A 57,671-nucleotide genomic window follows, 5' to 3' on the forward strand; every position below is an offset into this window, starting at 1 on the left:
TATTGAGCGGACATTAAATGCCAGACCGAGAAAGTGTTTAGGATATAAACAGCCTGCTGTAGTATTCAATGAATTACGTAAAGCAGCTTAATTTAGCGAGTGGTGCACTTCGGAGTTGAATTCGCGCTCACTAGATAAAAATAAAGCTCTACTGTCAAAAAGGTGATATTGATTACGTAGAACTACTGAGTTTACTCTTGCCCCTCATTATTTTCTTGATATCTAACACAACAGCTTTTATTCTTACAGATAATTACTTTGCCTAATATAATTAGGCATAAGGTTACTCGCTTAATAGCTATTTTCATTTCCAAAACTCTCGCTAGTTTCTGGCCAGTTAATTTCAGAGATATTTTTCCATGAACAGTTAGCTAATCTAGCTTGACTCGTTCGCAAATAAGCTGTTCAGACGCTTGAAAAGATCTCTGTCTACTTTGTTCTTTGACGATCGGACCATGAATTCAGGTGTAAGAACTATATGATATTTAAATAATAAAAGTACAGGTGCTGTGTCTTCTATCTACTCGTGTTTTTCCGTTACTTTAACTTCGCTATAAATTGAGTACGGCATTGATATGGGTATTTATTCCGGCGAAGTTTGAATAATAGTAAGCAATCACTGAAGTAGCTGGTTTAGTTATTAGTGTTGCAATTCCGAACTGAACATGTGTATGTAGCAAAAGAAACTTGTACTATAACCGTCTTCGTGTTTTAGTCAGGTATGGCTACAAAAGTGCGGATGTTATTCGAAGATTCATAGCCAAGAAAAAGAAGTGGTACGCTTGTTCTCTTTGAAAGTGCAAAATTAAACTCAGTGTTCTACTCTATAATTTAGTCAATCCCTTTGAAGGATCCCAAATGATGATTATTGCAAAGTGAGTACACACTTACTAACCATCTATTATCTTCCCTTTCCGGCCTAACTAGAATTTATTAAACCTTCATGCCTACGGAAAAGTGCTCGGTCGAAACAAAATAAGTGAGCACTTACTATTGTTTTTCACGACTAAAATATTGAACAAGAAGAAGGCTCTGCCAGTATCAAAAGTTGACTTTAATTTATAAAAAAGAGTATTATCGCGAGGGGAAAGGAACACATCATACATATTTTTCATGAATATAAAATCAGCGTTGAATTTAAAAATTAATCAAAAAGCTGACAAGTAGCATTGTTATTCTGAGTGGTTACTAGCCACTGCTTTTTAGCCTGATAGTATCGCCCATTAGAAACTCCCTTCAAAATTGATAAAAATCTAATTTTATAGGAGAAATCTAAAAAAATTTGATATAATTTAGTCTATCTTAAAGGAACACATCATACAAAGTGAAGTCAGGCAATTTCAACTCCACAAAACTAATTAGCAATTTCATCAAGACGACATAGAATCACTTTCCTATTTTAAAATTTACTAGCAGATATTTTATTTTTCAAAAAACCTAGACGCTCCGAATAAAAGCTTAATAAGTGAAGATAAATATGAGCTAACAGAATATTTCTGATATAATTTATATACATCAATTGGAACACATCATACTTTTATAAGTAATAGGCATATACCTCATCACTAAAATATTCACGAATCATTGATCAGATATCTAACTTCTCAAACTGATATTCTAATAAGGTATCCAACTTAATTCAGCAAATGCAGGTCTAGTGCAAATGATGTTGTTAGTTTGTTCCATTAGGGACTAATAGTAAAATCGCTTAGCGAGATTTCATTCTTTTTGGTATAATATAAAAGAGATAACAAGAACACATCATACAAATGAATAAATTTAATATACGTTCAACTTTCGATATTCTTAACGAACATATTAATCAGCTATGCCATGAACTGACTGAAGCCGATATAAAAAAGGCAATATTTTATGAACTGCCTGATATCAAAAAACAAGATGAAGAAACCGCTCCAACAAATATAACTGTTAAAAAAATAGAAGGTGAAAAAGCACTCTCTAAATGTTTAGATGCTTATCGCGACCTCTACTTAAACGACCGAGAAAGCGGAAAGTTGTTGCAAAGGTTTCCTGGACTTTTGTTAGTTAATGACCCTAAAGAAGTTATCAAGTCTAGGGTGAATGCAGTGAATCTTGCCAAAGAAAATTTTAAAAATGCTATTTTGGAAATTTCTAACAATGATGCCAGATTCGAAGCTGTTCATAGTGCAGTTCCTAACTTAATGACTTTGGCAGCCTATCGAAAAATACATAGCGAATCCACAGCTCCCTATTCCGTTCGATTTACCTGGATGAAAAAACATGCAACCAGAGTTTTGAGTAAAGAACTTGCTATGGAGATGTTGAATCGCTCTTCACTTTATTCAAATCCGAGGATGATAGATCAGGAAAAGTGGCAACAGCTAGTAGAACAAGAAAAATATAGAGTTTCTAGTCTATCAGAAAATGCAAAGCTCAGAATTAGAAGGCCAACCAGAGTAACACCTGAGGTGAATGTGAGATATACAGCTCAAAATCGCTATCATGTAAGTGCCGCACTTCCATTTATACTCTTTAACCCGCATCCAGACACTAAACTTGGAGAGTTAAGTCATTTTACACAAAAAGATGATCATCCAAGAAAGCGAGAGTACAACTTTCTAGTCGATAGAATTTATTTAGAAAGATTTGAGTAATAATAAGGTAATTCATACGGAATCTAACGATAGTACGTAATTTAACATAATCTTGTTGAATTACCGTAGTCCATGCCAGTGCTAACTGACTTATCCTCATTATTGTATGATGTGTTCTATCTACTTTAAAACTTATACCAATTAACTTAATTAAGTGATCTCTTTTGAGGCGAAGAAAATCTTGTCGATAACACCATTACTGCGTCCAGTTATCGCCAAAGTACTTACATCCATGTAGGCAAGGCGGGAATTTTGCTATTTAGTTGTTCTAAATGAGAAATTTTTAACGCAGTTAGCATCAGATTTGCTCCTTCAAATTGAACAAGTATCAAGACTAATTGGTATTAAAAGACTATGATAAAATCGTTATCTTCACAGATTAAATACTAAATTTCTTCAGGTTAAATTTTGATTTATCATTACGTGTTAAGCTCTGGAATAGCTTATCGACCACGGACTCGTATCTAGAAATCACTAATAAATTAACTACTATCGGATAACAAATTTTTTCTATTCGATTGTTCTAAATAGGAAGATTTGAATTATTGATATGCTTGTTCTCTCCCAAAGATTAAAAATTAATTTGATCCGCTGATGTAGTTTCAAGATTTATTGATGTCAGTATTTTTCACCGCAGAAAATTTTTAAGAAGGCTTTTAGCTCTTTAGACTGCTTCGTTTTGAAGAATTAGATAGTGATAAATTTCGGTTGGAAAGTATTCGCCGTTGGGATAGAAATTAGCTTTGATATCAAAGTTCTTTATTTTGGCTAGAAATACTATTCTAGCCAAAACAAGAAATCTTATTTTTTAACGATTTCTTCTAACGTATCTTCATCAATTACTTCAACATTTTCAACGATACGTTTTCCACCTTGAATTTCGATACGTTTATGGTGTTTATTGAGAGCCAATATCTCGTCACAGAATTGAGCAGATGGGTGCATTTCGTACACATAATCAACGATTTTTCCGGACTTTTCATCCTTAACATTTGAAATATTGTATTCGGATATCGCCCCTTTCTCGATCAAATCTTTCATTGTTGTGGTCATATCACGACGAAGTGCCTTCAATTTATTCTCTGTAATTTCATCATCAGAATAAATTGAGCCGTATTTTTCCATAATTGAAATTAGGCGAAAATGATAAGTTTTACCTGGAGCTGCGTAACGCCATAGATGATACAAACGTAGCATCATCCAACGAGATAAACCACGTTTTAACTCTTGAGCACTGTTGAAGTAATAACCTTTATACTCCAAGTTATCGATCATGTTATGAACAAATGCATTTAAACATGCAACACATTTTATGTTCCCGCCCTGTCCTTTTTTGCCACTAAAGTGTAGCGACGACAGAAAGTTCATGTTTGATTCGTAAAATGAATCATCAATACTTGGGTTTTTAGTATCTGTAGCCGTATATTTGAACGAAAGTTTAGAACCTTGAAGGGCTTCCAAAGATTCCTTAATTTGTGGATAAGGCATTGATTGACCAACAGCTTTTAATTCTTGAGCAAGCTCGTTCATCGAAAAAATAACTGCGTATTGAATACCGGACTTAAAATTTATTTTAACAATCTTGCCTTTAGAAGCTAGACGGATCAGCGCGCGCTCAACCTTTTCTTCTCGGTCAGATGGCCAAACTAAAAACTCTTCGTCATCACCATCTTTTTTAGTACTAACAACAGCAGGCGTAATTTTTATCTCACCTTCGTATAGAATACCATCTACTTTTTCAGATATTTTCCTCGTTACGATCGTTTTTTTAGGCGCTTCTTCTAACGGTAATTTTTTATGTCCCGAACGAACAAAGCGTCCCCATAAATCGTAATGATTAAAGGTGTTAGAATAAGCTCTTAACCCATGGGCAGCATTTTCTAAAGATACTCGAACATCTTTATTATCCGTAAACAACGCCAAACTTTCGTTATCGATTGCACTTTCTACACCATGGATCTGTCCACGAAGTGAATCGGGCAAATTGTCAACAGAGATGTTCACCTTCCGGCTCATTGTTTTACTTCCAAATTTTCATGACGTCTAATAACAACATATTCGACAGAAAAAGTTAATGATTAAAGTTAGTAAAAAAGTGATCCGAAGTAACTTTTTTTGTTAGGATCATTTTTTTACTAACTAGGGGCTATTTTCAGATCAAGCTTTTACTAACAGAGGTGAAATTAACGCTGAAAAACCTTTGTTTAAGGCCTGTTTAGCGGAATTACAACGACAAACCAGACGTCCTTGTGGAAAACTCTACCATTAATTAGTAAAGATCTGATCTATGCTAGGTAGAGATCAGATCTATACATACCTTAAAGCACTTGATCTTATACCATCTGTGCATAACTATTTGATCTTACTTAGTAAAAAATTGATCTCCACTATCACATCTGTGAACAACTCTGTGCATAAGTTGTTTATATATATCTTTTTGAAATAGTAGTTAGTAAAATTTCGATCTCGGAGTTATAAGAGATCTGATCTTAACCTAGTAAAAAGTAGATCTATAAAAATTAAAAAAAATGATGTAAAACAGTTGGATAGGTCATAGTTTCTTTGCCTTAGCCTTTAATACCTATATATTTAACCATATCTAAACTTTCTTATTTATACTTAGATGTAAATCAAAATTACAAATGTCTTTGTTTTTTTGTGTTTACAGCAAAATATATGGACATTATAATAATCGTTATCAAATAAAGGATAATGTGTATGTCTATAAATAACAATGCGCTATCAACGTACCGGCTCTTAAAAGCTACAGCAGAAGTAGCAGAACAATCACTTGCTGGTCGTATTCAACATTATAGAGCTCATCTTAAAACTGAAGAAAAAGAGCTTAGAACTTACACGCAAAAAGCTGCCGCAGATCTACTTGGTGTAAATAATAGAACACTCAAAAGACGTCATGACCAAGGTGACTTTGATACCATCAATATAAAGAAAGGCGCAAACGGTCATTATGCATACACATTAGCAAATATCTTTGCGATGGCAGATGTTCTCGGGGTAAATGCTGATCAACGAAAGTCTAGCGATAAATTACAAGTTATCGTGATTAATAGTTTGAAAGGCGGTTGTGGTAAAACAACAAGTTTGGTGAATATTGCAGCAGCACTAGCTACAACTAATATTAAGCGCTATCGCATCGGGATCATTGATCTTGATCCACAGGGATCATCATCAAGCTTTTTTCCATCTAATGATCATGAACCGATCACAGTTGGCGATCTGATGAGAGATTGCATTGAATTAGATGAAGGTGAAACATGGAAAGATCTTGTCTCTAATTCATTCCAAGAAACCCACATTCCAAATATTCGCGTATTACCTTCTGGTATGGATGACTTTTACTTTGAACACGAAACAGCAACAGAGCTAAAAGAAAGTTCAAGCTACGAAAAGACACGCCATTATCATAAGCTTAAAGAGAAGGTTATAGAGCCTGTACAAGACGAGTTTGATATTATCCTAGTAGATACCGCACCTTCACTTAATTTTATGTTCTATAACGCATTGATGGCGTCTACGGCTATGTTAATACCTGTACACCCAGAAGCCGTAGACTTCGACGCTAATAATAAATACCTGAAGCGTCTTGGTGAGATATATCATACTGTTGCAGCTCTTGGTCATGAAGGCTGGGACTTTATGCAATTTTTAGTCACTAACTATGTTAAAGGCAACCATTCTCAGCGCGATATTGTTAAAGATGTACGTAGTGCTTTTGGCCGTCAAGTAATGAGCTACCCAATCAATCACAGTTCTGCAATTACAGCGAGCTCTTCATCGTTTAACACTATTTTTGACCAAAAGACTTCAGATAGTTTGGCAAGTCGTGAAGCATTGCTAAAAGCGCAAGAAAATATCAAAGACGTGGTTGATGAATTAGAGATGCTGATCCGTTCAAATTGGCCTTCAACACAATCCTCGCTAGCAGAATAAAAAGGTATTAATAATGGCTAGAAAACGTAAAAATGACACACGAATAGATCCTTTTGCTACTGCGGTTGAAGGCAGTAGCCTCGACGATCTTTTAGATCAGGCTAAAGTAGGCGATGTGGTTACTATGCCTGCGCCAAGCGATCCGACAAAAACTATAGTACTGACTTGTGAAGTAGTGCCGTTTAGCGAAATTGAGAGTAAAACCACAGTTTATGGGCAGAATCGCCGCGAGCAATCCTTATTAAGCGAAAAAGCGGTCGCAGATATATTACCTGCCATTAAAAAAGATAAGCGAAATCTCCACCCTGCCCTATGCTGGCAACACAATGGCAAACTTCACGTTTTATCAGGCTCAAGACGCCGTAAAGCCTGTTTGCTGGCCGAAGCAGATTACGTGGTGTTGAGCTCGAAAGACTTTAGTGACGAAGATGCAAAAACATTAGCGGTATCTTCCGATCAATATATTGCCCCGAGCCTTTGGGAATTGGGCAAAGCCTATTTTGATACTAAGCATAACTTGATCGAACAAGGCCAAAAAGGATCGTATCGAGAAATCGCTGCCGTGGAAGGTGTTTCTCACACAGCTATCGCAGACGCATTGAAAGCTTATGAAAGCATTCCGGTCGAAGTATTGCAGTTGTATCCAACGGCGAATCATTTAGGCCGTGAAGCGGCTAAAAAGCTCATCACTGCGAAACAAGAACAACCTGAACAGTTTTCAGAGCAAATTGCTGCACTTAAAGCGCAAGATTTTATGACTGAAGAGATGTCAGATGAGAAACGTGCTGTTCAGATCACCAAATTCTTGACTACTTTCGGAAGTAGCGACTCACGTGTTGAATCCATGCTAGAGAACGACTACATTCGAGTACAAAGAAATCTTAAAAGCGGTGATGTTACCGTGAAAATAGATAATCGAGTATTGACTGATAAGCGTTTGGAACAACTGCAAAAATTACTTAGCAGTTATAATTAAGGTTCGTTCAAAAATTGCCGCGTTGGTTGAATTATCAAGCAACTCGGCGCTTTTTCTAGTCAGTTGACCTCCAACCAGTCCTTTTTTAGCGAATTTCTCGCATTTCTCTCTTTAGCTCAAATCACTAATTTCATATACTGGCTTTTTATTTTAATTTTGACGTGCACTTAATGTCTTCGCAGTTATCTAAAGAGCAACTTTTCGCCTTATTTGAAGAAATCAAACAGGAGCAGGCTAATCAATTTCCCTTGTCTGAACGTTTTCTTCGTCAGTACTTCAATTCAGCTTTACTTGCGAAAGCTAAGGAGTATTTGAAAGACGAACAAGTCTGCTACCTTCAACACAGCGAAAACTTTGCGCAAATCGATGCGCAGGTATTGGGAAATTACGGCAATACCTTCACTCAGCACATCAAAATAAACCAATCACAAGGTACCGTTTCGGTCGAAGCAAACTGCTCTTGTTCAAATAATCCTAAATGTCGGCACATTGCCGCGGTATTGCTCAAACTTAAAATCGAACATTCTGGCGGTTTTGGTGAGGCTTATTTGGTTAATGACTGGTTTAATGAACTCGGGCAGTTGCAGCAGGTCGATAAAGCAGACGCGGAAAACGTTTTACTCTTCGTGTTAGAGCCTCGAGCAAACGAAATCCTTGTAAGCCCTAAGGTATCGCCAAATCGACCCGATGGTGTTTACCCCTTAGGTCGAGTGTTAACTGAGCAGCAGCTTAATAGTCAGGTCGCTCCTGCTGGTTTATTAGAAAATGATTTTCGCTTATTTAGCTGGATCCGCTCGCAAAATACACCGGGTCATTTTGAGCTATTTGGCGCCTGGGGCTTTAATGCACTCACACAACTTGTACATACCCATCGCTGTTTTTATCGCAACCAGCGCCAACCTTTGGAGCTTGGGCACAAGCAAACGCTAGATTTTTACTGGCATCAAGAAGGCAATGAATACCAACTGAAAAGCCGCCTAGCGAATGTTGAACACTGGCGCTTGATTAAAACCGAACCTCCGGTGTATCTAGATACTGAAAACTTGGTCGTCGGCCGAATTGAGTCAGAGCTTACCGCGCAGGAAATCGCCCACCTTCATACCATGCCTACCATTACGGCTGAAAAGCTAGAGCAGGTAATGGCACGTTTCCAAGATATCTTTACGGATGATGTCATTGCGCCTCCTGCAGGGTTTTTGCAGTTAGCGAGTAAGCAATCTAATGTTGCTAAGCTTATAAAACTAGATAGGCCAAATAAAATTCGCTTTGCAATTGAGCCACTTGGAAAAGGCTCGACGAAAAAGCAGTTAGCAAGGCTGGAGCAGGTACTCACAGGTCTCGGCTTTGTCCATGAGGGCGACGAGTTTTTATTACCAACTGAGGATGGCGTTGAAGTCCATTGGTTTAACAGGGAGATCAGGCCGCTTTTACAAGGTAAACGTTGGATTGTTGACGAGCTGCCAAGCAATGGCCTCGTTGTTACACCTAAAGTGCTGTTAAGCCTTAAACGAGATAAGCAACATCATGTGCTCGGAAAGGTGATGTTAGATGACAAGCCCGTTACGCTCAACTGGGATAAGCATCCGGTTCATGAGCTTAACAACCTCGCCCATGAATATCGCTACGTCGAAATCGGCGAGCAGTTCTATGCCATTAGCAAATCCATATTTGATGAATTGCTGGAGCTGAAATCTCGGTTTAGTTATTACCTTTCGAGCTCACAATTTAAATTTCCGTTGTCGTATGCCAAAAAGCTGTTTGAACTGACGCATATTCATGCCGACTCAGACGATCAAAAGCTACTTGAGTATCTCGCTGAGCTAGATAAACCGATAGAAAATCTTGACGTGATCCCAGCCAGTGAAGGACAGAGCTTTACCCTACGAGATTATCAAGTGCAAGGTGTTAACTGGCTTAAGTTTCTTAATCGTCATCAGTTAGGTGGCATTTTGGCCGATGATATGGGCCTTGGAAAAACGCTTCAGGTAATTGCTTACTTTATTTCTCAGCACAATACGCTGGTGACACAACCAAGTTTAATTGTCTGTCCGACGAGTTTAGTGGGGAACTGGCGTGACGAATTTAAACGTTTCGCACCGCATCTACCTCTCACTATTATTCATGGCTCCAATAGAGAGGAAGCACTCACTAACTTATCAGGTGCTCGATTTATTCTAACGACGTATCCGCTACTTAAGCGCGATGTGGCGTATTATAAAGGGCTTGATTTTGATTCTATTGTGTTGGATGAGGCGCAATATATTAAAAACGAAAGCGCACAAATATCTAAATGCGTAAAGAGCCTATCCGCGCGTTTCAAACTTTGTTTAAGTGGCACACCGGTAGAGAACAATTTACTCGAGCTTAAATCGCTGCTCGATTTTGTCATGCCTGATGTGCTGGGTACTAAGCAGCAGTTTAAGCAACACTTCCAGATCCCAATTGAAAAAGAACAAGATCGCCCTAGAGCTCGAGAACTCAGATCGCTGATCGCACCTTTTATTCTTCGTCGTACCAAAGCTGAGGTAGTGAAAGAGCTACCCAATAAGACAGAACTCATCAAAGAATTAGAGTTCTCTGATGAACAACATAAGCTATATCAGGGTGTTCAGCACCAAGTAGAAAGCAAGTTACTCAATCTATTTCAGGAGCAAGGCGTTGAAAGAAGCAAGCTGGCATTCCTCGATGCCTTGTTAAAGTTACGTCAGATCTGCTGTCACCCACAATTGGTTGATAAATCACTGACCGACCAACATGGTGCTAAATTTGAGTGGCTTGCACAACACCTGCCTGTGCTACTCAGTGAGGGCCGTAAGATAATTATCTTCAGCCAGTTCACCAGCGTGTTAGATCTCATTGCTGAGCAGTGCCAACAGCAACAGTTGAAATACACTATGCTGACAGGGCAGACAAGGCAACGGGATAAAGCCATTGAGGCGTTTACTCAAGGCAAGTGCAATGTCTTTTTGATAAGCCTAAAAGCTGGGGGAACTGGTTTGAATTTGACTCAAGCAGATACGGTTATCCATTTCGACCCTTGGTGGAATCCTGCGGTAGAAAATCAAGCAACAGATCGGGCCTATCGTATCGGCCAAGATAAGCCGGTATTCGTGTACAAATTGATTATGGCGAATTCTATCGAAGAGAAAGTGTTTAAGATGCAGCGCGATAAACAAGCCCTTGTTGACGCCCTATTTGCTGAGTCTGGTGTCAATCTTGGTCAGTTTGATGAGTCGCAAATGCTAGCGCTTATAAAAAATTAAAAATAATTTGGAACTAATCAACAAAAGTGAAGGTCTATGATAGTGCTTGTTGTGACATTGTTGAAACAGTAGGCATATGTTGATTTTCCCCCTTTGTTACTGATTGTAATAAGCCAGCTTAATTAAGTTGGCTTTTCTTTTTTCTGGCTCTAGGGCCTGTTTATCTTTCAAGTTTATTTTTGCAGCAGTTTGACTGGTATTTATACAAGGCAGAGCCTGCGTAGCATAGTCATTCTATGTAAGTCTGGCGATAAAGACTTTGTGCTCCTGCAAAGTCACCTTACCCCACATCCTTGTGGGGCAACACAGAGAAAATGCCAATCAAGCGCTGCCCTTTGGGTTCACCTGAGTGCGCTTTGTTCATTGTTGCTCAACTTTTGCCTAGATTACTAGGCGGCAAGTCGAGCGTCGCGATCAAAACACACTCAGAAGAACAAAAATCAAACAGCAAAGGTCAACAGGCCCTAAAACATCTTTCACTCCATTTTTATTCCATAATCTCGCGCTTTAATAGCTACAACGGAGAAACGCCATAGACTAATTAGGATAACGTTATGCTTTGCTACGATGCGACAATTTCACACTTAAACTTTATTGAGACACAATCAGAATCAGACTATGATCTACTTAATGAAGTGGCGAGTTCAGAAGACTTGTCTAGTATACTAACCATGTTACTGTTCGATGACACGCTTTCAGACAAGTTAAAGCGTCAAGTTAGACAACAATTGAAAAAGTTAAAAGCAAAGAGTAAATAAATCCTATGTCTACCCCATCAAGAATTTTGCTCGTCGAAGACGACCAAGATATTGCAGAGCAGGTGCTGTTGTTTTTTAGAGCATCCGGTTTTGAAATGTTTCATATTGCAGACGGTGCAGAAGTTGTACCTTGGGTAAAGTTAAACCAACCTGATGCAATCTTGATGGATATCATGTTGCCGAACCAAGATGGCGTAGAGTGTATGCGTCAAATTCGAACGTTTTCTGAAGTACCTATTGTGATGCTGACTGCCAAAGTGGCAGAAGCAGACCGTTTAAAGGGCTTAGAAGTCGGCGCAGATGATTATGTATGTAAACCTTTTAGCGCCGCTGAATTAGTGATGCGCATGAAAGCGATCTTACGTCGTTGTGTAAATACCAATGCGTATCAAAAGCCTATCGAAGTAAATCGCGAAGAATTAACGGTTAAACTGAATGGCAGTACATTAGGCTTAACCAAAGTTGAGTTTGACGTCTTTGCGCTTTTATATGATGCACCAAACCGTGTCTTTTCAAGACAGCAAATTCTTGATTATATTCAACCGGATAACTTTGATATTTCGGATCGCGTAATCGACAGCCACATTAAAAATATCAGAAAGAAAATCAAAGGATTAGATTTATCTCCGAAAATTGTAGAGTCGGTATATGGCGCCGGGTATCGCTACAATGGTCAACAGATCACTGAATGACTAAGTGATTGAAATTTATATCTAAGGTATTATCAAAGTAGAAGAACCGATGAGATCTCAATATGCTTTGGTCAATGCTCTCCAATACGCCTGCATGGTTTAGTCTTGCGCTATTTGCAGGCGGTGCGGCTACCCTGCTCCCCGTTGTTTGGGTCATACGCAGCACTTTCAAAAATCAACTCAATACGCAACTCGCCTCCGAGCAAGTACTTAGGTCGCAACTAAGCCAAGCCGAGCAACTCGCTGAGCAATTAAGAGCGCAGCAACTACAAAGTCATGGCCAACAGCAGCAATTGCAAGCGAGATTAGCTGAGCGTCAACGGCAAGCTGCTGAATATCAGCAGCTATGGCAGCGAGAGCTCGATGCCAAGGAAGAAATTCAAGTACATGCTCATGAGTTAGAGGTTGAAATGGCCAACTTGCAAACCTTGCTGGAGCAAAAGCAACTAAGCTTTGAGCAACAGCTTGCGCAGCTTGAACAAGCGAAAGTCCAGCTTAAAGAAGAGTTTCACAATCTCGCGAATCAAATATTTGATGAGAAAAGCGAGCGCTTTAGTCACCAAAGTAAAGAAAAAATCCAGCAGTTGCTGCAGCCAGTACAAGGTGAGTTAAAGGGCTTTAGAGATAAAATGGAAGCCATTCATAGTGAAGAGCTTAAGCAACGGGCGTCATTAAAAACTGAATTGCTGCACTTACAAGCCAACAATAAAGCCATGACTGAGCAAGCAGATCGTTTGACCACTGCGTTACAGGGGCAAAAGAAAGCACAAGGTAATTGGGGTGAACTCATGCTTGAAAATGTGCTTGATAGCGCTGGGCTACGTCCGGGTTACGACTATCAGCGAGAAGTAAACTTTAATACTGACGAAGGCAAGTTTCGCCCTGACGTCGTGGTTTACTTACCGCAATCCCGCCATCTGGTAATTGACGCTAAAACCTCATTGAATGCCTATACACGGTATATTAATGCCACAACCGATAGTGAAGCGAATCAAGCCATAGTGGCACACACCGAAGCCATCACTGCACGGATCAAAGAGTTGGGTAGTAAATCTTATGAGCGCTTACCTGGTCTTAATTCCCCAGAGGTGGTCATTATGTTTATCCCTGTGGAATCCGCATTTGTTGAGGCGGTTAAGCATAAGCCAACGCTTTATCAGGAGGCTTTACAAAACAATGTATTGGTGGCAACGCCAACAACGCTTTTAACCAGTCTTAATATCGTTAAACAGTTATGGCGTTTTGAGGAGCAAAGCAAGCATACCAGAGAGCTGGCGCTTCGAGCTGAGAAGTTTTATAACAAGCTCAATAGCTTCCTACATAGTATGGAAGGGGTGGGTAAACAGCTTGATAAAGCAAAAGAGAGCTACGAGCGAGCGTTTTCTCAGTTATATATGGGTAAAGGCAACTTAATTAAGCAAGCTTCTGAATTTAAAGAACTAGGCGTTGCCGTAGTCAAGGAGCTACCCGAAGAACTCGAAGAAAAAGCTAAACTTGAGCTCGAGCCGGTAAGTCAGCTTGGCAACCACGATAGCTCGAAATAACCCTTGAAATCCAAAAACAAAAAAGGCCCATTGGGCCTTTGAACGAAAGATAAAAGAATTTAACTTGAAATGATTAAGGTGCCTTGCACTTGGCATAGTCACTGTGGCGTGGCGTATCCGAATACAAGTGCATATAAAGCGCAAATTGGCTGACATCACGCCAAACATTGCTACTGGCCGGTGGGCATAGTGACTGCTCGATATAACCCTTAAGTGCCTGTCCCGTTAATGCAAGTTTAGTCGGGATACGGATAAACACATTGATGTCATCTTTACTGGTTTTTAAATGTGAGAACTGCCAGCTACCAACCATATACTGTTTGGTAAAGTAGCGGTTGATACGCATTTGGGATTCTTTACTAAGCTGCTGAGTGGGTGCCTCAGGCGTTTCGGTAACAAATGCCCATGCACTTACCAGTGAAATAATAGTGGCTAGTACAAAAGTCCAAATCACAGCAGGTGATAGTTTATTTTTTGGCTTTATTTGAAGTTGCTGCTGGCTCGCTCTAGATTCAACAATTTTCAACCATTCAGCATGTTTTAGCGTCCGTTGTGTCATTGGTACTCTCCGTTTCTGCATACTGGTATTTAAGCGTTTCAATGTGGAGTAAAGATGGAGTGGGCAAACATCAGACCAGTGCCCTTATGAGGTATAAGGTAGATCAAAAAATTCTTTATTATTGATGAAAGAATAATTCTAAAATCCGCGTCTTTTCTTATGATAGTGACCTAATTTTAGGCTGGTATTGAATTAGTAAGTACCAACATTTTGGTCATAAGTCGAATGGGTATCGTACCGCATTTTGTGTTATTTACTTGGGTACCTTATTCAGTCTTGATTTATCTTCATATTGACTAAATTAAGTAGTAATCGGTCTTTTACAGACTCTGCGTTCAACATATTCACGGGACAAACTATGCAATTTATTAATAACAAGCTGGAAAACGCTGTTCGCAAGCCAATCTCGTTGGCTGTCGGTGCCGCGCTTCTTTCAACTATTTCAATTCATGCGCAAGCCGAAAGTAACAACACTGAAGCCAAAGAAAGTGTTGAAGTCATCGAAATCACTGGTACGCGAAGAAGTCTTCGTAGTGTCGCCGAGAGCACGGTGCCGGTAGATGTGATTTCTTTAGAAGATATGCAAAGTACAGGTCAGCTGGAGCTAAGCCAAGTACTAACAACTCTAGTGCCTAGTTTTAACTTCCCAAATTCAACGCTGGCGGATGGCACGGATCACGCCCGTCCGGCAGTGCTTAGAGGTTTAGCACCGGATCACACCTTAGTGCTGGTAAATGGTAAACGTCGTCATGCCGGCGCATTATTGAATTTAAATGGTACCGTTGGCCGTGGTTCAACGGCGGTTGATTTAAATACCATTCCAGCTGCCGCGATTAAGCGTATAGAAGTACTGCGTGATGGCGCTGCTGCTCAATACGGCTCAGATGCCATTGCTGGCGTTATTAATATTGTGCTTAAAGATGCCGAAGAAGGTGGCAGTATTAGTGTGACCTATGGTGAGCACGATACACAGATGGCTGGTGTCCCTGACTTATTACAAACCCGTGCAAACGCTGCGGGCGATTTAGACTTTGTATTAGGAGATGACCGCAAGCGTAATGATGGTGGTACTACAACAATTGGTGCCAACGTTGGTTTTGCTTTAGGTAATGATGGTTTTATTAACCTATCTGCCGAATATAGAGATAAAAAACCAACTAATCGTTCAGGCTTCGATCCAAGAGAGCAATATGCTCGTGATGAAAATGGTCAACTTGACTCAAGAGAGTTTTCATTCGATCGCTACAACCACCGTTTTGGTAAAGCCGAAGTGGAAGACTTTGCACTATTTTATAATGCAGGTTACAACCTAGATGCGGAAACCGAACTTTATTCATTTGGTAGCTACTCAACACGTGAAGGAAACTCCGGTGGTTTCTATCGTCGCGCAAATGACAGCCGCAACTTAACTGCGGTATACCCAAATGGTTTCTTACCTCAAATCGTCAGCGATGTAGATGATTACTCTTTTGCGGTTGGTGTAAAAGGCACTCAAGGTGAGTGGGATTACGATATCAGTACAAACTATGGTGTGAATGACTTCGCCTTGGGTGTCGTAAATAGTTTGAATACTTCAATGGGGGTAACAAGCCCGACTGAGTTTAATAACGGCGCTTTAGTTTATTCACAGTGGCTTGTGAATGCTGATGCTAAAACGGCATTGGATTTGGGCTTACCGGATGACGTATTTTTTACGATTGGTGCAGAATATCGCCGCGAAACCTATGAAATTGAAGTCGGTGAAGAAGCGTCTTACCTCACCGTGCTTGATGCAGAAGGCAATCCCGTTGCAGCTGGCGGTGCGCAGGTGCTTGCTGGTTTCTCACCAGCAAGTGCTGTCGATGAATCTCGTCATAACATCGCTTTATTCGCAGAGTTTGATACCTACTTAACGCAGGACTGGAATGTCGTCTTGGCGGGTCGCTTTGAAGATTATAGTGATTTTGGCAGCACCTTCACCAGTAAACTGGCTTCGCGCTATGTGGTGTCGGATAACTTTTCACTACGTGGTGCAGTAAGCACAGGTTTTAGAGCGCCTTCTTTGGCTCAAACGTCCTATAAATCAATTGCTACGGTATTTGAAAATGGCGTACCGAGTGAAGTTGGCCACTTCCCTGTTGATACGCCAGCTGCAAAAGCGCTGGGTGCTCGAGAGCTTGAACCGGAAGAGTCGGTCAATATGACGGCGGGCTTTGTCTACACACTAGACGCGTTCTCATTTACTGTGGATGCCTATCGAATTGACATCGACGATCGCATTGTCCTTTCTGAGAACTTAGGTGGTCCCGAGGTCATTAATATTTTGCAGCAAGCGGGTGAGCTCAATACGCAAAGCGTAAGGTACTTCACTAATGCTATCGACTCGCGTACTCAAGGTGTGGATATCGTGGCAACGTACAGTTTTGATCTTGCCGACTACGGTAATCTGCGTTTAAGTGCCGCGGTAAACATCAACGACACTGAAGTGACGCATGTAAAAGCAAACCCTGCTGAGCTTGAAGCCCTTGGTGACAGCTATGAGTACTTTGCTCGTCGTGAAATTGCACGATTTGAAGATGGGACACCAAAAGACAAATGGAACCTAGCTGCAATTTGGCAATTTGGCGATTGGCAGACGACATTACGTGCCACACGCTATGGTGAAACGGTAGATTCTTCGAGCGCAGTAGAGGGCGATGAAGTATTAGACGCTAAATGGATCACTGATTTAGAAGTGGCTTATAACCTAGGTGACAACTGGAAGTTTGCTGTAGGCGCTAACAATCTATTTGATCAATATCCACAAGATACTGTTAGTAATATTGGTTATACAACGTTTAACCAGATCTTTCCTTACTCTGCGTTCTCGGCATATAACACCGATGGTCGTTTTGTGTATGGCAATATCAGCTACCGATTCTAAGCTTGCTTAGAAAGACGAAAGGCCAAGCATCTGCTTGGCCTTTTGTACTTTACTTACTTAATATCAACTCACATTTTATGCGGGTACTTTATGCTGATACATCTACCGCGTGAGGTAAGTTTATCTGAATACATAAACCGCCATATTTCCCTGACTTCACTGTGATTTTTCCATTCATCGCTTCAATTAAACTCTTACAAATAGATAAACCAAGACCAGAGCCTCCTGTTGCACGACTTCTCGACGCTTCGACACGGTACAAGCGCTCAAACAGTTTGTTCTGCTCGGCCTCAGATACGCCTGGCGAGCTATCATCTACTTGTAGAAATAGTCCTTGTTTATTGACTACTGCTTTAAACCTGACCTTGCCGGGTTTATCTGTGTATAAACATGCATTCTTAGCAAGATTATCGATAACCCTATCCAGCTTTGGTTTATCAATGTAAATACTCATATCATCGACGTGAATGTCGGCGATAAATTGCAGCTGATTACTTGTTACTAATCTTTCAATATCGTACACATAGCTTTGGATAACCGTTTTCGCGCCATGCTGCTGAGGATGGATCACAAGTGCGTCATGATCTGCTTGAGACAATTGATATACGTTTGAGATCAATTCATTTAGCTGATTTATCTTGTTGTTGATCTTGGCATATGCAATTGTGCTGTCATCAATAAGATTGTGTTCCATCGCTTCTATATGGAGTTTTAAGACACTGAGAGGCGTGCGTAACTCGTGGGAAATATCGGCCAGCATTTTATCTTTATGCTCAATATTCAATTGATACATTTTTGCTTTTAGCGCCGCATTTCTATGTTTGACGACAAAAAATCCGACTAGAAATAATCCAGCTAAAAAGGTCGAGATTGCAGTGATCACCCACATTTGTGTGGATAGCTTGGCATTTTGTAAGTTAATCTCGGTTATGGCTTGTGCAGAGCGTGCTTGCTCCAGTTGTTGAGATTGAATAAGCGCGTCAATACTGGCTTTATAGGTACTTACTTGTTTTTCGAGTAATGTTTCATGAAGTTGAGTCTGTAGCTCTGAAGTCGACTTCATAAATTGAAAAGCTTGGGCGTATTCATGATGTGCAGCAAGCGTTATCGCTTTAAGGCGATGATATTTTTCGAGCAGCACCTCTGCCGTTTCAATTTCGGTTAGGGCGTCCAGCTTGGTGAGTAGTGTTTTTGCTTTGTTTAATTCTTTGCGTTTTAGCCTAACTTCTAACTCCGTCAGGTAGGCGTAAAATTGTTGCAGCGTTGAACTGGTTTGAGTGGCATATTCAATGCCTGCAAGTGCATCCGCTAGGGCATTGTCTAAGTCTGCTTTGGCTATATGGATCAATGCGGAGTTGCGATATGCCCTAGCGAGTGAAACCCTAGCATTGAGTTCTTTTAGAAATTCAATGGCCTCTTTTGTTTGCGCTAATGCTTCGTCCGTTTTACCGTTCTTAAACTTCAGCTCTCCCAAGCGAAGGGCCGTGCCTGCGACATTACGTAATTCTTTTGAAGCTTTATCTGCAACGAGAGCTTGTTGGAAGAAATACTCTGCATTTTCCTCATCCCCCATACGCACAGAAATATCACCAAGATTGTAAAAATTAGCCCCTTGCTTTTCGTACTGATCAGTTCCTTTTAGTAATTCATAGGCTTTTAAATGATATTGCATAGATTGCGCAAGCAAATTTCTGTGGTCGGCAACAACACCTAGATTATTATAGGTTTGCGCCACTAAACTTGACTTGTTCATCGCTTCGGCTGAAGCGAGCGCTTTTAAGTAAAAAGACTCAGCCTGCTCAAGCTGGCTTAAGTTACGATAGTTAATGCCTATCTCTCTGTATAAATCATACTTGCGCGCTTCGGTAAGGAAAAACTGCTTTTCGATATAGCTAAGGGTAGATATTGATTTCTCATATAAGTCTTGCTTTCGATAAATCATGGCCTGCAAATAAATCGCTTGATATCGCGTTTCTTCTTCTTCACTGACGCTGGCCGTTTCAATTTTAACTAAGGCTTCGGTGTATTTGCCCGCCTTTTCTAAATCTTCTATTTCCTTGATAACTGTATTCCCGGCCTGGCAATGCATCGCTGTAAGCAGTGCTACTGCTTTTATTAAGTTCTTAATGGGGGTCATGTATCAACTTTAATGTACTGTAATCAGTTTTATAGTTTTACATGGAAAAGTGGGGTAAATATGGAAAGTGTAAAGGGGGTTTACAGCAGAATGAAGTGCTTATAAATCTGAGGTTAGTCATATTTTGATTTTTAGTCAAAATAAACTCAGAACAAAATTTTACTAAGTAAGTTAGTAAAAATGTGACCTGTCGCTGGTTTAGTTAGTAAAATTTTGGTTTGTGAAAGTGAAAAAAGTCACAAATGCGCTCTTTTTTGTCTGGATCTTAGATCTTTACTGTAAAGATCGGGATCGTTAGGTGTTGAGTTAATAAAATTCTGATCTCAAATAAGTCTAGGTTAGTAAAAATATGATCTGAATAACTGACGTTGGTAAATACGTGATCTCAGTTACCAGTGGCTAGTAAAAATCTGATCCACAATAGATAAAAGGGCCTGACGGCCCTTGCTGATTAGGGAACTATATAAGTCGTTATCTAAATCCAGTGTTTAGAACTGGTTCATGGTGTTGGCTTCACCACCTGCTTTGAGTGCGTTCTCACCAGAGAAATACTCTTTGTGCGTGTCACCGATATTAGAGCCTGCCAAGTCTTGGTGTTTAACTGATGCTTGTTCGCGACGGATTTCTTGTCGTTGCACATCGCGCACATAGGCAAGCATACCCGCGTCACCAAAATAGCCTTCAGCCAGAATATCAGTGCTGAGTGCTGCTGTATGATAAGTTGGCAGTGTAATAAGGTGATGGAAAATTCCCGCTTCTCTTGCCGAGTCTCGCTGGAAGTTTTGCACCAGTAGATCGGCTTCGGCTGCCAACTCGGTTGCGTCTAACTCTGGCGCCATCAATACTTTTGCATCCGCGCTTGGATTTGGGTATGCCGATAAGTCTTTACCTTGCTCCTGCCATTGCTGGTATACCTGTTCACGGAATTTTAATGTCCAGTTGAACGATGGCGAGTTGTTGTACACAAGCTTAGCGTTAGGCACCTGTTCGCGAACTCGGTTAACTAGCTCGGCAATTTGCTCGATATTTGGCTTTTCGGTTTCAATCCACAATAGATCTGCGCCTGATTGAAGACTGGTTACACAGTCTAGTACCACACGATCTTTTTCCGTGCCTGCTCTGAACTGGTATAGACCGTTGTCTAAGCGAACTGGCTTTTGCAGTTCGCCACCCAATTTAATTGCCATCTCACCTTCTTGTAAGTCAGCGGCCGAGGTAACTGGCGTGGTGTCTAAATAGCTGGTGTATTGGCTCGCAAGGTCGCCCTGCGCTTTTGATACTGGCACTTTTTGCGTCAAACTTGCACCCAATGAGTCAGTGCGTGCGACGATAACGCCATCTTCAACACCAAGCTCAAGGAAAGCATATCGTACAGCGTTAATCTTAGCTAAAAAGTCCTCATGGGGAACCGTTACTTTACCTGCTTGGTGGCCACACTGCTTTGCGTCCGATACTTGGTTTTCGATTTGAATTGCACAAGCACCCGCTTCAATCATTTGTTTAGCTAATAGGTAGGTTGCTTCTTCGTTACCAAAACCGGCATCAATATCAGCAATGATAGGCACTACATGGGTTTCGAAGTTATCGATTTTGCTAAGGATCTCTGTTGTATCTTGGCCTTTTGCTCTCGCTGCATCAAGATCTTTGTAGAGATGATCTAGCTCTCGCGCATCGGCTTGCTTGAGGAAGGTGTAGATCTCTTCAATCAAAGCTGGAACCGCTGTTTTTTCATGCATACTTTGGTCAGGTAGTGGGCCAAACTCTGAGCGCAGTGCAGCAACCATCCAGCCACTTAAGTATACGTAAGAGCGTTTTGTGGTTTTATTGTGACGCTTTACTGCCATCATCATTTGTTGCGCGGTAAAACCGTGCCAACAACCAAGCGATTGCGTGTATTGGCTGCTATCTGCGTCGTACGCTGCCATGTCTTCACGCATCACTTTTGCCGTGTATTTTGCAATGTCCAAACCGGTTTTAAAACGGTTTTGTAGGTGCATACGGCTGGCATACTCAGGACTGATAGATTGCCAAGTTTTTCCTTGGCTTTGGCATAGACTAGAGAAATGATCTAACTGAGTTTGATACTGAGACATAATTAGCTTCCTTTGAACGGGTACTATAAATCAAATTAAATTCTGGTTGTTTGTTACACGAAACCAACCGGTGTGAGAGTGGTTGGCTGCGGGCTTAATTAAACACTAGGCCGATAAATCAGATTTTTTAAATTTATAGTTATTATTACGAGTATATTTTTTGTGAATGGGAAAAGGGGTTCGTTTTTCCAAAAATTGTTTTATGTTTGATCTATCCCGTTCAAAAAATGTTAATCAAGGACTCTCCATGAGCAAGTATGTCACTCATTCAGGCTTCCAAATTGCGACTCCACTGGCGCAGTTTGTTGAGCAATCTTTACTTCCCGGTACGGGGATCGCGGTCAATCAATTTTGGCAAGGCGTAGTGGATATTTTTTCGGAACTTGGGAAGCAAAACCAAGCGTTACTCAACAAACGCGATACCCTGCAACAGCAAATTGACGATTACCACCTCTCTCATCCTGATTGGCAATCTGCAGAATATCGGACATTTCTTGAATCTATCGGTTATTTGCAGCCTGAGCCTGAAGATTTTGCCATCGAAACCGAACATGTAGAGCCTGAAATTGCGAGCGCAGCCGGTCCTCAGTTAGTGGTGCCTGTCAGTAACGCAAGGTTTGCGCTCAATGCGGCGAATGCGCGCTGGGGCTCTTTGTATGATGCGCTCTATGGAACGGATGTTCTTGGCGAAGAGGATGGTGCTGAGCGTACTCAAGCCTATAATCCGAACCGTGGGTTTAAAGTCATGGCTTATGCTAGGCAATTCCTCGATAAAGCACTGCCGTTGGCTGAAGGTTCTCACATAGAAAGTACGAACTACGCGATTCTAGACGGCAATTTGGTGATTACACTCAACGACAGCACCCAAGTTGCACTGCAAAAGCCTGATCAGCTAGTGGGTTATCAGGGGGAGGCACAAAATCCAAGCGCGGTATTGCTGCGTCATCATGATCTGTATATTGAGATCCAAATTGATCCACACCATCCGATAGGACAGGCAGACAAAGCTGGGATCAAAGATGTCGTCCTTGAGGCTGCACTTACGACAATTATGGATTGTGAAGACTCAGTTGCGGCGGTGGATGCACAAGACAAAGTATTGGTATATCAAAATTGGTTAGGCTTGATGAAAGGGAGCTTGAGTGAGACCTTCGAAAAGTCAGGTCAATCGCTGACTCGGACGCTAAATGCCGACCGAAGTTACGTAGATACACAAGGCCAGCGTATGACACTAAAAGGTCGCTCTATGATGTTCGTGCGCAATGTTGGCCACCTAATGACAACGCCAGCGATACTGGATGCAGAAGGAAACGAGCAGTTCGAAGGGATTTTAGATGCCATCATGACAAGCACGGCTGCGCTGCATGATTTACAAGGTAATAGTCCGTTTAAAAACTCGACGGCAGCAAGTATCAATATCGTGAAGCCAAAGATGCACGGGCCTGAAGAAGTCGCTTTCACTGATACCCTATTTAGCCGAGTTGAAGCGCTGCTCTCGCTACCCAAAAATACCATTAAAATGGGGATTATGGATGAAGAACGCCGTACTTCGGTAAACTTAAAAGCGTGTATTGCTGCCGCTAAGCAGCGTGTAGTATTTATCAATACTGGCTTTTTGGATAGAACAGGCGATGAAATTCATACCTCAATGCTGGCGGGCCCTGTATTGCCCAAAGTGGCAATTAAAGGACAGTCTTGGATAGCGGCCTATGAAGATCAAAACGTGGATATTGGCCTTAAAACCGGTTTTAGGAAAAAGGCACAAATAGGCAAAGGAATGTGGCCAATGCCAGATAAAATGGCGCTGATGATGGAGCAAAAGCAAGGCCATCCGGAGTCCGGTGCTAATACTGCGTGGGTGCCCTCTCCTACCGCAGCAACGCTCCATGCAATGCACTATCACTATGTGGATGTGTTTGCACGTCAACTTGAGATAAAAACACGTCAGCAAGCATCGCTCGATAACTTACTCACGCCCCCGCTGATGTTAGAAAACGATTTGTCTGCGGAGGATATTCAAGCCGAATTAGACAATAATGCGCAGGGCATTTTGGGCTACGTGGTGCGCTGGATAGACCAAGGCGTAGGTTGCTCAAAAGTGCCTGATATCAATCACGTTGGATTAATGGAAGACAGAGCAACGCTTAGGATCTCAAGCCAGCATATCGCTAACTGGTTATATCATGGCATTTGTAGCGAAGAGCAAGTGGAAAAAACTTTTAGGCGCATGGCGGCTGTAGTAGATGGTCAAAACGAAGGTGACAGCCTCTACCAACCAATGCTCAATGACCATAAACCGCTTAGTGAAAACCTCGCCTATAAAGCAGCGTTATCTTTGGTATTTGAAGGCCGAGTTCAACCCAATGGTTATACCGAGCCGCTACTTCACGCTTATCGACAAGCCTATAAGCAGCAGGCTAATTAGTCCCTTTTCATTTCGATGTCACTCAAATCAAGGCTGGTCAATCCAGCCTTTTTGGTTTTTCTGCTTGTGTCGATGTAAACCTCGATCTACGTTGGATTTGTAGGTCGTGATTTATCACGACGAGCATGGGCTACATTTGCGACACGGCAATCAAAGGTACTCGTGTTGAAACACCGTTGAGTGCAATTTTGTGGATCATTTCATCTATGGTAGTGCAGCAATCACTGAGAATGTAGACATTGTACTGCTCCGCCGATTTCGATAGCGCGGTATGGGTTACACAGTTTTGCGTCATCATGCCGCAGATATATAAAGTGTCGATATCTTTAGATTGGAGCAAATCGTTTAAGGAGGTTTGCTCAAAGCTGTCGGCATAGGACTTTACGATATGGTGGCCGTTTTCTCGCGCTTGGCGTAGGCCATTATGAAGATCTACACCGCTTGTGTCGGCATTGAAAAATGGTGCTTTTCCTTGCTCTGGATTAGCTATGTGCTGGACATAAATGACTTCCATATTTTGCTCTGCTGCTTTTTTGATAGCTGAATTGATGTTTGCTAGTGTATTTTTGGTATTCCATAGCGGGAAAAGCCCTCCAGGAAAGTAGTCATTTTGAATGTCGATCACCAATAGTGCGCTGTTGTTCATTTTTTTACCTCGTTAGTTAATTTACAGAGGTATTGTGCTGGAGTTGTAATTTTGACTGGAGTGTCTAAAATGACATTTTTGAGTTCAAATTCGACAACGTAGATGAAACCAATCAAAGTGGCGATTTGTCACTATCCTTATGCGATGAAGTCGGCTGTGTATGGTCTAGAAGAGCTGTTTTTTCTAGCAGATAGAATTTGTATCGAAGAGTCACAGGATACCCGCTTTACAACACATGTTGTCACCTTCAGTGGTGCTGTAAAGGGGGATTACAATATTGTGTTATTGCCGCCGAGTGTTAGTTCTGATTATTACCTCAAACCTGAACCTCAATTACTTGCTTGGTTAACCGAGCAGCACCAACAAGGTGCAGTTATCGCCTCTGCCTGTGCGGGGGCTTTTATACTTGCGGCCTCGGGGCTAAGTCATCAGCGCTTACTTACCACGCATTGGGGGTTAACTGAGGCATTTAAACGGCACTTTCCTAACCAGCCTATCGATACGCGGAAAATTTTAATTGATCACAATGATATTATGTCGGCTGGCGGCATGATGTCATGGCTTGATCTTGGATTAGAGTTAGTCAAAAAATATAGCGGTCACTTAGTCATGCGCAAGTTAGGCAAAACGCTTGTCGTAGATACGGCTCAGCGGGAGCAGAGCTACTATCATCAATTTCAGCCAAACTTTCAACATGGTGACGATGCTGTGCTGCGCGCCCAGCAATACATTAACACCCATTATGGTCGCAATATTTCAATTACAGAACTGGCTGATATCGCTCTACTTACGCAAAGAACCTTACAGCGACGTTTTGCTAAGGTGCTCGGACTCAACCCAAATCAATATCTGCAACGGTTTCGGGTGCAGAAAATGTGTGATTTATTAGAAAGCACGAGCAAGCCATTTGATTGGATTGCGCACCAGGTAGGGTACGAGGATACGACAGCCTGCCGTAAGGTGTTTAATAAGTGTATGGGCTTAACACCAAGCGAGTTTCGAAAACGTTTCTAGTGAACCTGAATCCGGGATAACAACTTGTTCTCTAGCAGCTGTTATCCCTTACTACTGCGTTAAATTTGCTTGCAATAGGCCAGCTATTGACGCACAAATTTGCCTTGTATTAAGAAATAACTTCTGGCTAGAGTGATATTACACTTTTGAGCTTAGGTATTTTAGTTTAATAACTAACTTCTTATCCCGAGTTCAGGTTAGTTATTTAAACTTTACTTAAAGTAAAAAATGTTTGACTTGTGGTTGAGCAAAGTTTACGCTTTTAATGTAAAGAATACTTAACCTTGAGTAAAGTGAGGGTAACATGGAAAGCAACAATAAGATTAAAGCGTTTTTAGACTCGTTGAGTTTCCGTGACTTAACGATTGCGATAGAGTTTTTGGTAACAGGTTATATCTTGTATTTTTATTTAGGCGAAATAACAGCGGCTACAGAGCAGTTACGTCAAGATCCGAGTTGGGTATCAGGATTGTTGCTCAAGGTGATTGTTATTTCTATCGTGACATCTATTGCAGGTCAGCTGCTACTGAGCTTTGTTAGTGATAAAGATATGGATAAGCCGTTAGATGAACGTGAAAAATTGATTGCGCTATCTGGGTGCAAACCTGCCTACTGGGTGCTTCAGGTTGGTGTGTGTATCTCTATTTTCCAGTATTCTGCCGAAGCGCAAAATTGGTCGCAAGCGCTTCTTTTTGAACTACCATTTGCACCACTTCATATTTTAGTGATTGCATTTTTGCTGGCTGAATTGGTCGGTTATGGAACTCAGCTCGTCAAAGCTCGTTTGGGAGCTGTGTATGGCTGATTTATCAATAAAAAACAAAATCAGAATGCTGCGTTTTATGAGCGGTGAAATGACACAAAAAGAGCTTGCTGAGCGAGTGGGTGTTACGAGACAAACGATTATGGCGATCGAGGCTGCAAAATACTCACCTTCGCTCGAAGTAGCATTCAAGATAGCATATGTATTTAATGTCTCTATTGAAGAAGTATTCGAATATCAGCCATAAAGTGCCAAAACAAGCGTGATGTAAAGGGGGTTTACGTCACGCTTTTTTGTTTCTGTGAGCACCGATACGTTTTTTGACTTAAATAGTTTAATAATTAGGCATTGTAATCTAGGCTTTAGGTAAATATATTGTTACTACTAAAGATAGTGCCTATGCAATGAACAGAGTCGTCATGTTATAAGGCCGATTGTCATAGACTTGCTCACGAGGTGTCATGGTTAAGCAGTACATATCAGTGAATAACTTGATTGGCACGATTATTTTGGTGTGGGGCTTGGTAATTCCCCCTGCCAGTGCAAGTGAATGCAGTAAAACGGTGAATATCGGCGTTGTTGCCGATTGGCCGCCATTAACTGTATTTGATGAGCTTGGACCTTGGGGCCTAGACGTAGACATTGCCGAAATGGTGTTCCAGCATGTTGCCGTGTGTACCACCTATATTCGCCTCCCTTCCAGCGCTCGCACTTTTGAAGAGATGTCAAAAGGAGTGATAGATGTCGCGGTAATGGTTAGCTACACTAAAGATAGAGAAGCATACGGAGATTTCTCTCTGCCCTACCGTTTTGAACGTATGCGATTATTCTCGTTATCACCTCCCACAGCGCTTGGCGATCTCGCTTCATTACTAAAGCAATCGAAAACCATAGGGTTAAGCATCGGATCTTACTATGGAGAGGAACTTAATAAGCTTAAACAAGATCCCCGCTATAAAGATCAATTTGTGAGTATTGCCAGTGCGCAGCGGCGGGTTGAAATGCTAATGAAAGCGCGCGTTGATTTTATTGTGGATGATATGATCACGGGGAACTATTTTATCAAAGAGCGAGGACTTGACGCTGCACAGGCCTGGCCTTATGTGGTACATGATAACCAAGTACACTTTTTGCTGCGTAAAAATGTTTTTAGTGCGAGGCTGAAAAGCAAAATTGATGAGGCGATCTTAGCGCTTAAACCTAAGATTGAATTGTTAGTGGCGAGTTATCAGTCAAACGCGTCTTTTGGGGTTTCAACTGTCTCAAATAGGTTTCCTAGTTATCAACCGTTACCGCTTTCAAATCTTAACTAGCAAGGATGTTTAGTCTTATTCAATTCCATCATTTGATTCGGTTTTGGTTGTTTTACAGTCAAACCAAACTTAATCAAATTGTCACATCAAAACGGTAAATTATCGCAAATACCTGCAAAATCTCAGATTTTTTTAAATTTCTTAAGATTTTTTGTAATCCTTTAAAACCCCTTAGCTATCATGGGATTAACCTAGGTACAAACGTCAAAAATTTGGCTTTTTACAAAAAGTCAACCTTGAAGTCTCACCTTTATCACCCTAAGATTTATTTTAATTGAACGGTCAATTAATAAAAAGCTATGCCAAAAGTCGGAATGGAACCTGTTCGTCGTCAGCAGCTAATTGACGCCACTTTAGAGTCAGTTGCCGAGTTAGGATTACAAGCAACCACGATTAATAGTATCAGTAAAAGAGCCGGTCTCTCATCAGGGATCATCAGCCACTATTTTGGTGGTAAACAAGGCTTGATTGAAGCAACCGTGCGCTATCTATTAAACAACTTGAAATACAGTTTGTTGGACAAGACCTACGGAGGTTGTGGTGCCGAGCAGCGACTCATGTATATCGTAGAAGCTAACTTTGCCATGGTGCAGCAGCAGTCAAATACGACGCGCACTTGGTTGAGTTTCTGGGCGCAGTCCATGCACGATGACGAGCTACACCGACTACAGCGTGTTAACAGTTGCCGTCTGCAGAGTAACCTAGCGACTTCGTTTGCTGCTTTTATGCCGCGAGCACAGGCAAAAGAAGCGGCTGAGCTTGCCGCCGGTATGATTGACGGACTCTGGTTAAGAGCTGTGCTAAGCAAAGCTGACCATCATGCGTTTCATCACAGTGAAACGCTCGCAAAACGCTACATTCAATCACTTATTAAGCAGTTTGGAGGATAATGTGACAGTCCCTGTATATCAAAATTTTATTCATGGCCAGTTCTTGGCAAACCACTCAGGCGAAAAGTTTGCAGTAAAAAATCCAGCAACGGATGAAGTGATCTATGAGGTAGAGGTTGCTGACAGTCATGTTCAGCAAGCTGCGATTGAAAGTGCTAAAGCGGGCTTTGCATTATGGTCAGCGATGGCGCCAATTGAGCGTAGTCGTGTTTTACATAAAGCGGTATCTCTGTTGCGCGAGCGCAATAATGAGCTTGCTAAGATTGAAGTGTTAGATACAGGTAAACCTTGGCAAGAGGCTGAATGTGTAGACATTCAAACTGGCGCTGATGTGATTGAATATTTTGCAGGGTTGGCTCCCGCTCAAGTTGGCACTCAGCAGCCAGTGGGAGGGGACTTTTTCTATACTCGTAAAGAGCCCTTGGGGATTTGTGCAGGCATTGGCGCGTGGAATTATCCACTGCAAATTGCGTGTTGGAAATCAGGCCCTGCACTTGCCGCTGGTAACGCCCTCATTTTCAAGCCATCGGAAGAAACACCACTAGGCGCGATTAAGCTGGCCGAAATCTTTATTGAAGCCGGTGTCCCTGCGGGCGTATTCAATGTGGTGCAAGGTGCCGCTGAGGTGGGCCAATGGCTTACTACCAGCCCTGATATTGAAAAAGTATCGTTCACCGGTGAAGTGGGTACTGGCAAAAAAGTAATGCAAAGTGCGGCAAGCAATTTAAAAGAAGTGACGATGGAGCTAGGCGGCAAATCACCGCTTATCGTTTTTGAAGATGCTGATATCTCTCAAGCGATAAGTGCCGCGATGTTGGGCAACTTCTACACCCAAGGTGAAGTGTGTACCAACTGCACACGCGTATTTGTTCAGCGTAAGGTTTACGACGCCTTTTTAGCTGAGTTAAAGCAGCGTACCGAACAAAATATCATCGCGGGCGATCCGCTCGATCCAAACGTAAATCTTGGCGCTCTAATCTCAAAGCAGCATCACACACTGGTGATGGATTACATTGCAAAAGGCAAAGCTGAAGGCGCAACCGTACTGACCGGTGGTGAGGCACTTAGTCCTGAAACGGCACCAAACGGCTACTTTGTCGCACCGACCGTATTTATCGACTGTCATGATGATATGACCATAGTGAAAGAAGAGATCTTTGGTCCAGTGATGTCGGTATTGGTATTCGATGACGAGGAAGAAGTCATTCAACGTGCAAACAACACCCACTTAGGTTTGGCTGCAGGTGTATTTAGTAAAGATATTCAACGTGCACACCGTGTCATCCACCAGCTAGAAGCTGGTATTTGTTGGATCAATAGTTATGGCAACTCACCCGCCGAAATGCCCGTTGGAGGCTATAAGCAGTCGGGCATTGGCCGCGAAAATGGTATCGAGACGCTAGATCAATATACTCAGACTAAGTCCGTGTATGTTGGTATGAGCGATATTGAAAGTCCATTTTAATCGAGGAGTATGATGACTGATTTTGATTATATTATTGTAGGTGCAGGTTCTGCAGGCTGTGTGCTTGCAAACCGCCTATCGGAAAATCCAGCGCACAAAGTACTATTACTCGAAACTGGCGGTAGTGATAAGAGTATTTTTATTCAGATGCCAACCGCGCTATCTATTCCAATGAATACCGATAAATATGCTTGGCAGTTCCATACCGAGCCCGAGCCGCACTTAGACAATCGCGTTATGCATTGTCCTCGCGGCAAGGTACTTGGTGGTTCATCGTCAATCAATGGCATGGTGTACGTTCGAGGTCATGCTAAAGACTTTGACGAGTGGCAAGACAGTGGTGCACAAGGTTGGGATTATCAGTCTTGTTTGCCTTACTTCAAGCGCGCTGAATCTTGGTATTTAGGAGGCGACGAGTACCGTGGTGAGCAAGGTCCGCTTGGCACCAATAATGGTAATGAAATGGCAAACCCGCTCTATCGTGCGTTTATTAGCGCTGGTGAGCAAGCGGGTTATGCGTTTACTAAAGACTATAACGGTGAGCAGCAAGAAGGCTTTGGGCCGATGCATATGACCGTAAAAGGTGGTAAACGTTGCTCGTCTAGCCGAGCCTATTTAGACCCCATTAAACATCGCAGTAACCTCACCATAGTCACGGGTGCCTTGGTACAAAAAGTACTGTTAGATGGCAAAACCGCTACAGGCGTTGAATACAGTGTGAAAGGAAACCTGAAAAAAGCGAATGCAGCGAAGGAAGTGATCCTAAGTGCAGGTTCAATTGGTTCACCACATTTATTACAGTTATCTGGCATTGGCGATAAAGAAGCGTTGACTGCCGCAGGCGTTGAAGTAAAACACCATTTACCCGGAGTGGGCAAAAACCTTCAAGATCACTTGGAGTTTTATTTCCAATATAAGTGTAAGCAGCCTATCACCTTAAACGGCAAGCTGGGGTTAATTTCTAAAGGTTTGATCGGTGCAAGATGGTTGCTTGATAAATCAGGTCTTGGCGCGACCAATCACTTTGAATCTTGTGCCTTTATTCGTTCGAAAGCAGGCGTTGAGTGGCCAGATCTTCAGTACCACTTTTTACCTGCGGCCATTCGCTACGATGGTAAAAGTGCCTTTGATGGTCACGGGTTCCAAGTTCATGTCGGCCACAATAAACCAAAGAGCCGTGGTGAAGTAACGATTAAATCAGCAGAACCAACGGTGGCGCCTAAAATACAGTTTAATTACCTAGCTGAACAAGAAGACATCGAAGGGTTTAGAGCATGTGTGCGACGCACGCGTGAAATCATTGAGCAGAGTGCGTTTGATGATTTTCGGGAGAGCGAGATCCAACCTGGTGAGCGAGTGCAAACCGATGAAGAAATCGATGCCTTTGTGCGTCAAGCGGTAGAAAGTGCTTATCACCCTTCTTGTTCATGCAAAATGGGTGAGGATGAAATGGCGGTTGTTGATTCACAAACCCGTGTGCACGGTGTAAAGGGGCTACGCGTTGTGGATTCATCTATCTTCCCAACCATTCCAAACGGCAACCTCAATGCGCCGACTATTATGGTCGCGGAAAAAGCAGCGGATATGATTTTAGGCAATTCGCCACTTGCCGCTGAGGGAGCAAACGTTGCTATGACACAAAACTGGCAACAGGTTCAACGTAGTTCGGAGATCTAGTTTCGCCACTCGTATGGGAAAGTTCGTGCCCCATATGAGACCTGCAGTGGCATGCAGTGCAAATCGTTTGCACTGCATTAATGCGGGAATAATGTAAATAAAAACAACGGAGAAAAAATGAGTTACTTCTATCAATTTTGGGAGGGTGACAATGACAGTATGGCTTAGTGCAGGCATCATTTTCACCCTATTGGCAATTGCCTTTATTTTATTGAAGTGGGGGAATTTACAGTGCGTTGGTGTTACACCGGTTAAAACGTTCACTTTTATTGCAATCTTATTTACTTCAGGCCTAGATGTTGGCCTGATCATGTTTCCGCTTACGGAGTTTGCGGGTTACGCAGACATAAAAGCAAGCCCAGAGTATGCATTTACTAATCCGCTGGCCATAGAGTTTGGCTTTTGGGGATTTTTAATCTGGGGGTTCTACTTTCTTACGTGCTTTTATTTCTGCGTAATAGAGCCCAAAGTGAAATTCTTTGAAATTCCTTGGGTTAAATTCATTAACAACCTAGTTATTATCGGTACTTGTGCATTTACCGCATTCTTATTGTTGTCTAACTTGCCTTGGTATTTACCAAGTTTAGGTGACGGTGAGTCGGTTATTCCTAGTTTCTATCTAATTGTGTTTGCGGCGATTGCTTTTGCGGTGTATTCAAGCACTAGTCTTAAGTACGTGCGTATTCTAAGTATCACGACGACTTGGGTCTTTATCGGTTTAATTGCCTTTATGTGGGCGTCAGCGTTTGTCTTTGGTGACAGTGCAATGTCGAGCTATACCAATAACTTGACGCTGATCGGCGGTTACTTTGCCAATTTAGATCAGTTTGTGTTACCACTGAATGACTATCACGAGTTCTATCTGTTTTGGTGGTTTGCGTGGAGCATCATGATTGGACAGTTCACATCGCGTTTTGTCGGTGGTTTGAAAACCTATCAAGTGCTAGCGGCGATGCTGGTTTTCCCGTCTATTCCAATCGCAGCGTGGTTTAGTGTGCTTTATCACTACCATGAGGCTGGGATCCCTACTGCGGGTATTAAAAACTTTGCAATGGTCTTTGTTGGCGTGGTGTTCGTGATTAACTCACTCGACTCTTTGATCCGCCTGTATACAGATAACCTTAACCTTACGGTTAGCCGTTTAGGAAAAAGAAACTATATTTTATTTAATATCGTGGCGTTATCACTGCTTACGCTGTTATTTAAACTAAACTTTTTACAGATCCAATGGGTTGGTGCGTTAGTTATAGGCTTGTTCTTCTCATGTTTTGGTTACATTGCTTATAGCAAATACAAAACCGTGAGCAAGATTGATAGCTCGCCAAAAGACAACCTTATCGACTTTAGAAAAATTGAATCAGTAAACTAGGGATACAACTACATGACAACTTTAAAGAAAACACTTTGTGCACTCCCACTTGTACTCGCGTCTAACTATGCGGCAGCAGACTGGTCTGCAACGCTTACAGGTGCATCTGACTATACCTTTAACGGTGTGAGTCAAACGCAAAATGATCCAGCTCTACAAGGCAGCATCGATAAAGCCTTTGCTAATGGCGTGTATGCTGGGAGCTGGGCGTCTAACGTCGATTTTGGTGATGACACGGATCTAGAGTGGGACTTTTATGTTGGCCGCTTTATCGAGCTGAACCAAAGTTGGAGCCTTGACTATGGTATTGCTTACTATTCTTATCATGGTGGTGACAACTCAAGCGATGGTAACTACCCAGAGATCTATACTAAGTTTGGTTACGCGAGTGAGTTTGGCCAAACTGAGTTTAATTTTTGGTATAGCTGGGACTATTTCGGAACCGAAGCGGGTCACACTATTGCGATGGTAGCACATACTTTTGAAATTGCAGAAGGTCATGCACTGCGAGCAAGCTTTGATATCTCCAATTCATTGGATGGTGATAAATATACGTGGGATGGTAACGATAAATCTTACAATCACTATCGCCTTGCTTACCAAACTGCATTTAAAGGGTTTGATATTGAAGTGGCGGCTGAAAACACGAGCTTAGATTGGGATACGGCTGATGAGCGTATCGTACTTTCTGTGTCGAGAACATTTGATTTGTAACTGCTAAGGTAAAAGAGCCACCTTCTAAAGAAGGTGGCTTTGCATTAGCCCCCTGAAAAAGGCGTTGTTCCTGTAGTTTTAACTACGCTTGCTCTTGCACCCAGGGCAAGAGCAAGAAAAAATTACTTGCTATTCAATACCTTTTCTAGATAGCACTCGGTTTTAGCTGTTTTGCGCGCAAACCTTTGTTAAAGGATGTCTCTTTCTTCAATAAATTCAGTGCAATATGCCTTACACCAGCAAACACTTCTGCTGCACCTTTTCGATGTATATGGCAGCCACCTTCATTCATTGCCACATCTAAACACCAATGAAGACTGTTCTCAATATGCCAATGCGCACGTGTGGTTTCGGCTAATCTCTGTGTACTCAAGTTTACTGAGCTGATTAAATACCGGTATGTTAATTCTCCTTGCTTTTGATTAACTCTTTGCGGTACGACACTATTATGCCTACGTTACGTAGAAGCGGCCAACTATGACTCGCCGGGAGTTGAGCCAAATCATGGCAGACAACAGCCGCTCTGAACTCTTCTCGACTTCGTTGGTAATGAGGCTATTTGGTGTGTTACTTCTGGTTGTAAGAGCCGTTTCACTCGTTCAAATAAGCTGCCCTGATTGGCTTTTAGTACCATCAAATAATCCGCTTCTTTTTCTATAATTTTCTTTGCTATTTCCTTTTGACAGCTCATTGCATCAATGGTCACTATGCAAGCTTTTAGCTCTAGTAACTCAGGGATAGCTGTGATTTCATTGGACTTTGAGTCGGTCTTACATTGATCTAACGTCACGCCATTTTCACAGGAAAATGGCGTGACAATGTGGATAGCATCTTTCTATCTGGCTGTTTAAATGAACCTTTTAGCTTTTTTCCATCAATGGCAACAACACTGCCGTCTGTTAGCTCACTAGAGCTTTGCATCCATTGAGAGAAACAGGCTTGAAACTGGGCCATATCGATGCCGCTTATTACCCGTGCAGTCCTTTCGTGTCGCGGCACGCCGTTATCTAACACTATAAATTTACGTAACCAAGTTAATTCGTCGTGGGCAAAACCTTCAATTTCCTCCCAATCTCGAGAACCTGCGATTACGGCACTGGTTGTTAGAAACTGAATATCGAATATTGGATGTTGCACTTGGCCTTGTTGGCGGGATCATCAATGGAAGAAAAGTGAAAGCAGTATAAGATCATAAATTTATGTCAAGGTAAAGTTCATGATCTTGCCCTGCCGCATACTGAAATAGGTGGTTTAGGGTCGAAAATAAAACTGCGCAGCTTATATTAATAGTCTAAGCTTCTTAAAATTAATATTCTCATATACTTACCAAGTTTTTATGGGATATATAATGCTAATTATTGCAATTTTTATTTTTTCTAATAAAGGTGTTGGTGTTTCCTTTATTTTTATTGGGTTTTGTGCTTTATTTTAGTTGCTAAATTAGTTTTAGCGTTCATAAATTTAAAGGACTTTTATTATGAAATGTTTTTATTATACAGTGTATATTTTAACTTTTTTATTTTCTGGTTATGTTTTTGCTACCGGAGCTATTTTTTGTAATGATTGTACAGATGCTCAACTTTCTAATGAGATGAAGAAGTATAGTCCTGATGATACTGGTATATATTATTATTATGGTATCGATCTAGTTAATGCTTCCGTTGCGGAGTACAGTGTAGAGGTTGTTGATTTAAATCTACAAGCGTATTCAGGTGAGTCTTTAATTGGAAAGATTGTTCAGAGGCACTCAGCTGCTCCTGCACATGTTAGAAATGCCGTCACTGCGGCGTCCAATGAAGTTGTTGCGAGAATTAACACTGGTTATACAATACCCAGAGGAGTGTTGGTGAGGCAGACTGGTAGCTTCAGATCTCAAGCGACTCAAATTGAGTATGATGGGAGTGCGAGTGGGTTTGTCGATAAATTTTGGTATGCTGATGCTGTAAATGACTACTTGGCTACTGAACATCCATTTACTTTCTATGGGAGCAGCTTTATCTCGACAGTAGGTGGAGTGATTAATGGAGCTTTGGCAGGAATCGAAATAAAAATTGTTTTTCCTGATAACAGCAGTGCTGTTTTAGTTGCTCCTAAAGTTTCTAGTCATGCGTTAAGGTTTTCATATAAAGAAGGAAGTGCGAAAGATGTAGATGGAATGCCTTTTTTGCGAGAACCTTCTGACTACGATAACAGAGAATTCCGTCATACTACTCAGGAAGCGTATCGTGATTTTGTTGAACGCATTCAAAGTCAAGGAGTAATATACATTGCTCCAGTTAATGGAGGGGGAGGTGGAAGTGGTTGTCGCAGAATTGCTACTACCGTGTGTGAAAGAAGGGTTGATGAATCAGTTTGTTGGAGTAGTATCGGCTGCTACTAATACCAAAAACTAGGGAATTAGAGAGGATTTTATGTTGGAATTGCTAAGAGATGGAACTATCACACCATTGCAGTTCACCATGGTATTGCATTTTTCACTACTGCTGCTAAATATATATTTGGCGAAGAAGAAAAACTTATATGCGCATTGGAAGGTCGTTGCATGCGCTGTTATACCGGCTGTTAATGTTGTAGCGCTTATCTATCTTGTATTTGTAAGGCGGAAGGAAGTCATACAGCACAATTAATACTGTAGGTTTTGATGCCTCGCTACTTAACTATATTTGGGGGAGCACATTAAACTGTGTGACCCCTCAATTTTATATATAAGTAAAAAACTTATGGATCTTAACCAAGTTACCCTGCCCGTTGATAATATGGATGCAGCTTGTCAATTCTATCGAACGCTAGGCTTTACTCAAATTGTTGATACACCTCACTATGCTCGATTTGAATGCCCTGAAGGTAATGCAACCTTCTCCTTGTCGTTAGAAACGCCTCCCATCAATAATGGTGCGGTTATTTACTTCGAGCATGAACAGTTAGATAAGTGGGTTTCTGAGCTTGAGGCCCGGGGGATCATATTTGAGCAACTGCCGACAGAGCAGCGCTATCTGTGGCGAGAAGCCATACTGTTTGACCCCGCAGGGAACAAGATCAAATTATACTGGGCTGGTGAAAATCGACTGGATCCTCCTTGGCGTGTGGAACTTAAAGGATTTTAGTAAATTCATTCTTGTTTATTTAATGTTAAAATTTGTTTTACAAACATTGTTAAATTGTGTAACTTTAATGGCGACTGTACAACTGGGCAAGAAGTCCGAGTGGAGTCGCTTAAGTTAGGGGATTTTTCACCAATCGCCTGATGGATTGTTTTGAAAGATTGAGAACGACGTATTGAACATTTCTACAGATCAAGTTGTACCATTCTCCCAATTTGCCGTTACCAGATAAACGGATGTGCTGTTGCGGCAAATTATTTCTCTATCCTTGACTAATTGCTAGGTCCAAGTTTCAAACTTATGAACTTTCTAAAAGATATTCCAGCTGATGTAACCGAAGAAATTTTTGAAACGGTGCTGTCTCATCCAAATATTCGTATTGAACGGATAGTATCAAACGGGCATACCTCGCCAAGCTCTGGATATTACGACCAAGACGAAAACGAATGGGTACTGGTATTAAAGGGCTGTGGTGAGTTGACTTTTGATGATGGTAAAACAGTAACCTTAAAGGCGGGTGACAGTCTTAATATTCCCGCACATCAAAAGCATAAAGTAAGTTATACAGACACTTCTGAGCCAACTATATGGCTCGCAATTTTTTATTAACTAACCTGAGGTTTGGATAAGAAATGTTCCAACTCATTGTTGCTAAAGCACAACTTAGTTTTTTCCTTGTCTAGCCAGAGAGTTTTAGGGAAAACACCGCTTCCGCGTCCTGCTCTCGCTAAGGTACCTACATCCTGTAGGCAAGGCGAATTTACGCACCAATAGCTGGCTATTGGAAGTGAATTCAACGCAGTTAGCGCTAAAACTGGCTGCTAGAAAGGCATTAATTATCCGCAGCTCAGGTTAACTACCAAAGTTCAACTGAACGAAGCTTAGATAAAACTAAAGTCGCCAACAAACACTTGGTTATCGTTGGAAACTTGGGTAAACCACTCTTTTAGGCTTTCAATGGCAGCGGTTGTTTTTGCCGCAACGGTATCGCGATGCGGCGTCACGGCGTAAACGCTATATTTTTGTAATGACCACTCTGAACATAGCCGTTTTAGCCTCCCTGATGAAAGGTGGTGCCTAATTTCTGGTTCAGGTAATACCCCATAGCCAATGCCATCTAGGGTGAGCTGAATACAAGCCTGCATATTATTCACCATAAAGCGCGCTGCCGGCAGCGCTATTTGCTGATGGGTTTGTTGGTGTCTCAAATGGTAAGGGTTTTGTTTACTACTCGAATGACCAATCAAGGCGTGAGGCGCTAAGCTGTCTGGGTGCGATATATTGAGTTGTGCCAGTGGATGATGGCAACTGACACAGGGGATTAGTTGCCAGTCAGCAAGGTGACGGGCAATCAGGTTTGAGTCCTGTAAAGGGCCTATACAGATAGCTAAGTCAACTCCCTCAGTAATGATGTCAATGGGTTCGTCTGTTAAGATCAAATCGACTTTTATTTGTGGAAACTGCTCACTCAAGTAGCGCAGTGGTTTACTGAGTAGCCCTCCTCCAAACCCGATGGGGGCAGAAATCTTCAATATACCAGAAGGCGTATGTTGTAATAACTCGAGTTCATGCTCCGCTTGCTTCGCAGTTTGCAGTATTTGTATCGCGGATTTGTAATAGATAGAGCCCGCTTCTGTGAGCGTGAGGTTACGAGTATTTCGATTAAATAAACTTAGGCCTATGTCTTGCTCTAATTTGCTGATCTGCTGGCTGACAGCCGAGGTGGTCATATGCAATAAGTCAGCGGCTTTACTCATACTGCCAGCTTCTACTGTTTTTGCGAACACTTGAAGTCCGCGAGTCAATTTCTGATTCATTGTTAAGACCTGCTTAAAATACCTTTAAGAAAAACCGCATTGCTCCAAAATACGCAATCATCATACCATTACAAATGAAAATAATTGTTATTTATCTTGTATTCTATCATGGAGGTTTCTCGATGTTGATGGCCTGTCGTAGTTTGGCGCCACTCTCTTTAGCTGTTGCTGCAGCCCTGCCTTTTTCCTCACTTGCACAAAGTGATGCAAAATCAGAAATAAAAGAAGAGGTGGAAGTGATCGTCGTATCCGCTTCTGGATTTGAGCAACTGCTAAAAAATGCACCGGCGTCTGTTAGCGTTATCAATCAAGAAGCGCTACAGCAGCGCTTTTATCGAGATCTTACCGATGCCATGACTGATGTTCCCGGAGTTGTAGTAACTGGAGGCGGAGACAGGGAAGATATTAGCCTTCGCGGCATGGGCAGTCAGTACACGCTTATCTTAGTCGACGGGCAAAGACAAAGTTCGCGTGAGACTCGGCCAAATAGTGACGGCCCTGGTGTTGAAGGTGCATGGACGCCTCCTGTTGCTGCCATCGAACGTATCGAAGTTGTGCGCGGGCCTATGTCTTCGCTGTATGGCTCTGATGCAATTGGTGGTGTAATTAACATTATTACTAAAAAAACGCCTGACGAGTGGCATGGAGAAGTCAGAGTTGACGCAACCAGCCAAGAAAACAGTCGCTCAGGTGATATTTATCAGGCTAATTTCTTTGCTGCCGGCTCGCTAATCAAAGATACCTTAGGGGTACAAATTTACGGCCAAACTACGCACAGAGACGAAGACGAAATAGTGTCTGGCTTTAGAGGTCGCGATGCCGACACGCTGAAGGTAAAACTGGCCTATACACCATCAGATGAACACGAATGGTTATTGGATTATGGTATTGCTTCACAAACGCTTGATGCAACGCTCGGTAAAACGGTGGCAATGCTTGCACCAGGTGAGCCGTGTGGCCGCCGTGGTTGTCCTGAGTCCACTACAACCGAATACGATAGTGAGTCAATCTCTTTGACGCATAACGGTTACTGGTCATTTGGTAGCTCTCGTAGTTACGTAAAACATGAAGAGTTTGACAATAAATCCCGTGAGATGACGGTCAAAAATGTAGATTTCCAATCTCTTTGGACGTTACCGCTTGGCGAGTCTCATACTAGCTCAATCGGTGTTGCTTATCTCAATGAAGACTTGACTGACAAAACCAGTAACCGCATTAGTGATTTGCAGCAAGTCGACAACGATCAGTGGTCGGTATTTGCTGAGGATGAGTGGCGCATCGTTGAGCCATTTGCCCTAACTATGGGCCTACGCTACGACAAAGACGGTAATTTTGGCGGCCATGTTAGCCCGCGTTTATACGGTGTTTATACTGCATCAGATGCGGTGACCGTTAAAGGTGGGATCTCAACCGGCTTTAGAGCGCCGAACTTGCGTCAAAGCACGGCGGCGTGGGGCCAAGTGAGTCGTGGTGGTAATATTTATGGTAATCCAGACTTAAGCCCTGAAACCTCAATTAATTACGAGGTAGGCGTATACGTCGAGCTTGCTAAAGGGATCAGCACCTCAGCAACGGTATTCTATAACGAGTTTGACGATAAAATTTCACGGGTTTCATGCCCACTAACTCAATGTACGGACGGCCCTAACGAGTTTGGCTCGTTGCCGACAACTTATGTCAACGTTGATGAAGCCGTAACCCAAGGGGGTGAAATTAGCTTCTCGGGTCAATTGACTGAAAAACTGAAGCTTAGCGCAAACTATACCTACACAGATTCGGAGCAAAAAACCGGAGTATATGCTGGTAGTCCATTAAACCAGTTACCTAAACATTTGTTCCAAACGTCGCTTAATTATCAGTATTCGGATGAGCTAAACACGTGGTTACGTTTCCATTATCGTGGTGAAGAAAGCCAGCCTGTAACAGGGCCTTCGCAAAGTAGCTTAGTCGCACCTTCGTATAACCTAACTGATTTAGGTGCAAATTATCAGTTGAACGAAGCAATTAAGCTTGGATTTGGGATTTACAACCTCTTCGATGAAGAAATTACTGAAGCAGAATACGGCTACTTTGAAGATGGTCGTCGCTATTGGGCTTCATTGGCGTGGAGCTTTTAATGACACGAGCTCGCTCAGCGGCTAAGTCGTCGAATCGGCGATTTAAAAAGCTGTTTGATTGGCGCACTTGGCATTGGATGAGTTCTGCCGTGTGTTTGGTGGGAATGCTGCTATTTGCCGTGACTGGGATCACCTTAAATCACGCAAGCCAGATAGAAGCTGAGCCGACTACATATGCTAAAGAAGCGGTGCTGCCAAGTGCTCTGTTGACCCAGCTTAACGCGGCGGCAGAGCAGGCAGCGCTGCCACACAGCTTTCAATCTTGGTATCAGTCACACACAGGCGCGGCGTTACCTGCACTACAGCAAGTGCAGTGGAGCGAGTACGAATTGTATGTTGCGCTACCGAGAGCTGGTGGCGATGGCTGGTTTAGCATCGCCCTTGATAGCGGTGAGTTTTATCAAGAGATCACGGATCGTGGTTGGGTATCATACCTTAACGATCTTCACAAAGGACGTAATACAGGATTTGCATGGCGTATGTTTATTGATGTGTTTTCAGTAGCTTGTGTAGTGTTTTCACTCACAGGGTTATGGCTTTTATACAAGCATTCTCGAGGAAGAAAGTCGACCTGGCCGCTCATCGCAGCAGGCTTTGTATTACCTGTTTTAGTGCTGATGGTACCCGCGCACGCTAAAGCTGATGAGGTTGAAATCACGATCCCGCGTTTAAACGTTGCGGAATATCATCCTCCTTATGTCGCAGTATGGCTGGCAGACAGCAAACAAAAGCGAGTTGCCGATATTGCCGTTTGGTATGACGTTAATATGGCGGATAAAGAAGGTGAAAAGTGGCTAAAAGACTTACGTCTTTGGTGGCGTAGAAGCGGTCGTAGCCTATCCATGCCTGTAGATGGCGTGACTGGTGCGACAAGGCGCCCAGGTACGGCAAAGATTGATTTAACCCCTTGGCGCGATGAGTTTAAAGCTTTACCTGCGGGTGAATACACGCTGTTTGTGGAGGCTGCTCGTGAGCTTGGAGGTCGTGAAGTATTGAAACTGCCAGTGACCTTACCTATCACTGAGCCTGTCACTGTGATTGCAGAAGGTAAATCTGAACTCGCTACAACAATTTTAACAATGGAGCCTTAATCGTGAAAATTTCAACGTTAGTTTCTGGTGTCTTAGTTGCCTTAGCTGCATATAGCCCGTTAAGTGAAGCACACCGAGTATGGATAAAGCCAAGTACCACCGTGGTGTCTGGTGACAGCGAATGGATCACGTTTGATGCTGCCATCGCCAATGGGATCTTTAACCCAGATCATTATGCTTATCCACTAGATCGTCTATCTGCACTGTCCCCTTCTGGTAGCAAGGTTGAGCTTAAGAACGCCGCAAAACTTAAGTATCGTAGTGTGTTTGACATTGAGCTCAATCAGCAAGGCACTTACAAAGTGTTTAATCAAAGTCGCTCGTTGGTGGCGCGCTGGACTGATGAAAACGGTGAAAAGCATTACTGGCCAGGACGCGGAAAAATTGGCTCAGTAGAGGCCTTTAACAAAGAAGTGCCAAAAACGGCAAAAGATTTAAGTGTGACCGACGTTGCAAGACGATTAGAGGTATTTGTAACTTTGGGCGCACCAAATAACACTGCGCTTAAGCCAACCGGCAAAGGGCTAGAACTAAACCCGGTTACTCACCCTAATGATTTGTACACCGGTGAACCAATTACCTTGCAGTATACGATGGATGGTGAACCTGCCAAGGGTGCAGAAGTGATAGTGGTACGTCAGGATGAAAAGTACCGTGACAACAGTCAACCAAACAAATATACAACGAATGCCAAAGGTGAAGTGACGCTAACGCTATCTGAGCCAGGCATGTATTGGTTTGAAGTGGAATATGAAGACGACAAAGCACAAGCACCCGCCACAAAACGTGCCGGCAGCTATGTCACGACCCTCGAGGTATTACCGCTTTAACCCATCGTCCCCATGTGGTTTGAGACGTGCAGTCGTCTCAGCCCATTTAATTTAGTGGTCATAACAGAGACGCCACTAAGTGCCCAAAGGGGGAGGCGTTCCTTCCTCCCCCTTTTCTTCCTTCTATGACTATTAATCACGCAGCGGTAGAACTTTTATGTTGGTAAGCTGACTGCAAAAATACTCATTGTGAGAGACCAGTATAAATCCACAAGGAAGCTGATTAAGCATGGCAGCAAGTTCTTCTTGTGCTTCAAGGTCGAGGTGATTATCAGGCTCGTCAAGCAGTAAAAAGCCTTGCATTTGCACGGCCAGCACGATGGCCGCTTTCATTCTCTCGCCACCACTGAGACTCGTGATAGGTCCTGAAATCTTATCTAGACTCAGACCAACGCTTGCAAAGCTGGTGATTAAATTATGATGTGGCGTGTCAAGTGAGCGCTCGGCAATATCTAAAACGCAAGGGCCCTGCTCAAGCCAAGCGCAATGCTGATCTAAGTAAACACATGTTATTGGGCGTTGGATTTCTCCGCGCTTTAACTCTAGCTTACCCGCAAGGGTTTTAAGCAAGGTCGATTTTCCGATGCCATTTTCTCCAATTACCCTGAGCTTTTGTGTTGTATCCGCAAAAAGGTTCAGTGTCTTTTCCGGTCCAAAGCACAGTTCGGCTTCACATAAGCGGATCTTTTCTTTTGCTCGAAAAGTTGAGTTAAAATGAAACTGCTGTTTGTCTTCTCGATAGTAAACTGCATTTTTCTTAACCCTATCTTGAGCTTGCTGAATTTTATGGGTTTGTCCGGCATGACGCTTACTCCCTCTGTCTGACTTAAAGTCAGTAACTAGTTTACTTTGGCTACCAGCACGCACTTGTGCTTTTCCTTTACTGGCTTGCCTTTGATGTTGCAGATCCGCTGCAATTATGGCTTGTTTAAGTGCTTTTTGTGCCGCGCGATTTGCCGAGTGTTGTTGTTTTTGTCGAGCTTGAGTTTGAAGTAGCGTTTCTCTAAAGGCGTCAAATCCAAGCGAGTGATGAGTTAGCTCCCCCTGTTTTATGTGCAGTATATGGTCGGCTGCGTCCAATAAAATAGGATCGTGTGTGACGGCAACCACACCATGCTTGTGATGCTTTAGTCGCTCAGCTAGCCAGTGCTTATTGACGCTGTCCATGTGATTACTCGGCTCATCCATTAATAGGATTGCAGGCTGAGATTGTAGTATCTCAATATAAACACGCATTCGCTCTCCTGGACTAAGCCTTGTAAAGGGGGTTTCCAAAGTGAGTGCTAGCGGTGCAAGTGTTGCTTGCCAAGTTGATTCTAACTGCCAATCATCTGAGATTAAGTCAAAGTCGTGCTCAGAGGCTACCCCCTGATGGGCTCGCTGCAGTGCTACTAGCTTCTCTTCAAGTCCGAGTAGTTCAGAAACGGTGGCAAAGCGGTTAGTCGCATCTTGTGGGAGATAAAAGCATTTCCCATGACTTTGGCGCTCGCCCGAAGTTAGAGGCTGCTCACCGGATAGGGCTTTGAGTAAGTGTGATTTTCCTGCCCCATTAGGGCCCGTTATCGCAATAAATTGCCGCTCTATTGTTAGGTCGACATCGCAAAATAAACATTGACCATTTGCAAGCGTCAAGCTTGCTTGCTTTACCTGTATCCAAGGCATAATTACTGCTCCTAGTCGCAGCAGTGCAAAAGGCTAAAGGCTAAAGGCTAAAGGCTAAAGGCACAAAGACTCGTAAAAGCCATAAACAGTAAAATAGAAAATGAGAGTCTATAGATTACTCTGAGAAGCCTCAACGATAACCATAAGCCTTGCACTGGAAATTAATAATAAGTTCGTCAGTTACAAAGGGCTTAGTTATTCATTGTGATGGCAACTCCTAATGAGGAAATAAAACGAATAGAGGCAAATAATTAGCGATAGATCGTGCCTACGTGTATTTTGCAGGCACAAGGGCCTGTTGATCTTTGCTGTTTGACTTTTGTTCTCCTGAGTGTGTTTTGGTCGCGACGCTCGACTTGCCGCCTAGTAATCTAGGCAAAAGTTGAGCAACAATGAACAAAGCGCACTCAGGTGAACCCAAAGGGCAGCGCCTGATTAGCATTTCTACTGTGTTATCGCCTGACTCACATAGAATAACTATGCTACGCAGGCTCTGCCTTGTATAAATACCAATCAAACTGCTGCAAAAACAAACTTGAAAGATACACGGGCCCTAGATTAAATGTCAAGGCGCGGAATTGATTAAATTACAATTGAATGGGCATAAATGGTTTGATTAAGGCGCCGACCACAAGGGCCAACAACACACTGACAAGCGTGCCCAACAACACGTATTCGGTGAGCTTTCTATCTTGGCTTTGGGTTAGATCGCCAAAGCGAAATACCGATTTAGCGGCGAGAATAAAGCCGATAGCAGCCCAGCTATCCAGTAACACGCAGCTCAGTAGTAATACACGTTCAAGTTGACCAATTAAACTTCCTGCTTGCGGCAGGCTATCAAGAGCTGAATTATTGAGTTGCCAACGCTCAAGCAGCATGCTGGTGAATATCGATGCAGGATGCAATACCATTAAATACCCCACAACCAGTATTAGCAGCTGGACATTGGCAAAAGGCTTGGCAAAGGTACTGAGGGCAATCTCAGGCTCTGCAATTTGCCAAGTGACGGCCACTAATATAGTGATATGTGCACATTGGTCTAGCACAAAAGGAATAACGCCTTTGCTAGAATAGGATTTAGCTAAGTCGATACAATAGTGGCTAATACCTACCGCTAGCGCAAAGAGCAGCGCATCCCACTGTACTCCCCAAAACAAAGTCGACTGCCAAAGTAGGATGATTGCAAGTGCAGCCCCGCCATGCGCGACACTATGCCACAACAACTTGATGGACTTATAGTGATGGGTATTTCTGTCATGCACCCAGCTCATGGGTTGGAGGTAAAAGTCAGTGATTGTGTGGCCTATTACTAACCACAATAACAATACTTGCCATTCGTTCATTAAGTCCACCTCGTGATATGTAAGTGTTGAGCATTCGACTATTGGTGCGAGCTTGCAATTGCTAAAAATTGATTTAATAAAGTGTAGTGTGCGCTATTGAGTAATTTAGTCACGTTCACCCGACTGGAGTTGAGTTGTTTTGCAATATCGGCATGGCTCAACTTAGGGTGTGAAATATGAATAAAAGCGGCCTCTGCTTGTTTTTGGGTTAAGTTCGAAAGTAATAAATCCACAAATGCCAGATTTAGTGCAAAGTGGGCATTGCTGTCATTGTTATACTTGAGTCTTGCTTGTCCAATTACGTCCAACCCTCGGCCCGCTAGTACCAGCGCAGTACCTGTTGCGGTTGATAAATCTGCTGCTGTGATATTAACTTCACCGACCGCGAGGCTGAGTCTGGCATCGCTATGTCGGCTAATTAAAAACAACCGTAGCTGTAATGCCACATTGAACAGTTTCGTCGCATCTGGCAACACAAGCTGAAAACCGTCGCCGCGGTAAAAACTATAATAGCCCTGCTCCGCAGTCGCGATTTCAGCTAAGTAATTCTTTAACTCGCTTTGCAGCCTTGTAAGTTGTAGTTGTGACAGCGATTGTGAGCCGACAATGTCTGCTGTGATCACCGCACCTTGAGGTATTGATGTCATAAAGGTAACTTAATTTGGTTACATTTAAGTAAGTAACTAATATTGGTTACATTTATTCTGGTCTGAAGCTGGATAAAAAGCAAGCAGTCGGTAAGGTTTGTTCGCTTTGGCAGTATTTTACCAAAGCGAACGCAGGTATGGAGGCAGACAAAGCTTCCGTATATGTGAGAAATAGGCATTTATCACATACGCTAAGGATTACATTGCTGAAATATTTAAGATTTTGTTTTTATTGATTTTTGTTTCTAATCTCATCAATGATTTTAGCGTCCACCCAATAGATGTCGACGTTGTTATTTGCTTTATCAACAGCACGGTTGAACAGCAGGTATTTGCCATCTGAGGTGACCGTTGCATAAGCATCCCACTTATCTGAATTAACGTTTTCCCCCATATTTATTGCAGGTCCCCATATTCCATCAGGTTGCTTAAAGCTGATATACAGATCGGAGTCACCAAAACCATCCTCACGTTCACTATCCCAAATTAAATAGCTTTCGTCTGGCGCTATGAAAGGGTGTGCTGATTTTTTCCCTGAGTTAATTTCACTGCTTAAAAGTACTGGCTCTTGGCGCATACCATCTTTTACTGTTGAAATTCTAACCGTATTCATTTGCTTAAAATTATCAAATACATAGGTTCCAGTTGCGGAAGCGGACAATCGCATTATCCCCCATTCAGGGCGGTCAAACATGACTCCCAAGCTGGTAAGTTCAGACCAATTATCACCTGCTCTGTCTTTGTATTTTTTTGCCATGTGCATGCGTTTACCATCTGGTGAAAAGCTTACCTCTCCGGCACGAGGAAACTCAGTGTATTTCACCCACTTATTATTGATTAGTCGAAAACCAATGACGGTTGGACGAAATCCAGTTTTATTTTCAGTGTTGTATACACCACGGTCTAAGGTGAAATAGAACTCTTTCATGTTTGGAGCAAATACGCCTTCTAGCTCCCATCCCGACTTAGAGATAATTCCAGGTGCGAAAGGTTCTGCTTTTAATCCAGGAGGTTTTTGTCCCATTAAAGGACCTTCCAGTATAGGGAATTCGTCTTGTGCCGAAGCCCGATGACTGAGAGAAGCAACAATCGTTAGTAAAAGAAACATCGGTGCTAACTTCATTGTTGACTACTCCCATAAATAGACTTTAACCAATTGATACTACGGATTACGGTTTCAGGGAAAGCGGTTTGATGTGTGCCATAGGGCGTTGTCTTGTGCAGTGATAAGTTGTCGCTTTGCTTGCTTTTTAGGTAGTCGATAAATGCGTCGATTTGCGGTGCTAACTTATGTTCGTCTGTACCAACAGAGATAAACACTTTCCCTTTTAGTGGTTGTTTGGAGCTAGAGAGTGTTTTTAGCGCATCCAGTTGTCTAACAGATGGACTGCCTAACATATAGTTGTCAAAGGTATTTGGCTGGGTGAGCAGTATATAGGCGCCAAATAGTCCACCGAGAGAATAGCCAAAATAACTGCGACTATTGGACTTTACCGAGTAATTGCTTTCAATATACTTAATAACTTGATTGCGAATAAAGGCCGCGTGGGCATTGGCTTGGCCAAATTGGTACTTGTGCTGATGTTCACTGTTTTTTGACTTTGTAAAAGAATAATCAGCGTAACGGCTAACAAAAGGGCCTTCTTCTTGAAGCTGTGTGGTGTTGATATTTTTCCGCCAAGAGATACCAACGAGGATCACTTCATCGAACAAAAAGAAGGTTGCCGAAGACAATGCTTCGATATGCCATACCGCATCGGTAAAGTAGAGTGCAGGATAGCTTTTATCTTTTGAGTATTCCTCAGGCAGCTTGATATAAAGCTCATATTGATGGCCGGTAGTGATATCTTTGAGTGGCACAACTTGCGTTCCGGGCATCGCATATTGCGGTACTTCACTGGCATGTAGCAAGCTACAGAATAGGAGTAATATCAGCATAAACAGCAAACGTTTCATCACACTTTTCCTTCTTTCATGTTATTTTTAGACTAGTGAATAAGTATCTCGTACTGGCAACTTAGCAGCTGAGAACAAAAATGCATGACGTTTACATGATGTTGTGCTGAATTGTGACTTTTAAATAAAAAACTATTTCTATCAAGTGGTTATGTTGTTGAGTTTCGATTGCTTCAAGTTTATCCTTATACTGATAATTATAATAATTGGCGTGGTTAGTGCGTGCGCTAGGCACATTGGGGATTTATGGTAGAACAATATTGGGTTGGTGATTTTTTTGTAGATTTATCACGTAACCAGATTTCACACCAAGGTGAATGTCAAACACTTGCACCAAAGGCCCTGGCGGTACTCACTTGCTTGGCTCAGAATCAAGGCAAAGTGATGAGTCTTGATACCTTGCTCGATACAGTATGGCCAGATACGGTGGTCTCTCCTAATACTTTGCAGCGCAGTATCGCGCAATTGAGAAAGGCGCTTGGGGATGATGGTAAGGTGCAAGGTTACATCCAAACGCATGCTAAAAAAGGGTATAGCTTAGAGTGTGAAGTACGTTGGGGAGGGCAAACGAACGAGCTGACGAATACTGAGCCGCAACTTGAGGTGATGCCAACCCCTGAACCTGAAATGCAACAAGATAAACACCTCAATCAAAGTCAGAATAAAAACAAACTCAGTCCTTATGTGTTTGTTTTACTTGCCTTCACTATTTTGCTTGGGGCTATCGGTTATCAATATTTTTCCATCAAAAAACCTTCACCACTGTTCTTTGATACTTTGCGCTCATTGACCGCAACTGACGATAAAGAATTTGATGCAAGCTATTCCCCAGATGGTCAATACATCGTTTTTCACCGCTATTTAGATAAGTTTTGCGATAATAAGATATGGGCAAAAAAGGCGGATACCCAGCAAGAGATCCAGCTCACCGAGCGCTTTGGAGCATACGGCAGGCATAGTTTCTCAAAAGATGGTGAGCAGTTACTGTTTTTGGCCACCGACGCTTGTAGCGAGCCCGTTACACAAAAGCGCTGCTACGACCTTGTAACACTCGATTTTACTAAAGCATTGAAAAGCCCTCAGCAGCCAAAAGTTATTCTCCAGTGTAAAAACTCAGTGGTTGATAAGCCTATCTGGCTGAACGATGGCAATGTGGTATTGAAGCAAAAACAAGGCGAGCGCTGGAAGCTGATCAATTACTCCATTGATGACGACAGCGGTGTCGATCTTTATACCGTAGAAGACGGGACGTTGATTGATTACGCTTATTCCCCTCAAGATGATTTAATCGCGGTCAGTAGTATTCATGCCGATGGCCTACATTATATTGATATGCTAAAACCCGACGGTGAGTTGATCTCTAGCCATCAGATCCAGCGACCGCCGGAAATTACTAAATTTCACGATATCTACCCAAGTTTTGACCCACTCAACCAGCAATTGATTTTCAGTACCGGACGTCAGCTATTTAGTCTGACTTATGAAGGGCTTGTGAGTAAAATTCAATTGCCGTTTTCAGATCGAATGAGACAGCCTGAATTTCGTCCTGATGGCAAAAGTGTACTGATGATCAAAGGGCCTTACGACAGCGATATCGTCAAATTACCGCTGACACAGTTAGCACAAGGCGCTCAAACATACACCAGCTTTGCGCGAACCAACCTTGGTGAAGATTATGCTGTCTTTCAGCCAGATGGAGATTTAGTGGCATTTTGGTCAGAGCGCTCTGGTACTGAACAGGTGTGGTTAAGCGATGGCAATAACACGCGACAACTGACTAACTTCCCCTTAGATACTTTTGTTCGCGGGATCCACTGGGCTGAGGATGGCCAAAGCATATTGGTCAGTGCCAGTGGTGTACTGACACAAATTGCTTTAGATGGCAGCTTGACATCTTACCCGCACGCCTACCCTGTTTTACGCTTATATCAATGGAAAAGTGCAAAACAACGTGCGCTAACACAGATCCGGGTAAAGGGAGAAATGAAGTTAGCTGCTTATGATTTTGCTCAACGATCGTTTCAAATATTGACGCAGCAACCTGTGCTGTGGGCACTTGAAAGTGAACACGGTAAAGTTGTGTATAAGGATAGACTTGATCAGTTTTGGCAAATAGGCGCTGTTGAGCCTCAGCGGATCAATGCACTAGACAATCAAGGCGGCAGAGGAAAATCTTTTGTAATGCGCGGCAATGGGATATATGGCGTCAATGAAGATAATCAACTTTGGTCCTATGATTTAGACAAAACGTCGTTTACCATACTCGGCGAAGTGCCTACCAGTGTCGACTATCTCACCGACATTAACGACAACGATGTACTGTTGATAAATCGAATATCGGCCAAGAAGGAAGTGGTGGAGCTTACGGTTGCGAATCAATAACTGGAGTATAAAATGAGCCAATTAGCTCAATATCAGCGTTTTAGGCAAGAACTGGGGCAATTGCTCGCACAATACAAAGGCTATGGGTTTGTACTCGGTTTTTTGCTAAATCTGAGTATTTGGCATATTGCATCTCAGTTTGTTGCTGATCCCTTTCTCTCTAACTTTTGGAATCAAGTGTTTGTTTCCTTGCTCTTTTCTGCGGTTTTTTGCCTGCGATCAGAACGTACGATAAGCTGATGTGGCGTTAACTCCTTATTCTGAGTTAGTTCATAAAGTTTGGGTCCACTTAAAAGCTAATTACTTGTTGTCATAGCTTTTAAGCGGACCATTCAATTAAGTGAGCTGTTATAAGACTAAAGCTCTGATTTTAGAATATCAATGGCACGTTCTACTTGATTATCAGTACCATTGATAATGCTCTCTCTAGTTCTTGGCACTAAATAATCTGGCGCAATACCTGCGTTGATCAGAGGGTCACCATTATAGCGGCTTGATAGAGTATTGGTGTAATAAAGTTCAACACCTAAATTCCCCTCTCCTACTCCCCCGAAAAAAGGGATCCCAAATACTGTTCCGTTAATTCCTGAAGTGTGTTCTCCTAATATGGGCAAGCCGCCACTGCGTGCAAATATTAACGCATGTTCCCCTTGGCTTTGGCTTCTCCTAGAGGAAAGTACAATGGCGGGTATCGAGAGTGGGTTGGCATCTCTATGAATTATTTGCTGAAATGACTGAGGCTTTTTATCTGCTTGATTTGGTGCTCCTTGCCATAGCACAGACAAAGTATCATTAATCGCATCTTGTTTGATAAACCAACTTAATACGCTTCGCCATCCGTCCCAGCTTTGTGGGTAATGGCGAAAGTCGATTACAACGCCATGAGCATTTTTTAACGTTTCTTTTATCGCGTTCAGGTCATCTGGTGTAACGTTATAGATATTGAGTTTATATATATTGTCACCCAGATATTCAATGTTTGATGGTGAGTGAGGCACGTAGGGTGAGCTAACAAGAGGTTTTATTTCACTGGGTTCTATTGGCGTTATAGTTGCTTGATAAGTAGTGCCCGTTGACTTTTTAAGGGTAAAACTAAGCGGGATCTTTTCTGTAAAAAAGAACTGCTGTCTCGCAGTATGACTCAATCTTTGTAATTCACTTTTCAAAGAGTAAAGCGCTTTCCTTGAAAGGTACTCAATAATATCTTCACCATTGACGGTAAGTAGCTCATCTCCAACCTCAACGCCATTTGGATCATCTTGTTGAGCGCTTGTAACAATCGCTTTGCCTTCTACTATCTCGTAATAAAAAGTACCATAATATGTATTATTATTCGTAAGCATATTAGTCGTTTTGATTATGATGTGGTTGTCATTCAACTTTGTGAACTCGGTATTAATTAGTTGCAGCCTTTTATTTGGCTCTTCAATTAAGCATGCGGCTAGTAGTGGATTCAAACTTGCTGGCCAGTCGACATCAATCTGTTCAAAGTAAGGCCAGAAATGTTGAATGTTGGCCCACATTCCTGACACAGTAGCCATACATGTTTCAATATGCGCGAAGTTAGGTTCAACTTGCCATCGTCCTAATTCTGTATATGTGCCACCTGTGAGCTCTGTTTTAACTGGTAGGTAGAGTGGTAAGTAGAGGGAGCTCTGATAAAAGTTGAGGGTTACAAACAGTTCGTTGGGCGCGAATTCTCTCTCTTGAAGCTCGTTAAATGTGCCTGCGGTAAGCAAACTCGAATAAGCACTTACGTTTGCCGGCGCATTTTGTATCCAAGTATATGTTTGCGCATTGGGTAACAATTTTGGAATGTGGTTTTGTTGTGTAACCATGTAAGGCGCAATTTGCCTTATGAGTTCAATCCCTTTTTCTCTGCGATTTGTACTCGATGTTTGGTTTAATTCGACAATGCTTTCTGCGATGAAAAGTGACCAATCTGAGCCTCTCACCTCGGCAGAAGGATAAAAATACTGAACAGCATGCGCTAATTTAACAAACTCAGAGACATCATCAATAAAGCTTTGGTCAAAGCTCATATTAGGAAGAGGTGTGGGTGATGATGGTAAAGGCGTATTTGTTGGAGGCTTGTTAGAGGTTATATCTGTTGGAGTTGTATCACTTGTGTCACTGCCACATGCCGTTAGTACAAAACATAAAATTATGCTAGTAAGTTGCTTTATCATTTTTATATCCTTATGCAATGTTTTAGGTACAAGTTAGCTGTTATTTGAACAGCTGTAAACTTTAAGGAGAAGATGGGTAAGTTTGAATTGGCAAACGTGTAACTAGATTGCCTAATTTTACTGTTATTAATTCAATTCATTTGCAGTGTTTAAATTCATTAAAGCCAGTTGAAATTTGATAGCTGGAGCATGTTTATTGTTTTATGCAAGTAATCAATTAGGGGCAGAATCATTTTGACTAATTAAAGTGAGACGTATACCTTATGGCTGTTGCTGAGATGGAGACGGGATTTAATGAAAGCAATTGAGGGTAAGGAAAATGCGGTCGATTTCATTGAAAACTATAAGTTTGACGATGCTGTACTGGAGTGGTTTGACTGGTATATAGAAACGCACTTGGAATATAAATTATCTGATGATGAGATCCAGGTGGTCGTTGAGGGTCTGAAAGACTATCTAATATTTGTGGTTATTTCACCACAAGCAGTTGCTGCAGCAAGCAAGTTAGTTGATGAGTTATTCCATGTATTTATTTTGCATACAGAACTATACCAAGCATTTTGCAAAGGTGTTGGGCAGTTTATACACCATTATCCAATTAGAAAAAAAGTGGTTCTCGGGAATGAAACTCCACTAGAAAATATTGAATATAATGATCATTACCAATCTATAATAAGAACATACTGTCTGGCTTGTCAGGCATCAGATCTCGATCCGCTAACCACGAATCAAGTTCCCTACCTATTTAAAGTCGATTCAATATTGCCTGAAAAACACGCCGCCTTATTCGACATCAAGTTTTTTCAATCTGTACTGCCTAAGTTAGGTGTACATAACTTTATAATTCAAGAGTAAAGGAGATAGTCATGTCATATTTAAAAAATCGTGCTAAGCGTAATGAAGCTGCCCATTCACAAGTTGAGATTGAGCTGACGAAACCCAAAAAGTTTGTAGATGTATGCTTAGCAGGTGTTTGGCCTCGCAAGTAAGTAGCGCAGAAGCAAAGCCGGTTTATGCTGGCTTTTTGGAAAGGGTATGCTGGATAAAATTGAAGCCTTAGAGCGAGCGTTACATTCGCCAGAGCTACGAAAAAATATTAATCTGATCTCGGACTACATCCATGATGAGTTTTCAGAAAGTGGACTATTTTGTGATGGTATGACGAAAGATGACATTATTGAAGGCTTGAAAAGTGAAGATCTCAGCGAGCATAAAATAATTAGCGAGGATTATAAGTTAGTTGAGCTGAGTCCCAATAAGGTTGTGATTGAGTACGTCTCCGCACTGGAAAATACCTTGGGTGAGAGGTCGTATGACGCACTAAGGCAGTCTATTTGGTATTTATGTAGCGATGAAAAATGGCGGTTGATAGGTCACTCTGCAAATTTGTTATAGCGCCAAGCCTGCAATCTATTGATAAAAGAGTGGACAAAGAAGTGCGAGGTAAAAGCACGCATCCTGCGTGCCTATTCAAAGTTAACTGGGCGTGGCTATAAGCAATATTGTGAGATGATCTTATACACTTGGTTGATATTGTCGCCTGCTTTAAATTCTTTACTAATCGGCGTTGGATCTGAGCCAATCCAGATTTTTAATTCCGCATCAAGGTCGAAGTGACCCGCAGATTCTTTGCTGTATTTTGTTATTTTGCTATACGGAATGCTGAGCATTTCTACTTTGCTGCCCGTCATGCCTTGCTTGTCGATTAAAATTAGGCGTTTGTTGGTAAAAATAAACAAGTCGCGGATCACCTTGTAAGCTTGTGCAACTTCTTCCCCTTGAATTAGCGTATCTGCTAATAACTTATCTACTTCGCTATTGTCTACTTCGCTTGCATTACCGAGTAGACCACTTAATAGTCCCATTGTTATTCTCCGTTTTATTTCAATTCGTCTTAGGCTGATCGCAAGATAGTGCTTAGGTCGAAATGAATTAATGATGAAAGTGCAAAACCAGCATAGAAAAGCGTGCTGATTTTGCCAAGTTAATAACTTGAGTTTGGAGTAAGGAGTTAGCTTATATCTCTTATCAAACAAATTTTACCATCGCGAAATGCAAACTCTGAGCGGCCTTGCAAGGAGATGCTTTGTCCTGCTTTCATGCCATTGGCCAAGTCTTGGGCTAATTTAGCTTTGTAGGTCACATGAACAATAAACAGATCATTGTCTTGCGTGGCTGCGGTTAAAGATTGATTGCGTTCGGAAAATAACTTAGCGGACTGATTTGCTAATTCTGCAAATTCCATTTTACTGGTTGTACGCGTTGTAATTTCACCATTGGCGAGATTCTCAAACACGACATCATCCGTGAGCTGAGCTAGCATTCCCGGAATATCAAAATGATTGTAGGCAGAGATATAGTTTTTCACTAAGGTTTCCATTTTTTCCTCCTTGGTGTAATGGATGCTAATAAAAACTTAGATCGGTTTGTTCAATTTCGCACACTCTTTTTACCACTTTTTGCTGTGCCATCATTCGCATAAATCGGCCCAAATGTGCATAGTCTTTTGGCGCAGTATTAAACCCACTTGCCCAATGGGCCAGCATAAATAAATAATAATCACAAAGCGTGAGCTGCTCACCAACTAAGTAGGTGTGTGTTGCTAACTGTTTGTCGATAAGTGCAAACATGTCACCGACTCGTTGCTCAGCGGCTTGAGACATGGTCTTGCTGCTCTCTGGTGACAGCTGATATTTTTCAGGATAGAAATACAGCATGAGTTCTGACTGAACCGTCGTGGTTAAATAAAAAAGCCACTGATTAAACGTGGCGCTCTGTGGGGTTGCTGGTACTGGGATAAGCTGTCCTTCAGGGTGCTTTTCGCATAAATGCAAACAAATTGCTGCACTCTCGAAGATGACTTGGTCGCCGTCGACCAATGTCGGGATCCGCCCTGTTGGATTTAGTTCTAAATAGGTCGCAGACTTTTGTTGTTGTGTTTTTCTATCGACCAAGAGCAGTTCTTTTTCTAGTTGTAGGTGCTCAAGTACGAGATGCGGTGCCCAACTGGCATTACGAGGGTAGTAAAATAACTGATACATCTTTTTGCTATTCCTTGACGATACTTTTTGTTAGCGTGCAATTGGTATTAGATGGTTGCAACTTTTACGGAGGCTGTAAACCGTTATTTTGCTTATAGCAGGGAGAATCAAAAATGTATATTGGCAAGCTGTCAAAGCAAACTGGGCTGTCAGTCAAGGCCATTCGCTTTTATGAAGAGAAAGGGCTTATTCCTACCCCGGAGCGTGTTGGTAAGTATCGCGTCTATTCTCAAGTAGATGTCGATCTGCTGTTATTAATAAAAGAAGCAAAATCGCTCGGCGTGTCGATTAAGCAATTACAGCAGGTGATTGAAATTAAAGGGCGGCAAGTCAACTGGGTAGAAATCAACACATTTTTAGTCGAACTCAAAGTATCTTTCATAGAGCAAGTTGCGCAGCTTCAGCAAAAAATACGGCGTATTGAACATTGCATCGCATCGCTCGATGAATGTCCACAGATAAAACTATCCTAACCTGAGGTTTGGATAAGGAATGTTCCAACTCATTGTTGCTAAAGCACAACTTAGTTTTTTCCTTGTCTAGCCAGCAAGATTTAGGGAAAACACCGCTTCCGCGTCCTGCTCTCGCTAAGGTACCTACATCCTGTAGGCAAGGCGAATTTACGCACCAATAGCTGGCTATTGGAAGTGAATTCAACACAGTTAGCGCTAAAACTGGCTGCTAGAAAGGCATTAATTATCCGCAGCTCAGGTTATCCTAGTCTCAGGTAGAGTAACTTGACTCTCCCGTTAAGGGGAGGCAGTACACTCGTTTCTCAGTCATGTGATAAGGAAACGACGATGAAAAAAATACTGCTACTAAACGGTAACCCCAAAACCAAAAGCTTGTGCCACGCTATCACCACAAGTTATGAGCGAGCAGCAAGCACCCAACATCAAGTACGTAGAATGGATCTTAGTGAGATGCACTTTGAAATCAATTTGATGTATGGTTATGAAGCGAGCCAACCATTAGAGCCATGCCTCAAGCAATTCCAAGAGAACTTACTGTGGGCGCAGCACATTGTGATAGTAAGCCCAATTTGGTGGTTGGCGTTACCTGCCAAGCTCAAAGGGCTAATAGATAGAGCATTACTTCCAGGCTTTGCTTTTAAATACAGTGAGACCGGCACTGAAATTGAAAAGCTTCTACCGCATAAAACCGCAAGAATCATTCTCACCTCAGACACGCCGCAAACTTATTTGCAAGAAGTTGCTGCTGGGCTTATGGCTCAGCTAGAACATGGGACATTGGGATTTTGTGGTATAGAGCCAACTCAACATACGCTATTTGGCCCTGCGCACTTAGCAACTCCTGAGGTAATTGATAACTGGCTGAGTGAAGTGACAAGCCTAGCCGTGCGGGGTGAGTGAATAAAAACACACAACTTCTATTGCTAAGCTTATTTTAAATCAAAATTTGCAATGCCGAATGTTGCTATCTTTTACACCAAGATGGCAACTTGGGCGGAGTGTATGCGAATTTGGAGTTTATTACTTTTTGCGTTTCCATTATTGGGAGCAGCAAATGAGCCAATTCTGCCACTTGAGCCTGCAATAGGGCTTGATGCCGATAAAGTCACCTTAGGCAGATCACTCTTTTTTGATAAGCGGCTTTCCCGAGGAAACCAAGTCAGCTGTGCGTCATGTCACCAACTACTCACTCATGGCGCGGATGTAAAGCCCCTTTCCAGTGGTGTTAATGGCGC

The 57,671-nt window shown here is 42.2% G+C and carries 48 protein-coding genes and 2 pseudogenes (1 of these 50 running past the window's edge); 33 read left to right on the plus strand and 17 right to left on the minus strand.

Going from position 1 to position 57,671, the window contains the following annotated elements; translation table 11 throughout:
* The first annotated feature begins 1,769 nt into the window (after positions 1 to 1,769).
* The gene (locus MHN30_RS18320) at positions 1,770 to 2,636 is read left to right on the plus strand and encodes a DNA replication terminus site-binding protein (RefSeq protein WP_222244662.1); all 867 of its coding nucleotides are present in this window, start codon (positions 1,770 to 1,772) and stop codon (positions 2,634 to 2,636) included.
* An 801-nt stretch (positions 2,637 to 3,437) separates the two neighbouring features.
* Here the strand turns inward: MHN30_RS18320 and MHN30_RS18325 are convergent.
* Entirely contained in the window at positions 3,438 to 4,652 is a 1,215-nt protein-coding gene (locus MHN30_RS18325) for a hypothetical protein (RefSeq protein WP_017216875.1), read from the minus strand.
* Between the two features lie 702 nt (positions 4,653 to 5,354).
* Here MHN30_RS18325 and MHN30_RS18330 point away from each other — a divergent pair.
* The 7 genes from MHN30_RS18330 to rmuC all read left to right on the plus strand — a co-directional run bounded on the left by MHN30_RS18330 (position 5,355) and on the right by rmuC (position 13,820).
* The gene (locus tag MHN30_RS18330) at positions 5,355 to 6,587 is read left to right on the plus strand and encodes an AAA family ATPase (RefSeq protein WP_017216876.1); all 1,233 of its coding nucleotides are present in this window, start codon (positions 5,355 to 5,357) and stop codon (positions 6,585 to 6,587) included.
* A 13-nt stretch (positions 6,588 to 6,600) separates the two neighbouring features.
* Positions 6,601 to 7,563, plus strand: a complete 963-nt coding sequence (locus MHN30_RS18335; RefSeq protein WP_069019168.1) for a ParB N-terminal domain-containing protein — start codon at positions 6,601 to 6,603, stop codon at positions 7,561 to 7,563.
* Between the two features lie 170 nt (positions 7,564 to 7,733).
* On the plus strand, positions 7,734 to 10,826 hold the full coding sequence (locus MHN30_RS18340; protein ID WP_239360650.1) for a DEAD/DEAH box helicase: 3,093 nt from the start codon (positions 7,734 to 7,736) through the stop codon (positions 10,824 to 10,826).
* A gap of 314 nt (positions 10,827 to 11,140) precedes the next feature.
* Positions 11,141 to 11,362: a hypothetical protein gene (locus MHN30_RS23935; protein WP_130165577.1), complete on the plus strand. Its 222-nt coding sequence runs from the start codon at positions 11,141 to 11,143 to the stop codon at positions 11,360 to 11,362.
* An 18-nt stretch (positions 11,363 to 11,380) separates the two neighbouring features.
* Positions 11,381 to 11,584, plus strand: a complete 204-nt coding sequence (locus MHN30_RS18345; RefSeq protein WP_010376203.1) for a hypothetical protein — start codon at positions 11,381 to 11,383, stop codon at positions 11,582 to 11,584.
* A gap of 5 nt (positions 11,585 to 11,589) precedes the next feature.
* Positions 11,590 to 12,276, plus strand: coding sequence for a response regulator (locus MHN30_RS18350; RefSeq protein ID WP_222244656.1), 687 nt, complete (start codon positions 11,590 to 11,592; stop codon positions 12,274 to 12,276).
* A gap of 62 nt (positions 12,277 to 12,338) precedes the next feature.
* Complete coding sequence (gene rmuC / locus MHN30_RS18355) at positions 12,339 to 13,820, plus strand: DNA recombination protein RmuC (RefSeq protein WP_239360651.1); 1,482 nt, start codon at positions 12,339 to 12,341, stop codon at positions 13,818 to 13,820.
* A gap of 73 nt (positions 13,821 to 13,893) precedes the next feature.
* Here rmuC and MHN30_RS18360 read toward each other — a convergent pair whose 3' ends face one another.
* Positions 13,894 to 14,379 (minus strand): hypothetical protein, encoded by a 486-nt coding sequence (locus MHN30_RS18360; RefSeq protein WP_039495343.1) that lies wholly within the window; start codon positions 14,377 to 14,379, stop codon positions 13,894 to 13,896.
* 358 nt (positions 14,380 to 14,737) lie between these two features.
* Between MHN30_RS18360 and MHN30_RS18365 the strand changes: the two genes are divergently transcribed.
* Entirely contained in the window at positions 14,738 to 17,281 is a 2,544-nt protein-coding gene (locus tag MHN30_RS18365) for a TonB-dependent receptor (RefSeq protein WP_239360653.1), read from the plus strand.
* 88 nt (positions 17,282 to 17,369) lie between these two features.
* Here the strand turns inward: MHN30_RS18365 and MHN30_RS18370 are convergent, their stop codons facing one another.
* Entirely contained in the window at positions 17,370 to 19,418 is a 2,049-nt protein-coding gene (locus MHN30_RS18370) for an ATP-binding protein (RefSeq protein WP_239360656.1), read from the minus strand.
* Between the two features lie 488 nt (positions 19,419 to 19,906).
* Positions 19,907 to 21,511, minus strand: a complete 1,605-nt coding sequence (locus tag MHN30_RS18375) for an isocitrate lyase (protein WP_239360659.1) — start codon at positions 21,509 to 21,511, stop codon at positions 19,907 to 19,909.
* 247 nt (positions 21,512 to 21,758) lie between these two features.
* On the opposite strand from MHN30_RS18375, the gene MHN30_RS18380 reads away from it, so the two are divergent.
* Positions 21,759 to 23,936: a malate synthase G gene (locus tag MHN30_RS18380; RefSeq protein ID WP_130165583.1), complete on the plus strand. Its 2,178-nt coding sequence runs from the start codon at positions 21,759 to 21,761 to the stop codon at positions 23,934 to 23,936.
* A gap of 130 nt (positions 23,937 to 24,066) precedes the next feature.
* Here MHN30_RS18380 and MHN30_RS18385 read toward each other — a convergent pair whose 3' ends face one another.
* Positions 24,067 to 24,582, minus strand: a complete 516-nt coding sequence (locus MHN30_RS18385) for a cysteine hydrolase family protein (protein ID WP_239360661.1) — start codon at positions 24,580 to 24,582, stop codon at positions 24,067 to 24,069.
* A gap of 102 nt (positions 24,583 to 24,684) precedes the next feature.
* Between MHN30_RS18385 and MHN30_RS18390 the strand changes: the two genes are divergently transcribed.
* From MHN30_RS18390 to MHN30_RS18430, 9 genes are all read left to right on the plus strand, one after another.
* Positions 24,685 to 25,596: a helix-turn-helix domain-containing protein gene (locus MHN30_RS18390; RefSeq protein ID WP_039495349.1), complete on the plus strand. Its 912-nt coding sequence runs from the start codon at positions 24,685 to 24,687 to the stop codon at positions 25,594 to 25,596.
* Positions 25,597 to 25,900: 304 nt separating this feature from the next.
* Complete coding sequence (locus MHN30_RS18395; RefSeq protein ID WP_039495350.1) at positions 25,901 to 26,401, plus strand: hypothetical protein; 501 nt, start codon at positions 25,901 to 25,903, stop codon at positions 26,399 to 26,401.
* A complete protein-coding gene (locus tag MHN30_RS18400; RefSeq protein ID WP_239360663.1) occupies positions 26,394 to 26,606 on the plus strand; it encodes a helix-turn-helix transcriptional regulator in 213 nt (70 codons plus the stop codon). The genes MHN30_RS18395 and MHN30_RS18400 overlap by 8 nt, the downstream gene beginning before the upstream one ends.
* 214 nt (positions 26,607 to 26,820) lie before the next feature.
* Positions 26,821 to 27,672 carry a transporter substrate-binding domain-containing protein gene (locus MHN30_RS18405; RefSeq protein ID WP_039495352.1) on the plus strand — a complete coding sequence of 284 codons (852 nt, stop codon included), beginning with the start codon at positions 26,821 to 26,823 and terminating at the stop codon, positions 27,670 to 27,672.
* Positions 27,673 to 27,971: 299 nt separating this feature from the next.
* Positions 27,972 to 28,562 (plus strand): transcriptional regulator BetI, encoded by a 591-nt coding sequence (gene betI / locus MHN30_RS18410; RefSeq protein ID WP_039495355.1) that lies wholly within the window; start codon positions 27,972 to 27,974, stop codon positions 28,560 to 28,562.
* Position 28,563: 1 nt separating this feature from the next.
* Positions 28,564 to 30,027: a betaine-aldehyde dehydrogenase gene (betB, locus tag MHN30_RS18415; RefSeq protein ID WP_039495358.1), complete on the plus strand. Its 1,464-nt coding sequence runs from the start codon at positions 28,564 to 28,566 to the stop codon at positions 30,025 to 30,027.
* A gap of 9 nt (positions 30,028 to 30,036) precedes the next feature.
* Positions 30,037 to 31,704 (plus strand): choline dehydrogenase, encoded by a 1,668-nt coding sequence (gene betA / locus MHN30_RS18420; RefSeq protein WP_205992127.1) that lies wholly within the window; start codon positions 30,037 to 30,039, stop codon positions 31,702 to 31,704.
* 151 nt (positions 31,705 to 31,855) lie between these two features.
* Positions 31,856 to 33,073, plus strand: a complete 1,218-nt coding sequence (locus MHN30_RS18425; protein ID WP_130165586.1) for a BCCT family transporter — start codon at positions 31,856 to 31,858, stop codon at positions 33,071 to 33,073.
* A gap of 12 nt (positions 33,074 to 33,085) precedes the next feature.
* Positions 33,086 to 33,787 (plus strand): TorF family putative porin, encoded by a 702-nt coding sequence (locus MHN30_RS18430; RefSeq protein ID WP_130165587.1) that lies wholly within the window; start codon positions 33,086 to 33,088, stop codon positions 33,785 to 33,787.
* 145 nt (positions 33,788 to 33,932) lie between these two features.
* Here the strand turns inward: MHN30_RS18430 and MHN30_RS23940 are convergent.
* A pseudogene (locus MHN30_RS23940) lies at positions 33,933 to 34,577 on the minus strand (ISAs1 family transposase).
* A pseudogene (locus MHN30_RS23945) lies at positions 34,574 to 34,927 on the minus strand (ISAs1 family transposase); the annotation flags it as partial. The pseudogenes MHN30_RS23940 and MHN30_RS23945, both read right to left, overlap by 4 nt.
* A gap of 337 nt (positions 34,928 to 35,264) precedes the next feature.
* Between MHN30_RS23945 and MHN30_RS18440 the strand changes: the two are divergent.
* From MHN30_RS18440 to MHN30_RS18450, 3 genes are all read left to right on the plus strand, one after another.
* Positions 35,265 to 36,167, plus strand: coding sequence for a hypothetical protein (locus tag MHN30_RS18440; protein ID WP_130165591.1), 903 nt, complete (start codon positions 35,265 to 35,267; stop codon positions 36,165 to 36,167).
* 340 nt (positions 36,168 to 36,507) lie between these two features.
* Positions 36,508 to 36,891: a VOC family protein gene (locus MHN30_RS18445; protein WP_130165592.1), complete on the plus strand. Its 384-nt coding sequence runs from the start codon at positions 36,508 to 36,510 to the stop codon at positions 36,889 to 36,891.
* 297 nt (positions 36,892 to 37,188) lie between these two features.
* Positions 37,189 to 37,497 carry a cupin domain-containing protein gene (locus MHN30_RS18450; protein ID WP_239360665.1) on the plus strand — a complete coding sequence of 103 codons (309 nt, stop codon included), beginning with the start codon at positions 37,189 to 37,191 and terminating at the stop codon, positions 37,495 to 37,497.
* 272 nt (positions 37,498 to 37,769) lie between these two features.
* On the opposite strand, the gene MHN30_RS18455 is transcribed toward MHN30_RS18450, so the two are convergent.
* A complete protein-coding gene (locus MHN30_RS18455) occupies positions 37,770 to 38,705 on the minus strand; it encodes a LysR family transcriptional regulator (protein WP_239360666.1) in 936 nt (311 codons plus the stop codon).
* Positions 38,706 to 38,827: 122 nt separating this feature from the next.
* On the opposite strand from MHN30_RS18455, the gene MHN30_RS18460 reads away from it, so the two are divergent.
* The 3 genes from MHN30_RS18460 to MHN30_RS18470 are packed head-to-tail and all read left to right on the plus strand — an operon-like array spanning position 38,828 to position 42,743.
* Positions 38,828 to 40,822: a ligand-gated channel protein gene (locus tag MHN30_RS18460; RefSeq protein WP_239360667.1), complete on the plus strand. Its 1,995-nt coding sequence runs from the start codon at positions 38,828 to 38,830 to the stop codon at positions 40,820 to 40,822.
* On the plus strand, positions 40,822 to 41,913 hold the full coding sequence (locus MHN30_RS18465; protein ID WP_239360668.1) for a PepSY-associated TM helix domain-containing protein: 1,092 nt from the start codon (positions 40,822 to 40,824) through the stop codon (positions 41,911 to 41,913). The genes MHN30_RS18460 and MHN30_RS18465 overlap by 1 nt, the downstream gene beginning before the upstream one ends.
* 2 nt (positions 41,914 to 41,915) lie before the next feature.
* Entirely contained in the window at positions 41,916 to 42,743 is an 828-nt protein-coding gene (locus MHN30_RS18470) for a DUF4198 domain-containing protein (protein WP_239360669.1), read from the plus strand.
* Positions 42,744 to 42,875: 132 nt separating this feature from the next.
* Here MHN30_RS18470 and MHN30_RS18475 read toward each other — a convergent pair whose 3' ends face one another.
* The 5 genes from MHN30_RS18475 to MHN30_RS18495 all read right to left on the minus strand — a co-directional run bounded on the left by MHN30_RS18475 (position 42,876) and on the right by MHN30_RS18495 (position 48,351).
* Positions 42,876 to 44,405 (minus strand): ATP-binding cassette domain-containing protein, encoded by a 1,530-nt coding sequence (locus MHN30_RS18475; protein WP_239360671.1) that lies wholly within the window; start codon positions 44,403 to 44,405, stop codon positions 42,876 to 42,878.
* A 587-nt stretch (positions 44,406 to 44,992) separates the two neighbouring features.
* A complete protein-coding gene (locus MHN30_RS18480; RefSeq protein WP_239360674.1) occupies positions 44,993 to 45,748 on the minus strand; it encodes a DUF3307 domain-containing protein in 756 nt (251 codons plus the stop codon).
* A 38-nt stretch (positions 45,749 to 45,786) separates the two neighbouring features.
* On the minus strand, positions 45,787 to 46,395 hold the full coding sequence (locus MHN30_RS18485; protein ID WP_239360676.1) for an NAD-dependent epimerase/dehydratase family protein: 609 nt from the start codon (positions 46,393 to 46,395) through the stop codon (positions 45,787 to 45,789).
* 229 nt (positions 46,396 to 46,624) lie between these two features.
* Complete coding sequence (locus tag MHN30_RS18490) at positions 46,625 to 47,518, minus strand: hypothetical protein (RefSeq protein WP_239360679.1); 894 nt, start codon at positions 47,516 to 47,518, stop codon at positions 46,625 to 46,627.
* Positions 47,515 to 48,351 (minus strand): alpha/beta hydrolase-fold protein, encoded by an 837-nt coding sequence (locus tag MHN30_RS18495; protein ID WP_239360682.1) that lies wholly within the window; start codon positions 48,349 to 48,351, stop codon positions 47,515 to 47,517. The genes MHN30_RS18490 and MHN30_RS18495 overlap by 4 nt, the downstream gene beginning before the upstream one ends.
* A 246-nt stretch (positions 48,352 to 48,597) precedes the next feature.
* On the opposite strand from MHN30_RS18495, the gene MHN30_RS18500 reads away from it, so the two are divergent.
* Positions 48,598 to 50,733 carry a winged helix-turn-helix domain-containing protein gene (locus MHN30_RS18500; RefSeq protein WP_239360685.1) on the plus strand — a complete coding sequence of 712 codons (2,136 nt, stop codon included), beginning with the start codon at positions 48,598 to 48,600 and terminating at the stop codon, positions 50,731 to 50,733.
* A gap of 12 nt (positions 50,734 to 50,745) precedes the next feature.
* Positions 50,746 to 50,973 (plus strand): hypothetical protein, encoded by a 228-nt coding sequence (locus MHN30_RS18505; RefSeq protein ID WP_239360688.1) that lies wholly within the window; start codon positions 50,746 to 50,748, stop codon positions 50,971 to 50,973.
* A 116-nt stretch (positions 50,974 to 51,089) separates the two neighbouring features.
* On the opposite strand, the gene MHN30_RS18510 is transcribed toward MHN30_RS18505, so the two are convergent.
* Positions 51,090 to 52,922 carry a peptidase S41 gene (locus MHN30_RS18510; RefSeq protein ID WP_239360691.1) on the minus strand — a complete coding sequence of 611 codons (1,833 nt, stop codon included), beginning with the start codon at positions 52,920 to 52,922 and terminating at the stop codon, positions 51,090 to 51,092.
* A gap of 294 nt (positions 52,923 to 53,216) precedes the next feature.
* Here MHN30_RS18510 and MHN30_RS18515 point away from each other — a divergent pair, with 294 nt between their 5' ends.
* Genes MHN30_RS18515 through MHN30_RS18520 form a run of 3 tightly spaced genes read left to right on the plus strand, consistent with a single transcriptional unit; the run spans position 53,217 to position 54,317 of the window.
* A complete protein-coding gene (locus MHN30_RS18515; RefSeq protein WP_239360693.1) occupies positions 53,217 to 53,777 on the plus strand; it encodes a hypothetical protein in 561 nt (186 codons plus the stop codon).
* Positions 53,778 to 53,788: 11 nt separating this feature from the next.
* Positions 53,789 to 53,911, plus strand: a complete 123-nt coding sequence (locus MHN30_RS23860) for a hypothetical protein (RefSeq protein ID WP_017216907.1) — start codon at positions 53,789 to 53,791, stop codon at positions 53,909 to 53,911.
* A gap of 46 nt (positions 53,912 to 53,957) precedes the next feature.
* Positions 53,958 to 54,317: a nuclear transport factor 2 family protein gene (locus tag MHN30_RS18520; RefSeq protein WP_039495390.1), complete on the plus strand. Its 360-nt coding sequence runs from the start codon at positions 53,958 to 53,960 to the stop codon at positions 54,315 to 54,317.
* Positions 54,318 to 54,412: 95 nt separating this feature from the next.
* Here the strand turns inward: MHN30_RS18520 and MHN30_RS18525 are convergent, their stop codons facing one another.
* The 3 genes from MHN30_RS18525 to MHN30_RS18535 form a co-directional block, all read right to left on the minus strand.
* Positions 54,413 to 54,787 (minus strand): PH domain-containing protein, encoded by a 375-nt coding sequence (locus tag MHN30_RS18525; RefSeq protein ID WP_193522020.1) that lies wholly within the window; start codon positions 54,785 to 54,787, stop codon positions 54,413 to 54,415.
* A 146-nt stretch (positions 54,788 to 54,933) separates the two neighbouring features.
* Positions 54,934 to 55,302, minus strand: coding sequence for a nuclear transport factor 2 family protein (locus MHN30_RS18530; RefSeq protein ID WP_010605566.1), 369 nt, complete (start codon positions 55,300 to 55,302; stop codon positions 54,934 to 54,936).
* Positions 55,303 to 55,327: 25 nt separating this feature from the next.
* Positions 55,328 to 55,963, minus strand: a complete 636-nt coding sequence (locus MHN30_RS18535; protein WP_239360695.1) for a glutathione S-transferase family protein — start codon at positions 55,961 to 55,963, stop codon at positions 55,328 to 55,330.
* Between the two features lie 113 nt (positions 55,964 to 56,076).
* Between MHN30_RS18535 and MHN30_RS18540 the strand changes: the two genes are divergently transcribed.
* From MHN30_RS18540 to MHN30_RS18550, 3 genes are all read left to right on the plus strand, one after another.
* A complete protein-coding gene (locus MHN30_RS18540) occupies positions 56,077 to 56,436 on the plus strand; it encodes a MerR family transcriptional regulator (RefSeq protein ID WP_130127475.1) in 360 nt (119 codons plus the stop codon).
* A 327-nt stretch (positions 56,437 to 56,763) separates the two neighbouring features.
* Positions 56,764 to 57,336, plus strand: coding sequence for an NAD(P)H-dependent oxidoreductase (locus MHN30_RS18545; RefSeq protein WP_130165608.1), 573 nt, complete (start codon positions 56,764 to 56,766; stop codon positions 57,334 to 57,336).
* 102 nt (positions 57,337 to 57,438) lie between these two features.
* A protein-coding gene (locus MHN30_RS18550) for a cytochrome c peroxidase (RefSeq protein ID WP_130165609.1) crosses the window boundary here: on the plus strand, positions 57,439 to 57,671 show its beginning. Its footprint extends 718 nt past the window's final position; only the first 233 of its 951 coding nucleotides appear in the window; it begins with the start codon at positions 57,439 to 57,441; the stop codon falls past the right edge of the window.

Source organism: Pseudoalteromonas sp. OF7H-1 (assembly GCF_022347825.1).
Classification (GTDB): domain Bacteria; phylum Pseudomonadota; class Gammaproteobacteria; order Enterobacterales; family Alteromonadaceae; genus Pseudoalteromonas; species Pseudoalteromonas maricaloris.

What these genes read in the sequence shown, in the direction of transcription:
- MHN30_RS18360 (WP_039495343.1), bottom strand. Translation starts at nt 14,379, where the DNA reads ATGACACAACGGACGCTAAAACATGCTGAATGGTTGAAAATTGTTGAA.
- MHN30_RS18345 (WP_010376203.1), top strand. Translation starts at nt 11,381, where the DNA reads ATGCTTTGCTACGATGCGACAATTTCACACTTAAACTTTATTGAGACA.
- MHN30_RS18395 (WP_039495350.1), top strand. Translation starts at nt 25,901, where the DNA reads ATGGAAAGCAACAATAAGATTAAAGCGTTTTTAGACTCGTTGAGTTTC.
- MHN30_RS18465 (WP_239360668.1), top strand. Translation starts at nt 40,822, where the DNA reads ATGACACGAGCTCGCTCAGCGGCTAAGTCGTCGAATCGGCGATTTAAA.
- MHN30_RS18520 (WP_039495390.1), top strand. Translation starts at nt 53,958, where the DNA reads ATGCTGGATAAAATTGAAGCCTTAGAGCGAGCGTTACATTCGCCAGAG.
- MHN30_RS18405 (WP_039495352.1), top strand. Translation starts at nt 26,821, where the DNA reads ATGGTTAAGCAGTACATATCAGTGAATAACTTGATTGGCACGATTATT.
- MHN30_RS18505 (WP_239360688.1), top strand. Translation starts at nt 50,746, where the DNA reads ATGAGCCAATTAGCTCAATATCAGCGTTTTAGGCAAGAACTGGGGCAA.
- MHN30_RS23860 (WP_017216907.1), top strand. Translation starts at nt 53,789, where the DNA reads ATGTCATATTTAAAAAATCGTGCTAAGCGTAATGAAGCTGCCCATTCA.
- MHN30_RS18510 (WP_239360691.1), bottom strand. Translation starts at nt 52,922, where the DNA reads ATGATAAAGCAACTTACTAGCATAATTTTATGTTTTGTACTAACGGCA.
- MHN30_RS18530 (WP_010605566.1), bottom strand. Translation starts at nt 55,302, where the DNA reads ATGGAAACCTTAGTGAAAAACTATATCTCTGCCTACAATCATTTTGAT.
- MHN30_RS18545 (WP_130165608.1), top strand. Translation starts at nt 56,764, where the DNA reads ATGAAAAAAATACTGCTACTAAACGGTAACCCCAAAACCAAAAGCTTG.
- MHN30_RS18380 (WP_130165583.1), top strand. Translation starts at nt 21,759, where the DNA reads ATGAGCAAGTATGTCACTCATTCAGGCTTCCAAATTGCGACTCCACTG.
- MHN30_RS18385 (WP_239360661.1), bottom strand. Translation starts at nt 24,582, where the DNA reads ATGAACAACAGCGCACTATTGGTGATCGACATTCAAAATGACTACTTT.
- MHN30_RS18330 (WP_017216876.1), top strand. Translation starts at nt 5,355, where the DNA reads ATGTCTATAAATAACAATGCGCTATCAACGTACCGGCTCTTAAAAGCT.
- MHN30_RS23935 (WP_130165577.1), top strand. Translation starts at nt 11,141, where the DNA reads ATGCCAATCAAGCGCTGCCCTTTGGGTTCACCTGAGTGCGCTTTGTTC.
- MHN30_RS18350 (WP_222244656.1), top strand. Translation starts at nt 11,590, where the DNA reads ATGTCTACCCCATCAAGAATTTTGCTCGTCGAAGACGACCAAGATATT.
- MHN30_RS18535 (WP_239360695.1), bottom strand. Translation starts at nt 55,963, where the DNA reads ATGTATCAGTTATTTTACTACCCTCGTAATGCCAGTTGGGCACCGCAT.
- MHN30_RS18320 (WP_222244662.1), top strand. Translation starts at nt 1,770, where the DNA reads ATGAATAAATTTAATATACGTTCAACTTTCGATATTCTTAACGAACAT.
- MHN30_RS18515 (WP_239360693.1), top strand. Translation starts at nt 53,217, where the DNA reads ATGAAAGCAATTGAGGGTAAGGAAAATGCGGTCGATTTCATTGAAAAC.
- MHN30_RS18460 (WP_239360667.1), top strand. Translation starts at nt 38,828, where the DNA reads ATGTTGATGGCCTGTCGTAGTTTGGCGCCACTCTCTTTAGCTGTTGCT.
- MHN30_RS18490 (WP_239360679.1), bottom strand. Translation starts at nt 47,518, where the DNA reads ATGAAGTTAGCACCGATGTTTCTTTTACTAACGATTGTTGCTTCTCTC.
- MHN30_RS18445 (WP_130165592.1), top strand. Translation starts at nt 36,508, where the DNA reads ATGGATCTTAACCAAGTTACCCTGCCCGTTGATAATATGGATGCAGCT.
- MHN30_RS18495 (WP_239360682.1), bottom strand. Translation starts at nt 48,351, where the DNA reads ATGAAACGTTTGCTGTTTATGCTGATATTACTCCTATTCTGTAGCTTG.
- betI (WP_039495355.1), top strand. Translation starts at nt 27,972, where the DNA reads ATGCCAAAAGTCGGAATGGAACCTGTTCGTCGTCAGCAGCTAATTGAC.
- MHN30_RS18325 (WP_017216875.1), bottom strand. Translation starts at nt 4,652, where the DNA reads ATGAGCCGGAAGGTGAACATCTCTGTTGACAATTTGCCCGATTCACTT.
- MHN30_RS18485 (WP_239360676.1), bottom strand. Translation starts at nt 46,395, where the DNA reads ATGACATCAATACCTCAAGGTGCGGTGATCACAGCAGACATTGTCGGC.
- MHN30_RS18440 (WP_130165591.1), top strand. Translation starts at nt 35,265, where the DNA reads ATGAAATGTTTTTATTATACAGTGTATATTTTAACTTTTTTATTTTCT.
- MHN30_RS18525 (WP_193522020.1), bottom strand. Translation starts at nt 54,787, where the DNA reads ATGGGACTATTAAGTGGTCTACTCGGTAATGCAAGCGAAGTAGACAAT.
- MHN30_RS18400 (WP_239360663.1), top strand. Translation starts at nt 26,394, where the DNA reads ATGGCTGATTTATCAATAAAAAACAAAATCAGAATGCTGCGTTTTATG.
- MHN30_RS18390 (WP_039495349.1), top strand. Translation starts at nt 24,685, where the DNA reads ATGAAACCAATCAAAGTGGCGATTTGTCACTATCCTTATGCGATGAAG.
- rmuC (WP_239360651.1), top strand. Translation starts at nt 12,339, where the DNA reads ATGCTTTGGTCAATGCTCTCCAATACGCCTGCATGGTTTAGTCTTGCG.
- MHN30_RS18475 (WP_239360671.1), bottom strand. Translation starts at nt 44,405, where the DNA reads ATGCCTTGGATACAGGTAAAGCAAGCAAGCTTGACGCTTGCAAATGGT.
- MHN30_RS18450 (WP_239360665.1), top strand. Translation starts at nt 37,189, where the DNA reads ATGAACTTTCTAAAAGATATTCCAGCTGATGTAACCGAAGAAATTTTT.
- MHN30_RS18425 (WP_130165586.1), top strand. Translation starts at nt 31,856, where the DNA reads ATGACAGTATGGCTTAGTGCAGGCATCATTTTCACCCTATTGGCAATT.
- MHN30_RS18370 (WP_239360656.1), bottom strand. Translation starts at nt 19,418, where the DNA reads ATGACCCCCATTAAGAACTTAATAAAAGCAGTAGCACTGCTTACAGCG.
- betA (WP_205992127.1), top strand. Translation starts at nt 30,037, where the DNA reads ATGATGACTGATTTTGATTATATTATTGTAGGTGCAGGTTCTGCAGGC.
- MHN30_RS18500 (WP_239360685.1), top strand. Translation starts at nt 48,598, where the DNA reads ATGGTAGAACAATATTGGGTTGGTGATTTTTTTGTAGATTTATCACGT.
- MHN30_RS18540 (WP_130127475.1), top strand. Translation starts at nt 56,077, where the DNA reads ATGTATATTGGCAAGCTGTCAAAGCAAACTGGGCTGTCAGTCAAGGCC.
- MHN30_RS18340 (WP_239360650.1), top strand. Translation starts at nt 7,734, where the DNA reads ATGTCTTCGCAGTTATCTAAAGAGCAACTTTTCGCCTTATTTGAAGAA.
- MHN30_RS18365 (WP_239360653.1), top strand. Translation starts at nt 14,738, where the DNA reads ATGCAATTTATTAATAACAAGCTGGAAAACGCTGTTCGCAAGCCAATC.
- MHN30_RS18430 (WP_130165587.1), top strand. Translation starts at nt 33,086, where the DNA reads ATGACAACTTTAAAGAAAACACTTTGTGCACTCCCACTTGTACTCGCG.
- MHN30_RS18375 (WP_239360659.1), bottom strand. Translation starts at nt 21,511, where the DNA reads ATGTCTCAGTATCAAACTCAGTTAGATCATTTCTCTAGTCTATGCCAA.
- MHN30_RS18480 (WP_239360674.1), bottom strand. Translation starts at nt 45,748, where the DNA reads ATGAACGAATGGCAAGTATTGTTATTGTGGTTAGTAATAGGCCACACA.
- MHN30_RS18455 (WP_239360666.1), bottom strand. Translation starts at nt 38,705, where the DNA reads ATGAATCAGAAATTGACTCGCGGACTTCAAGTGTTCGCAAAAACAGTA.
- MHN30_RS18335 (WP_069019168.1), top strand. Translation starts at nt 6,601, where the DNA reads ATGGCTAGAAAACGTAAAAATGACACACGAATAGATCCTTTTGCTACT.